Annotated in this window: 41 protein-coding genes and 1 other RNA gene; 10 read left to right on the top strand and 32 right to left on the bottom strand. The window is 27.3% G+C overall.

The window, feature by feature from the left end; all coding sequences use genetic code 11:
• Window positions 1–329 precede the first annotated feature (329 nt).
• The 8 genes from HZY83_RS03730 to HZY83_RS03765 all read right to left on the bottom strand — a co-directional run bounded on the left by HZY83_RS03730 (window position 330) and on the right by HZY83_RS03765 (window position 10003).
• Window positions 330–1211: a metal ABC transporter permease gene (locus HZY83_RS03730; RefSeq protein ID WP_179942735.1), complete on the bottom strand. Its 882-nt coding sequence runs from the start codon at window positions 1209–1211 to the stop codon at window positions 330–332.
• Between the two features lies 1 nt (window position 1212).
• Window positions 1213–2133 (bottom strand): metal ABC transporter permease, encoded by a 921-nt coding sequence (locus HZY83_RS03735; RefSeq protein ID WP_179942736.1) that lies wholly within the window; start codon window positions 2131–2133, stop codon window positions 1213–1215.
• On the bottom strand, window positions 2126–2866 hold the full coding sequence (locus HZY83_RS03740; RefSeq protein WP_179942737.1) for a metal ABC transporter ATP-binding protein: 741 nt from the start codon (window positions 2864–2866) through the stop codon (window positions 2126–2128). Before HZY83_RS03740 ends, HZY83_RS03735 begins: the two co-directional genes overlap by 8 nt.
• A 271-nt stretch (window positions 2867–3137) precedes the next feature.
• Window positions 3138–5162, bottom strand: a complete 2025-nt coding sequence (locus HZY83_RS03745) for a glycosyltransferase family protein (RefSeq protein WP_179942738.1) — start codon at window positions 5160–5162, stop codon at window positions 3138–3140.
• A 3-nt stretch (window positions 5163–5165) separates the two neighbouring features.
• Window positions 5166–6191, bottom strand: coding sequence for a glycosyltransferase family 2 protein (locus tag HZY83_RS03750; protein WP_179942739.1), 1026 nt, complete (start codon window positions 6189–6191; stop codon window positions 5166–5168).
• A 132-nt stretch (window positions 6192–6323) separates the two neighbouring features.
• Window positions 6324–7274 carry a carbohydrate kinase family protein gene (locus tag HZY83_RS03755; protein ID WP_179942740.1) on the bottom strand — a complete coding sequence of 317 codons (951 nt, stop codon included), beginning with the start codon at window positions 7272–7274 and terminating at the stop codon, window positions 6324–6326.
• A 10-nt stretch (window positions 7275–7284) separates the two neighbouring features.
• Window positions 7285–8583 (bottom strand): glycoside hydrolase family 32 protein, encoded by a 1299-nt coding sequence (locus HZY83_RS03760; RefSeq protein ID WP_179942741.1) that lies wholly within the window; start codon window positions 8581–8583, stop codon window positions 7285–7287.
• Window positions 8573–10003 carry a sucrose-specific PTS transporter subunit IIBC gene (locus HZY83_RS03765; protein WP_179942742.1) on the bottom strand — a complete coding sequence of 477 codons (1431 nt, stop codon included), beginning with the start codon at window positions 10001–10003 and terminating at the stop codon, window positions 8573–8575. Before HZY83_RS03765 ends, HZY83_RS03760 begins: the two co-directional genes overlap by 11 nt.
• Before the next feature lie 178 nt (window positions 10004–10181).
• On the opposite strand from HZY83_RS03765, the gene HZY83_RS03770 reads away from it, so the two are divergent.
• On the top strand, window positions 10182–10484 hold the full coding sequence (locus tag HZY83_RS03770; protein WP_179942743.1) for a DNA topoisomerase IV: 303 nt from the start codon (window positions 10182–10184) through the stop codon (window positions 10482–10484).
• Between the two features lie 63 nt (window positions 10485–10547).
• Here the strand turns inward: HZY83_RS03770 and HZY83_RS03775 are convergent, their stop codons facing one another.
• The 20 genes from HZY83_RS03775 to deoD form a co-directional block, all read right to left on the bottom strand.
• Complete coding sequence (locus HZY83_RS03775; RefSeq protein WP_179942744.1) at window positions 10548–11798, bottom strand: competence/damage-inducible protein A; 1251 nt, start codon at window positions 11796–11798, stop codon at window positions 10548–10550.
• Window positions 11799–12018: 220 nt separating this feature from the next.
• Complete coding sequence (lepB, locus tag HZY83_RS03780) at window positions 12019–12573, bottom strand: signal peptidase I (RefSeq protein ID WP_179942745.1); 555 nt, start codon at window positions 12571–12573, stop codon at window positions 12019–12021.
• A gap of 79 nt (window positions 12574–12652) precedes the next feature.
• A complete protein-coding gene (locus HZY83_RS03785) occupies window positions 12653–13507 on the bottom strand; it encodes a patatin-like phospholipase family protein (RefSeq protein ID WP_179942746.1) in 855 nt (284 codons plus the stop codon).
• 75 nt (window positions 13508–13582) lie between these two features.
• Window positions 13583–14617 carry a M42 family metallopeptidase gene (locus tag HZY83_RS03790; RefSeq protein ID WP_179942747.1) on the bottom strand — a complete coding sequence of 345 codons (1035 nt, stop codon included), beginning with the start codon at window positions 14615–14617 and terminating at the stop codon, window positions 13583–13585.
• Between the two features lie 68 nt (window positions 14618–14685).
• Window positions 14686–15297, bottom strand: a complete 612-nt coding sequence (locus tag HZY83_RS03795) for a hypothetical protein (protein WP_179942748.1) — start codon at window positions 15295–15297, stop codon at window positions 14686–14688.
• 77 nt (window positions 15298–15374) lie between these two features.
• Window positions 15375–16838, bottom strand: coding sequence for a DEAD/DEAH box helicase (locus tag HZY83_RS03800; protein WP_179942749.1), 1464 nt, complete (start codon window positions 16836–16838; stop codon window positions 15375–15377).
• Between the two features lie 304 nt (window positions 16839–17142).
• On the bottom strand, window positions 17143–17757 hold the full coding sequence (locus HZY83_RS03805; RefSeq protein ID WP_179942750.1) for an NUDIX domain-containing protein: 615 nt from the start codon (window positions 17755–17757) through the stop codon (window positions 17143–17145).
• A gap of 300 nt (window positions 17758–18057) precedes the next feature.
• Window positions 18058–19401 (bottom strand): MATE family efflux transporter, encoded by a 1344-nt coding sequence (locus HZY83_RS03810; RefSeq protein ID WP_179942751.1) that lies wholly within the window; start codon window positions 19399–19401, stop codon window positions 18058–18060.
• A 71-nt stretch (window positions 19402–19472) separates the two neighbouring features.
• An RNA gene (gene ffs, locus HZY83_RS03815) (signal recognition particle sRNA large type) lies at window positions 19473–19737 on the bottom strand.
• 119 nt (window positions 19738–19856) lie between these two features.
• Entirely contained in the window at window positions 19857–20630 is a 774-nt protein-coding gene (locus HZY83_RS03820) for a TerC family protein (RefSeq protein ID WP_179942752.1), read from the bottom strand.
• A 194-nt stretch (window positions 20631–20824) separates the two neighbouring features.
• Window positions 20825–21559, bottom strand: a complete 735-nt coding sequence (locus HZY83_RS03825) for a hypothetical protein (RefSeq protein WP_179942753.1) — start codon at window positions 21557–21559, stop codon at window positions 20825–20827.
• Between the two features lie 2 nt (window positions 21560–21561).
• Entirely contained in the window at window positions 21562–22404 is an 843-nt protein-coding gene (locus HZY83_RS03830) for a hypothetical protein (protein ID WP_179942754.1), read from the bottom strand.
• Window positions 22405–22551: 147 nt separating this feature from the next.
• Window positions 22552–23874 carry a branched-chain amino acid transport system II carrier protein gene (brnQ, locus tag HZY83_RS03835; RefSeq protein WP_228098456.1) on the bottom strand — a complete coding sequence of 441 codons (1323 nt, stop codon included), beginning with the start codon at window positions 23872–23874 and terminating at the stop codon, window positions 22552–22554.
• Between the two features lie 276 nt (window positions 23875–24150).
• The gene (gene topA, locus HZY83_RS03840) at window positions 24151–26199 is read right to left on the bottom strand and encodes a type I DNA topoisomerase (RefSeq protein ID WP_179942755.1); all 2049 of its coding nucleotides are present in this window, start codon (window positions 26197–26199) and stop codon (window positions 24151–24153) included.
• Between the two features lie 67 nt (window positions 26200–26266).
• Window positions 26267–27028 carry a type I methionyl aminopeptidase gene (map, locus tag HZY83_RS03845; RefSeq protein ID WP_179942756.1) on the bottom strand — a complete coding sequence of 254 codons (762 nt, stop codon included), beginning with the start codon at window positions 27026–27028 and terminating at the stop codon, window positions 26267–26269.
• Between the two features lie 46 nt (window positions 27029–27074).
• A complete protein-coding gene (locus HZY83_RS03850; RefSeq protein ID WP_179942757.1) occupies window positions 27075–27842 on the bottom strand; it encodes a TIGR01457 family HAD-type hydrolase in 768 nt (255 codons plus the stop codon).
• Between the two features lie 105 nt (window positions 27843–27947).
• Window positions 27948–29174, bottom strand: a complete 1227-nt coding sequence (pepT, locus tag HZY83_RS03855; RefSeq protein WP_179942758.1) for a peptidase T — start codon at window positions 29172–29174, stop codon at window positions 27948–27950.
• 21 nt (window positions 29175–29195) lie between these two features.
• Entirely contained in the window at window positions 29196–29681 is a 486-nt protein-coding gene (locus tag HZY83_RS03860; protein WP_179942759.1) for an acyl-CoA thioesterase, read from the bottom strand.
• Between the two features lie 95 nt (window positions 29682–29776).
• Window positions 29777–31495, bottom strand: coding sequence for a phospho-sugar mutase (locus tag HZY83_RS03865; RefSeq protein WP_179942760.1), 1719 nt, complete (start codon window positions 31493–31495; stop codon window positions 29777–29779).
• 24 nt (window positions 31496–31519) lie between these two features.
• A complete protein-coding gene (gene deoD, locus HZY83_RS03870; protein ID WP_179942761.1) occupies window positions 31520–32230 on the bottom strand; it encodes a purine-nucleoside phosphorylase in 711 nt (236 codons plus the stop codon).
• Between the two features lie 254 nt (window positions 32231–32484).
• Here deoD and mbhE point away from each other — a divergent pair, with 254 nt between their 5' ends.
• The 9 genes from mbhE (at window position 32485) to HZY83_RS03915 (ending at window position 40964) form a co-directional block, all read left to right on the top strand.
• Complete coding sequence (gene mbhE, locus HZY83_RS03875; RefSeq protein WP_179942762.1) at window positions 32485–34842, top strand: hydrogen gas-evolving membrane-bound hydrogenase subunit E; 2358 nt, start codon at window positions 32485–32487, stop codon at window positions 34840–34842.
• On the top strand, window positions 34832–35257 hold the full coding sequence (locus HZY83_RS03880; protein ID WP_179942763.1) for an MnhB domain-containing protein: 426 nt from the start codon (window positions 34832–34834) through the stop codon (window positions 35255–35257). Before mbhE ends, HZY83_RS03880 begins: the two co-directional genes overlap by 11 nt.
• Window positions 35257–35619, top strand: a complete 363-nt coding sequence (locus HZY83_RS03885; protein ID WP_179942764.1) for a sodium:proton antiporter — start codon at window positions 35257–35259, stop codon at window positions 35617–35619. Before HZY83_RS03880 ends, HZY83_RS03885 begins: the two co-directional genes overlap by 1 nt.
• Window positions 35612–37090 (top strand): proton-conducting transporter transmembrane domain-containing protein, encoded by a 1479-nt coding sequence (locus tag HZY83_RS03890; RefSeq protein WP_179942765.1) that lies wholly within the window; start codon window positions 35612–35614, stop codon window positions 37088–37090. Before HZY83_RS03885 ends, HZY83_RS03890 begins: the two co-directional genes overlap by 8 nt.
• Window positions 37091–37096: 6 nt before the next feature.
• Window positions 37097–37579, top strand: a complete 483-nt coding sequence (locus tag HZY83_RS03895) for a Na+/H+ antiporter subunit E (protein ID WP_179942766.1) — start codon at window positions 37097–37099, stop codon at window positions 37577–37579.
• Window positions 37572–37865, top strand: coding sequence for an MrpF/PhaF family protein (locus HZY83_RS03900; protein ID WP_179942767.1), 294 nt, complete (start codon window positions 37572–37574; stop codon window positions 37863–37865). The genes HZY83_RS03895 and HZY83_RS03900 overlap by 8 nt, the downstream gene beginning before the upstream one ends.
• Entirely contained in the window at window positions 37849–38220 is a 372-nt protein-coding gene (locus tag HZY83_RS03905) for a cation:proton antiporter (RefSeq protein WP_179942768.1), read from the top strand. The genes HZY83_RS03900 and HZY83_RS03905 overlap by 17 nt, the downstream gene beginning before the upstream one ends.
• Window positions 38221–38363: 143 nt before the next feature.
• Window positions 38364–39704: a phosphoglucosamine mutase gene (gene glmM / locus HZY83_RS03910; RefSeq protein ID WP_179942769.1), complete on the top strand. Its 1341-nt coding sequence runs from the start codon at window positions 38364–38366 to the stop codon at window positions 39702–39704.
• Between the two features lie 96 nt (window positions 39705–39800).
• Window positions 39801–40964 (top strand): class I SAM-dependent methyltransferase, encoded by a 1164-nt coding sequence (locus tag HZY83_RS03915; protein ID WP_179942770.1) that lies wholly within the window; start codon window positions 39801–39803, stop codon window positions 40962–40964.
• A gap of 77 nt (window positions 40965–41041) precedes the next feature.
• Here the strand turns inward: HZY83_RS03915 and HZY83_RS03920 are convergent, their stop codons facing one another.
• The 4 genes from HZY83_RS03920 to HZY83_RS03935 are packed head-to-tail and all read right to left on the bottom strand — an operon-like array spanning window position 41042 to window position 45126.
• The gene (locus tag HZY83_RS03920) at window positions 41042–42343 is read right to left on the bottom strand and encodes an NCS2 family permease (protein ID WP_218925329.1); all 1302 of its coding nucleotides are present in this window, start codon (window positions 42341–42343) and stop codon (window positions 41042–41044) included.
• Between the two features lie 25 nt (window positions 42344–42368).
• Window positions 42369–43310 carry an HD domain-containing protein gene (locus tag HZY83_RS03925; protein WP_179942771.1) on the bottom strand — a complete coding sequence of 314 codons (942 nt, stop codon included), beginning with the start codon at window positions 43308–43310 and terminating at the stop codon, window positions 42369–42371.
• A 12-nt stretch (window positions 43311–43322) separates the two neighbouring features.
• On the bottom strand, window positions 43323–44789 hold the full coding sequence (gene hemZ, locus HZY83_RS03930; RefSeq protein WP_179942772.1) for a coproporphyrinogen dehydrogenase HemZ: 1467 nt from the start codon (window positions 44787–44789) through the stop codon (window positions 43323–43325).
• Window positions 44779–45126 carry a YlbF family regulator gene (locus HZY83_RS03935; RefSeq protein ID WP_179942773.1) on the bottom strand — a complete coding sequence of 116 codons (348 nt, stop codon included), beginning with the start codon at window positions 45124–45126 and terminating at the stop codon, window positions 44779–44781. The genes hemZ and HZY83_RS03935 overlap by 11 nt, the downstream gene beginning before the upstream one ends.
• Window positions 45127–45382 lie beyond the last annotated feature (256 nt).

Here is a 45382-nt window from a genome sequence, read left to right on the forward strand (position 1 = left end):
CAATAACGTTTTCCTAAAATTTTTACAAAAAAATAGGTTTTTTCTATTGATTTTCATTATAAATATGTTATAATATTCATTGAAGTAATTAATTTACTTCAAATGTTCTTTTATTATAAGTATCCCTAGCTTATAATAAAGACTTTTCATATTTACTCCCTTATTTCTACCTTACAATTTTGTAGGGTAGGTTTTTTTTATAAAAATAACTTAAATCAATGTATATTTTCAAAAGTTATTATATAAATTCTTATTATGTTCAAAATTTATTTACATAAAAATTAATAAAAAATAGCGACAAGTTAATTTACTTGTCGCTATTTTTATATTTATGAATTACTACTGATTATTACCTTCTTGGATTTAAAGATATTTTTCCTTTTTGTTACCAATAAAACTACAAAAAATACTGTCCCTATTACAAATGCTTGCATACCAGATATAGAAACATCAAAGTATATAGCTAAAATATAACCAAGTATACTATCTATTGTCCCTATTATAATACTAAGAATCAGCATATTTCCTAATCTATCAGTAAATAATCTAGCAGTTAAAGCTGGACCTACCATAAAAGCTATAACTACAATTACTCCTACAGCTTGAAAAGCCCCGAAGCTAGTTACAGATACTAAAGACATTAGTAAATAATTAATAAATGTTGTAGAAATTCCGATAACTTTTGCATATTCGCTATCAAAAGTACTAACTTTAAATTCTTTATAAAAAAGACTTATAATTGCTAAGTTTATAACAAATATTATAAACAAAATAATTAATGCTTTAGGCCCAAAATCATAATCAACGGTTTCAAATCTTTCAAATGGTACAAATGTTATATCTCCAAAAATTATATGCTCTACATCTAAATGAACATTTTTTGCAAATTTTGCTATTATTATGACTGCTGTAGCAAATAGAAAAGGAAAGACTATTCCTATAGCAGAACCTTTATTAACTAATTTGGTACTATGTAAAAGTTCTGTAAGCCAAACAGTAAGTAGTCCTGTTAAAATGGCAAAAAGAACAACTACAGGAGATCCGATATTACCATCACTAACAAAAAATCCTAAAACAATCCCTAAAAGCACTGTGTGAGATATTGCATCTGTCATCATACTCATACCTCTAAGTACCAAAAATGTTCCTGGTAAAGCACAACAGGCACATACCATTATACCCACCAAAATAATTTCAATATTAGCTCCCATATTAATTCTCCCTTCCATTAGCTATTTTTAACATATCTTTTATAATTTTTTCTTGTTCTTGTTTTTTATAAAGATATTTTCTAAGGATACCTCGTTTAGGAGAAAATACTAAACTTACCAAAACAAAAAAACTTAGTAATATTACGATAACAGGACCTGTAGGTAAATTTAAAGAACTAGAACTTATAACCGTTCCTAATAGTCCAGAAATTCCTCCTACAAAAGCTGATATAATAGTCATCTTAACTAAATTATCTGTCCATTGTCTTGCAGATACTGCCGGCACTATAATTAAGGAACTCATCAAAATAACACCAACCATTTCTAAACCTATAACTATACATATTACTGTTAAAAAAGATAAAAGTAATTCATAAAATCTAACTTTGTTTTTATAAATTATTTTTGCATATGTGTAATCAAATATTACTAATTTTAATTTATACCAATAAGCTATGAGTACAATAAGAACTACTATTGATATACCACTAATCAAATAAATATCTTCTTTCAAAATAGCTGCTGCCTGCCCAAAAATAAATTTATTTAATCCTGCTTTATTAGCTCCAGGTAGTATTTTTATATATGTTAAAAGTACTATCCCTAAACCAAAAAACATTGACAAAACTAAAGCTAATATATTATCTAGTTTGATAGAAGTTTTTTTAGCAGTATAGCTAATTAAAATATTTGCTAATAATCCTGCTCCTAAAGCTCCTAATAATAAAATTACTAAATCTTTCTCACGAGTAATTATATAAGCTAGACATATACCAGGTAATGCAGAATGAGAAATCACATCTCCAATTAAACTTTCTTTTTTAAGTACAGAAAATACTCCTACTGCTCCACACACAGCACCTAATAACGTTGCACCTAAAGCAACTATTTGAAAAGTATAACTTTGTAATAAACTAGTCATTTTCTTCCAACTCCCTTTGCTTAAAATAGTTTAACTTCGGTAAATACGTATTATTTATATTATCTTCATTAAAGACATCTTTTACAGCTCCATTAGCAATAATATTTTTATTAATTAATACAACATTGTCAAAGTATTCTTCAATAGTTTGTAAATCGTGATGTACTATTACTATAGTTTTTCCATCATTTACTAATTCGCGTAAAATTGACACTATCATTTTTTCACTATGAGCATCTACACCTTGAAATGGTTCATCTAATAAATAAAGATCTGTTCCTTGTGCTAATGCTCTAGCCAGAAAGACACGTTGTTTCTGACCTCCGGATAAGTTGTTAATTTGACGATTTGAAAATTCTTCTAAATCTACTTTTTCAATAGCTTTTCTTGCTATTTCTTTATCTTTTTTTGTCGGTCTTTTAAATAACCCTAAGTCTTGATATCTCCCCATTAAAACTACATCAAAAACTGTCGCTGGAAAATCCCAATCTATACTAGATGTTTGCGGAACGTAACTTAATAAGTTCTTTATATTTGAATTTATTTTAATTTCTCCGGTTAATGGACTTAATAAGCCTAATATAGTTTTGAACAATGTAGACTTACCTGCACCATTAGGACCTACTATCGCCGTTAATTTTCCCTTCTCTATCTCTAAATTTATATCCCATATAACTGGCTCAACATCGTAAGCCACCGCTAAATTTTTTATTATTATTTTTTTATTTTCCATAACTTACTTTTTCCTTATCTCATTTTTGTTTCCTTTAGGAAACTTTACATTAATTTTACTACACTTATATTGTTTTGTAAACAAAATTTTAAAATAAAAAATATTTGACATAGAGATTTGTTTACTTATACTAAATATCTAATAATATATTTAGTATTTGTCAATAAATGCAAGCCTAATGTATTTGCTATTTAGCAATTAAATAAAAAAATATTCAGCATAGAGAATTTTTTCTCTACACTGAATATTATATAACCAATATATTCTATATTTAATACCACCATAATTTTTCGTGGCGACGACCTATTTGCAATGCTAAATCTTTCTTATTCTGATCAATTCCATTTATATAAAGTTTCCCACTAGTATACATATCAATCATCTCATTAGGAACACTTGATATTACGATACTTCCATTATTAATATTCTCTATTTGAGTAAATTTAACAGAGTATTCTCCTTCTGGTAAGTAATCAAAATACCAGCGTAGAGTATATGTTTGAAGAGGAAGCTCCCAATAAAGCTCTCTGTAAATAAAAGTAGTTTCTCTTACTACACTATTAGTTGTTTTATCTATTATCTCTACTTTATACTTAGAATTATTATTTTCATCATAAGCAGATATATATCCTCTAATATAATTAAAAGACATTGTAGCTTTGAATGTTTGCTCAACTTCTGTATCTTGATTGACTCTAACTATACCGTCACGTAAATATTTATCTGTAGCATAAATACTTATACCATTAATAACTCTAGAGTCATAATCTAAATTCATAGAATAACTAGGACGTAAAAAACTATCAGATACTAATTGAATGCTAAATATTATACCAAAAGCTATATAAATTTTCCTTTTGTATTTATCAAACATAGTTTTCTTATTCTCTTCTAAAAATATTATTATACCTTTAGTAGATAAAATAAATATTATCGGCATCCAAGCATAAACATATCTAGGCTTAGCTTCCCATATCAAATGGAACAAGAAGACACCAAATATTATAATTTGAAATAGAAACATAGATGTAATGTAGTGTTTTCTACGTTTATACATATAGTATACTAACATAAAGATAATTACTGCATAAAGCATTTGTGATGTATAAACGAAAATACTATTGTTACTTCCATAAAATAGCTGCCATAAAAAACTATCTCCTTCACGCAAAGCACGTGTTCCATTAGTATAATTTATAGTACCGTCACTCCAATTACCTCTTATTTTTAGAACGAAAACTAATAAGTTCAAAAATATAGGCCTATGTATTAATCTATTAAAAAATAAACTTAGATCATCTGCCATTTTATCTTGACTTAAATAAGTATATTGAAAATCTTGCCAGTTATAACTTCCACCCTGAATACTCATTCCCATAGTTATCCAGTGCATCATAGGAAATTTATAACCTGAATCTGTGAAAAATCCATAATACGACCATAACACATCAAATATTTTTCCGAAAAATACAAATCCTAATAAAAAAGTTACAATTAACAAAATTATTTTTTTGTACCATTTAAAAAATGCTAAATAAACAAGCAATGCTGGCAAAACAATAATAATGTTTGAGCGTAAATTCCAGCTAAAAGCGATAAGTAATGTAACAGCTATGATATGCTTGTTTCTAAAAATAAAACTACCATCTGATGGAATTAAAACATACATTATTAAAGCAACCATAATGACCATCAACGTATCTGAATAATAAAATAAACTGTACATTTGAAATGGTATGTATAATAGCATAAGTAACAATACTATCGTTTGTTTATTTTTATCTAATAATTTTCCTGCTGTTTTGTAAGTTAAAAACATAGTAGCACTAGTAACTAAAAAGCAGAATAAATGTAACATAAAAACTTCTGATAAATTCAACAAATTAGCTACTCTATATATCCAGTACAAAATAATTGTAGGAGTGATATTATTTGGATAGACTAAAAAATATCTTTCTCCAGAAAACTTCCCATAATTCAACATATAGTGTGCTTCATTTTCAATCTCTGCACCATCAGAAAAATTAAGAGTATCCATAGTTAAAATTATTATTTGAAAAAATATATAAGTAACTATAATATATAGATTATATCTTTTCAAAGTTACTTCATCACTTGCTAGAATTTTCTTTATTAAACTTAATAAAAGTAACAAAGTTACAGGTATTCCCAATATTAATACTATAGGATTCAATATCCTCTCATACACAAAAGGAGCAACTGCAATCCAAACTAACGCCAATGTAAATAAACAAATAAAGGTATAAGCAAAAATATTGTGTAAAATTCTCCTCATATACTATACCTCACCTGAATTCATTAAAGACTTTACAAATAATTTAGGGGATAATTGGACAATAATTTTACGATAAATATTGTCTAGTTTAAAATAATGTTTTTTGTTAGCAATAATCCCTAAAATTTTATTCTTACTTTCACGTGATAAATCTTTACTTGCTAATTCAGCGTATAAATAACCGCATAGTAAGTTACCTGCATCTCTATAATCTCTAGTTTCAACAAAATCTTCTATCTTATTAATTGTCATCATCATTCTCATATAACTAGATTCTGCTATAGCTTTATTATCATACTTTTTAAATTGATTTTTCTTAATATAATTAGTTTCTGTACATAACTGAATTTTTTTTACTTTATCAAATACTTTTAATTTAAAATATATATTTTCTCCATATAAAATATCTGCATTAAAACGTAAATTATAAATATTCAAAAATTGCTTTCTGAAAATAAAAGAACTTAATGTACTATCAATTTTATTTTTAGCATATATTATTTCTGAAGTTATTAATTCTACACCACTAATCTTAGAATTTTGTAGAAACTTCTCTTTCATAAATTCTAAATTATTATCATTACCTAATAATACAACGTCAGAATGTGTGCTATTTATTTTATGATACATAGCTTCTAAATAATTATTTTCTAATTTTTCAATATTTTCTTCTACAAAAACTATATATTCTCCTCTGGCATAATCAATTCCTATATTCTTTGCAGCTGATTTAGAGCCTAACTGTTTTTTTATATAATTTATATTTTCGTAATTTTTGTAAGAATCAAAAGCTTTCTCCATAGAATCTGTTGATAAGTCATCAATTATAATAATTTCAAAACTTTTATATGTTTGTGAAAGTAAATTATCTATATTATTAATCAAATTTGTATCTTTTCTATACGAATTTAAAATAACTGATATTTTATAATTTATATTAGAAGTTTTTATGTTTTTAATTAAAATATCATCACTAATAAGGACTGTATCAACAAAAACGTCTTTTGTTTCATTTAAATTTTTCGTCATATTTATACCTCTACGAGACTTTAATTACTTTATTATATCATAGGTTATAATTTATTAAAACTTTTCTATTAACAAAAATAAAAGTATAAGAACATAAGCTCTCATACTTTTATAATTATAATATTTAAAGTACTATTTAATACCAGCGATAATGTTATTAAATTCTTCTTCTGTTACGTAACTTGAGATTGCTCCATTTTTAGTCGTTGTTAATGTCGCATAATTAGTAGCAAAATTTGCCAAATATTTAAGGTCTTCACGATTTATATTTGTTATATTTTCTACACTTAGTAATTTTGTCAAGAATGAACCTGCAAAAGCATCGCCTGCTCCAGTAGTGTCTATAACTTTTACTTTAGGAACATCTGTCTCAACTACAAAATTATTACTATAAACTTCAGATCCATTTTCTCCTTTTGTATATAATACATATTTTATATGACTGAAGTCTTTTTGTAATGCTTCTTTTATATCAGTAGTTCCTGTTAAAAATTCTAACTCATTATCTGCAACTTTAATAACATCTACATAAGGTAAGAATTGTTTAATAGTTTCTAAATATAATTCATTACTATCCCATAAATTAAACCTTAAATTAACATCAAAGCTTATTAAAATACCTCTTTCTTTCGCCTCTTTTAGTAGTAGTAAATGACTATCTTTTGATTCTTCTTGAATCGCAATACTAGCAAAATGTATAGCATCTATATCTTGAAAATCAACTTTTTTCACATCATTTTTACTAATTTTTAAAGCAGATGATCCTTTGAAATAAAAGCTAAATGTTCTATCTCCTGTATCATCTAAAGCTACAAACGCCAAAGGAGTGAATGTATCATTTTTCCTTGATACATATTTAGTGTCTACTCCTTGTTTTTCCAAAACATCTTCTAAGAAATCTCCAAAGCCATCATTTCCTAACGATGTTAATAAATAACTTTTTTGTCCTAATTTAGATGCTACGCAAGCAACGTTAGCTACAGATCCACCAGCTTCTTTCTTAAAAGAAGATACTTTATCTATCTTACCATTCTCTGCACCTATAAAGTCTATTAACATTTCACCTATACATAAAACTGCCATATATTATCTCCTATTGTTTTATATTTATAGAATTAAATTCATATGCTTCAAATTTTTCTGAACGTATATTTGTCTTATGATTTTTTGGATAATATCTTGATGAAAATGATCCTTCTCCATCATTAGCAAATATTTCAAATGATGAATTATCAAATACTATTTCTATATTTTTTATATCTATTTCCAGCGCTCTATTATCTCTTCCATATCCACTTTCATTAAGAGCGATATTCAATTTACTATTATCATACTCTATAACTAAGCTATCAATAGTAATTTTAAAACTATTGCCATTATCTTGTTTGAAATACCAACTTCTTAAATCAAAATTGGTAGATTCTATACGATTACCTAATAATTTCTTTACAGATTTGTGTATTAATTGATATAATTTTCCATCTTTAAATTTTAAAACACGTGGTATAGTCAAACAATTTTGATAACCAAAATGTACCGTTGGATTTGTATAACTACTATCTGGAACATACATCCATGCATACATTACTCTTTCACCATCTTCATCTATAAATGTTTGCGAAGCATAAAAGTCATGTCCATAATCTAAAATTTTAAAGTTGTCAATTTTCTCTACATTTTCTATACCCTCTTTTATAATAGAGTATCCTATTTGATAAATATTTTTATTATCTGGATACATATTCGAGGTACCTTGTGGAGAATATAATAGTAACTCTTGACCATCTACTTCTATATAATCTGGACATTCCCACATATAACCTAGATTTTTTGTAGAATAAATAGTTTTGTAGTATTCCATATTTTTATATACTAATAAGCACCCAAAATCATTGCTATCTCTTGCTCCTAATATTAAATAGCTATTATTATTTTTTTCAAAAATCTTAGGATCTCTAACGTGATTTGACATATTAGGATAATCTTCTGTACTAAGAATTAATTCTTTTTTTGAAAATGTACTAAAATCCTTTGTTTCAAATTTTATAGTATTATGACCACGTCCATTGTGAACGTAGTCATAATTACCTTTATACTTAACATTTCCTGTGTAGTAAAATACTACTTTATCTCCTTCGATATTAGCACTTCCTGAATACACACCTGATTTATCAAATTCTTTATCAGGTTTCAAAAATACTCCTTTATCCTCGTAATTGATCAAATCTTTACTAGTGTAGTAATACCATAATTTTAAACCACCATCTACTTCATAAGAATATTGATGAAATATATGATAATTACCGCCAAAATATACTAGTCCATTAGGATCATTAAGCCAACCCTTAGTAGGTTCTAAGTGCAGACTTTGTTTCCAAATGTTACTTTGCATCAACTAACTCCTTTTTAGTTTTAAAGAAATATGCTGTTACTAAAAACGCAACAGTAAATGATATTATTAGACCTATTAAGAATGATGTCCATTGAGCAGGTCTTATAGATAAAAATCCTGGTAATCCCGCAGCACCTAAAGCTACTGCTAAAACTTTATTGAATCCTAACCAAGCACTTCCTAAGGCACTTCCTATGATAGCTCCATAGAATGGATATCTTAAACGTAAGTTTACACCAAACATAGCTGGTTCTGTAATTCCTAATGCTGCAGAAACACCTGATGCAGATGCAAGAGATTTAATTTTTACATCTTTTATAAAGAACATTACTGCAAATACTGCTCCAGCTTGAGCAATATTATTCATAGATGCTATAGGGAAGATAAATGATCCTCCTAATCCAGAGGCAACTGATTCAGCTATCAGTGTAGTTTCTATAGCTATAAATGAATGATGCATACCAGTAATAACGATAGGTGCATAGAATAATCCAAATATACCAGCTCCAACAAATCCTAAACTGTAATATAACCAAGATAATCCATCAGCTAATAAATTACCTGCTTGACGTAATAGTGGACCTGTAACTGCGAAAGTTAAAAATCCTGTAATAAATAGTGATAACAACGGTGTTGTTAAATTATCTAAGTAAATAGGAGTTACTCGTCTTAAATATTTTTCTATAACTGCTAAGACAAAACTCATAACAATAATTGGTAATACTGTTCCTTGGTAACCAATTTGTTCAATAGTTAATCCTAGAATATTCCATACTGGAATTTCTCCTGCTGCACGTGCTGCAACTTCATTATATGCATTAACTAATTGAGGATGAACCATTATCATACCTAATGCAGCACCTAAATAAGGATTACCACCGAATCTCTTTGTTGCAGAAAATCCAATTAATACTGGTAAGAAAACAAATGGTGCATTAGCAAGTAAATTTACTAAATCTGCTAATGAGGCTATATTAGGATAAATTTCTAACAACGTTTTTCCTTTAGCAAAAATATCTTTAGCTGTCAGGACATTATTAATACCCATTAATAACCCTCCTGCTACTATCGCAGGAATAATAGGAACAAATATATCACTTAACATTTTAACGAAACGTTGTGCAATATTTCCTTTAGGTTTTTGTTTTTCTTGTTGTGAACCTGTAGTTTCTCCGCCAGTTATCTCGTTGTAAGCAGCATAAACTTGTTGAACAAGCCCACTTCCAAAAATTAATTGAAGTTGTCCATTAGTAAAGAAAACACCCTTTACTCCTTCAATATCTTCTAATTTCTTTTGGTCATAACTTGATTCATCGTTCAACTCTAACCTTAGACGTGTTGCACAGTGAGTTGCACTTTGAATATTATCTTGACCACCACTAAATTCAATTACTTCTTTAGCAATCTTTTTTAAATCCATCTCTTCTTCTCCTAATAATTTTTATTCAAAATGGTAACGTTACTTTTTTAATTTTATATTATTTTTTAAAAAAAGTCAATATTATATAATAATTATTTATATTCTTTTTTCTTGCTAATATATTTTTTTTATTGTATAATCTATAAAAATGTTATTTATAAACAAGGAGATTGTTAATATGTATACTATGAACTTATCTAATTTGGAGTCACCTCACCTCACGCATTCTAATGATGATGAATATTCCCAGGACTTCAATACAGAAATTGATTATGAAGATGAAATTTTAACAGACTATGCCGATGAAAAATTTAATTCAAGAGAATTAATAATGGATAGTTTAGATGATGATTTTTACAATTATTCTCAAGAGATGAAACTTTCTTTGGAATATTCTTATGAGCTTGAAGACTTTGAGTATGATGAGTTTAGCATATCTAACGATCAAATTATGTTAGAAGATGCAGCAGATTCATATTAAAAAGCTTATCTTAGAATATTATGGTATTCTAAGATAAGCTTTTTTCTTGCTGTTAATATAATTTTAAATATTTTCTAAAATAATTTTTCTAACTTCATTCAATGCTTCTTTTGATACTCTATCAATTACTCTGGATCTATCTCCATTAAATTGACATTTCTTTATACTTATTTCACCTTTATAGTATACCCCTATATACACTAATCCTGCATCTATGTTTCCATCAGCATAACCGGTAGTAGATATTGCTATATCGGTATCTGTTTTTTCTATCAATCCTTTTAACATCTCATAAGCTACTTCTTCACTAACTACTCCAAAGCTTTTTATAGTCTCTTCTTTAACATTTAAATTATTAATCTTTGATATATTAGAATAGCTTACTATACTTTCTTTTAATGAATTTGAAATTCCTGAATTTTGAACCAAAAGAGATGTTAGATATCCTCCTGTTAATGATTCAGCTAGTGATATAGTTAAGCCATTATCAATCAATAATCCTGCTACTACTTGAGGAAGCTCACTTTGACTTTGAGCAATAGATTCATCTCCTATTAAATAAATGTACTCGCCTACTAAGTTTTCTAATTCTACTATTTTTTGTTCTACTAATTTATCACAATATTCCTTGTTCTTTCCACTTGCAGTTACCCTTATTAGAACTTCTCCTGTCTTAGCATACAAGGCTACTGTTGGATTAGTTTGATTATCTAATATAACTTTTATTTTATCTTCTAATAAAGATTCACCTATTCCATAAAATCTTATATATTTAGAAACAAATTTTTGCTCACTCAATTTTTCTAAATATGGCTTGACTGATTTTATAAACATATCTTTCATTTCTCTAGGAGGACCCGGCATTAAAATTATCCTACGTCCATTATCTTCCAAAATAATTCCCGGTGCTGTCCCACAAAAATTTTCTAAAACAATAGCCCCATTAGGTATCATAGCTTGTTTTTTATTATTTATAGTTAATACATTATTTTTGCTATATTTTAAAACATAATCTTGAATTTTTTCCCATGAATAATTATCCAAATAAAAATCTCTATTGAAATATTCTGCTGCACATTCTTTAGTTATATCATCATCTGTAGGTCCCAATCCTCCTGTAACAATAACAGTATCACTACTATTAAACGCTCTATCAAAAGTTCTTAATAATCTTCCTTTATTATCTCCTACTGTAGTGTGCTTAAATACATTTACTCCTATATTAGCTAACTCTTTTGATAAATATGCTGTATTTGTATTTACAATATCTCCAAGAAGTAACTCTGTTCCTACCGATACTAATTCTACATTCATAATAGCACCTCTTTCCTCTATAATCTTATTAAATTATATCATAGTTAATATAAATACATCAACGCAGAGAATAAATAAAGTGACACAGTATCTTTAAACTCGTTTATAAAATATTTTCGCGAATAACTAGATGTTATCAACGTATACATTTACCATCATTTATTGTCAAACAAAAATAAGAAGTAGATAATAATATCTACTTCTTATAGTTATTAATTATTTAAAATGTTTTAAATGTACTAAAAGGATAATAGCGTAGAATAACTTTTCCTACTATGGCATCTTCTTTAATGAAGCCAAATACTCGACTATCGGTACTATTAGGTCTATTATCTCCCATTACAAAGTACATTCCAGATGGTACAGTTTTTGACTGCGTACTCTTTAAATACTCAATATTAAAATCTGGTGTCAAACTTTCTGTACTTCCATTCGCTGCTAATTCTTTTTTCTTTTGTTCTAAATAAGGTTCATCAACTTTTTGACCATTTATATAAAGAACATCACCAATTACCTCTACAGTATCTCCAGGTACACCTATAATTCTCTTAATATAGTCATCTGTTTCATTAGCGTGAAAAACAATTTCATCTCCGCGTTCATATGTACTACTAATTTTGTTAATAAACACTTTATCATTATCTGCAAAAGTGTAATCCATAGAATGCCCCTTAACTGTATAAGGAGCTACTAAATAAGTAGTAATACCAAAATATAGAGCAATAGACACTGCTATTACTATTATCCATTCAAATATCTCTTTTATAAATTTCACTATATTTCCTCTTTTTTTATAAATTTTATTTGTAAAAGTATGTCTATACTTAATTATTATGTAATTATATCATAGCTATTTAGTTATTACTAGAATTTAAATATTTTTTTAATTCATCAATAATATTATTACTGTCCGTTAATCCTAAGTTGTATATTTCTTTTATCCTTGCAACATCTTTTTCTAATCTTTTTATTTTTATATCTCTACTAGGTTGGATAACAAAAATTTCTTTATTATCTCTTAATTTATAAATATTTTCCAAAGTAGCATTATAATTATCAGGTCTAGAATCTATTATGTCTGCTAATTTATCATATTTTTGTTTAGCTATTTTATACAATAATTTATTTTTTTTCTTTTCTTTTTTATAACCATAAGGTCTAGTAAGAACTACTATTATTTTGTCACAACCCATAGTTAACATTTTTTCTATGGGTATGCTATCTGCTATACCACCATCTAGGTACCTTTTATCATTAACTTCTACTATATTAGATATAAAAGGTAATGCGGAACTAGCTCTTAATATTTCTGTTTGCTCAAAAACATTATCAATTTTAATATATTCCGCTTCACAACTATCTACATTCGTTACAGTCGCGTAATAATCAATATTTGATTTAGAAAACTCTTCTTGATCAAATATGTCTAATCTTCGTGGTAAAACATAATAGGCAAATTCTTTATTAACCATATTTCCTGTTTTTATTAATGATTTTAAGCTCATATACATAGGGTGCTTTATATATTTAGTATTATAATTCAAAGCTCTTCCTCTTTGTTTTGATGCATAATTTACACCAAACAAAGCTCCTGCTGATACACCGATAATACAATTTATATCTATATCATTATCCAAAAAAGAGTCCAAAACTCCAGCAGTGTACATTCCACGCATACCGCCTCCCTCGAGTACTAATCCTACTTTCATAATATCACCTCGTTTTAAATATACTCTCCCTTAAAACATCATAATACAATATTAACATTAAATTAAATTTATATTTTAATCAATAATATTACTAATTATATAAGTATATACTAAATCTAAAGTTGCTTTTACAGAATCAATATGCGTTCTCTCGTAAGCGTGACTAGATTCTATACCTGCTCCTAAAAGACCGTGCTTAATATCTGCACCAGCTCTCATAGCTGCTGAAGCATCACTACCGTAATAAGGATAAATATCTAGCTTGTACGGTATATTATTTTCTTGACACAATCTTACAAAATGATTTCTTAAATCATAGTGATATGGCCCTGAACTATCTTTTACACAAATAGAAACTGTATATTCATCTGTATATTGTCCATCACCCATAGCTCCCATATCTACTGCTAAATATTCACAAACTTTATCATTAATATTTGAATTACCACCATATCCTATTTCTTCATTATTAGAAAAATAAAAATGTGTTGTATATGGTAATTTTACATTCTTTAGTGAAATATCTTTTAGTATGTCAGTTAATATAGCTGCACTAACTTTATCATCAAGATGACGAGATTTTATAAAACCACTCTCTGTAACTATTGTTCTAGTATCAAAAGAAATAAAATCACCTACTTGTATCCCGGCTGCCATAGTTTCCTCTTTTGAAGTTGTTTTTATATCCAAACGTACTTCCATATTTTGCTCATTACGTTCTGCAGTTTTTGCATTTGAGTAAACATGAACACTATTTTGATGCAATAATATTGTTCCCGTTATTTTCTTTCCGTTAGTCAAATGAATTGTACAATTCTCGCCCTCTATAGAGTTAAAAGTAAATCCTCCAACTAAAGTTAAAGATAATCTTCCGTCAGATTTTATTCCCTTAACCATCGCCCCTAGTGTATCAACGTGTGCTGTTATAAAACGTTCTTTATCTATATTAGATCCTTCTACAGTTAGTAATAATCCTCCTTTTTTAGTTATTTCAGGATTATAACCAAATTTTCTAAGCTCTACATCTATATAATCTATAATATTTTTTGTATATCCTGTAGGTGAAGCTATAGAAGTTAACTTTTCTATATAATTAATAACACTCTTCATAATATTATCCTCCTTAAAATAAATTTATACGTATTAACAGTATACACATTTTATTATAATAAGTAAATTTATTCCTCAAAATATTTAGAATCTCTAAGACTAAAAATTACTTCTGTTTTCTCTGGATAAGCACTTAATTGTGTTGCAAATTCCATATCTGCTTGTTTCTTCGGACGAATATTTATCGTTGTATCATATCCTAAGTCTATAAGTTTATTGTACAACATCTTAATTTCAGATATATCCTCTACTGCTATCTTAGGCTTTACAGAATAAGCTGCTCCTTCTCCAAACCAAGTAGCTTCTTTTGTAAAATCTACTGGAGAAGTTTCATTTATTTTTAATTTTACAGATATTTCATAATCATATCCTTGATTTTCAATTATATTAGCTAATTTTAGAGTTTTTTCATAGTCATTAGTATTCTTTATTTTTAAAGTAGCTTTATAATCTATTCCCAGTTGTGTTAAGTTATTAGCTATAGTAAAAGGATCAGTCTCTTCATAAGTTGGTCTAAATGTAACATTTACCAAGTATCCCATACTTTGATATTTTTTATGTAAATCTATTAATTCATATCCCTCTTTATCTATTAATAGTTCTTTTTTGTTAGTAGTTACTTGTTTATCATCTTCTATAGCTTCCTCTCTAGGAAAAATAATTTGTAATGTGTATAACATATACTATATCCTTTCTTTCAAAACAAAAATTTGGACTAAATTATCCTTATTTCCTTTAGTCCAAATTTATTCTTATATTATTTATTTTGTGTTCTTCTACCACGTTTATCAAAGAATTTCTTATCGGTATATTTTTTATCTTTACGTTTCTTATCGTCTTTATTATTTCTTTTTCTTCTATCATTTTTATAAGGTTTTGAACGACGATTTGATTTTTGCTCTTTTCTTACTAAAGGTTTTTCATAAGATAATTCTACATCTACATCTTTTTTAGAATTAATTAATTTATTAAGCAGTGTAGTAATAACTTTCTCCGAATTACTTTGTGCCATTAATTTATTTGCAAGACTATTTAATTCAGTATAATCTTGTTCTAAGTCTACTAATATTTCCTCATATATTCTACCATATCTTGCAATTTTAATTTCTTCATCAGAGAAGGGCCTTAACATTTTTAGGCGTTCTCCTTTTTGATTTTCAATATCTCGAAGATACGGCATTTCTACAGGATTCAAAAATGTCACTGCAACACCAGATTTCCCTGCTCTTCCTGTTCTTCCTATTCTATGTGTATAACTTTCTGTATCTTGAGGTATATCAAAGTTGTACACGTGTGTCACATCTCTAATATCAATTCCCCTTGCTGCTACATCAGTTGCTACTAATATTTGCAATGATCCATTCTTAAATTTTCTAAGTATTTCTAGTCTCTTAGATTGTGTAATATCTCCGTGTAATCCTTCTGCTAAGTACCCTTTTGCAACCAAGGCACTAGACAATTCATCAACACGACGCTTAGTTCTCCCAAAAATAATTGCTAAATTAGGATTATGAACATCTAAAAATCCTATTAACGTTGATAGTTTCTCATGTTCACGAGTAATAGTAGCATACTCAGTTATATCAGGATTTAGCTCTTCTACACTCATAGTTTTTATTAATTTATATTCTTTCATAAACTGTGTAGACAATTCTTTAATTGCTAATGGCATAGTAGCTGAAAATAGTAAAGTTTGATGATCATTTTCAATCTTAGATAAAATGAATCTTACATCATCTATAAATCCCATATTTAGCATTTCATCTGCTTCATCCAATACTAAATGCGATAAATTATTTAATTTCAAAGTCTTTCTATTTATATGATCTATTATACGCCCTGGTGTACCTACCACTATTTGCGGTTTCTTTTTCAAATCATTAATTTGACGTTCAATGCTAGCTCCACCAAAAATTATGCTAACTTTTATATTTTTATTTTTTGCCATTAGGCGTAATTGTTCTCCTACTTGTTGAGCAAGTTCTCTAGTAGGGGCTAAAACTAACGATTGTAAAGTTTCATTAGTTTTTATACTCTCTATAATAGGTATTCCAAATGCTCCTGTTTTCCCAGAACCTGTTTGTGCTTGAGCTAGCACATCTATTCCTGATAAAACATAAGGAATTGTCTCTTCTTGAATACCTGTTGGCTCGACAAAACCCATGGCAAATAAAGAATTTAACGTTTCTTTACTTACTCCTAGTTCTTCAAATGTTGTCATTACGTTCTCCTTACTTTTATTATTAAGTCATAAATTCTAAATATCTTTACTATTATAACAGAAATAAACAAAAAACGCTAGAAAATAATATAAGAATATAAATTCAATATAAAATTAACATACTAAACTCCTTGATAAACAATAAAATTATATATTAGCTAAGAAACGCCTCCACTTTGTTATTTTTTTAAAACTGGATATCCTCCATCTTCCAATATATATATTTCTTTACTTAAAGCATGATTTATCACATTATAAAAGTAAGAGTTATATATTAAAATTTTGTAATAATATTCAATTTAAACTACATTATAGGTTTCAAAAAATCTGACCAAGATTCATAACTATTAATATTCTTAGCATCATCAGATGCTAGCCATTCAATAGTTAGCGTATCATCTTCAGCAACTTTCACTTCATTTTTGTCAACTTCACAAATATATACTAAACCTATATGTACTTTTCCTACTTCTTCTTTATCATCATTAATTAATCCTATAAATTCCATACTTTCCAAGGCTTTATCAATACTTATAGAAATCTCTTCTTCTATTTCTCTTGCTGCATTAATTTTTATAATATTATTTATATCACTTTCTGAAGATATAGAATTCATATGTCCTCCTATACCAACCGACGCTTTCCCGTGCAATCTAGCTTCTCCACCACCTACTAAACGTCTATAAACTAAAATTTCTTTAGTTGATTTATCTCTAATTACTGTATAACCTATCAACTGCTTGTATCTAGGATCTTCTTCCATATCTCCTCTTCTTTTTACTTCATAACTGCTAAATGTAGTTACAATTTTTTTCACTCTTTCATCTTCTTTGGACAAAAAGCCATAAAAAGCATTTTCTTCATTATTAAAAATAATATTTCTATCAACAACTAAAATTTTTTCATCCCATTTACTCATTAAAATATCACTCCTATTTATTTTAAAATATCTATTAAAGTATAACATAAATAAAAAAGTTATACTAATGCAAAAAATTGTTGTTCACTTTGTTATGAACATTAGTTAATGTCGCAATATTATAAAATTAACTTTTTATTAAGTCTCAAAAATACAATAATATATTAAAAATGGATATTTCCTATATATTTTAGAAAATACCCATTTTTATATACTAAATTATTAAATTATATATTATTAATCAAGCTTAAAAGCTTGCATAAATTCTCCTACTTCTGTACACCTTTGGTGTAATTACTTCTAACTATATTTCTTTTTAATCACTCTAAAATAATATGTTACCATTAATATAGCATAAATTGCTAAACCGAATAACCAAGAAATCCAAAGTCCATAAACCCCTACTTCTCTAATAAACACTAAATAATATGCCAAAGGTACTCCTACAACATAAAATCCTATAAACATAAATATACAAGTAGGAATAACTTTTTTATATGCTCTCATAACACCTATTAATGATGCAGAAAATGAATCAAAAATAAGAAAGGCTATAACAAAATATAATAGCTGAGATGCTATGTTTACAAAAGAAGGATCTGTTCCATACAAATAAGGTATTTTTCTGTTCAAAATTGCTATAACTGTTGCTCCTATTATAGAAAAGACAATAGAAATAAAAACACCTATCTTTACATATTTATCTGCTACTTTATATTCTTTAGAACCTATATGATAAGCTACTATTATAGTTAATGCTCCCGATATACTCATAGGCAGTGCATATAAAAAACCACTAAAGTTAAGAGAACTTTGGTGAGCTGCTATCGTTGCAGTATCAAACTTAGAAACCATAAGCGATAGAACAGAAAACATAAAACTTTCTAAAGCTACTGCAATTATCATAGGAATTCCTAATTTAAAAATTTCAGGCCAATGAGATACTTTAACACCCTCTAATTTAAAAATTTTATATTTACTTATTTTTGGATGATTTAATATTACTATTAATGCCATTATAAACGATATAATATATGTTATATTTATCGCTATGGCTACACCAGCTCCACCAAATTCAGGTAGACCAAACTTACCAAAAATAAATATATATGATAGTACAATACTTATAGGAACATAAATTAACATAATAATCATTGATATTCTTGTAAGACCTAAACTATCAATAAAAGATCTAAGAACAACATATAAAGTTATTGGAATTATTCCTAAACTTTGATATTTTAAAAACTTAATAGTTATAGCAGCTATATCATCTCTAATCCCCAGTTTTGTCACTACATAATCAGAAGATAAATTTAATAAAACTGCTATTATTATACTTAGTATTAAAGAAATATAAATAAATTGTCTAACTTTAGTAGGAACTTGCTCTTCTTCTCCTTTTCCTATCAATTGAGAAACAATAGGTACTAAAGCTGCAACCAAAGTAGTTAAAATAGAAAGTATAGGGGTCCAAATATTAACTCCCATACTTAAACCTGCTAAATCTGTTGAACTATAATGTCCCGCCATAAAAGTCCCAATCATACCTGATGAATATGAAATCATTTGATATATTAGGACTGGAACTAATAACTTCATAAAAACTATAATTTGCTCTTTTGTTGTAGTAGCATTATACATAACAATCCTCCTAAAAATATCTATAAGTATAAAAAAATAAACCGATCAATAATGACCGGAAAATAAAAACAAAATGCAACCGAGAGTTGAATAATTATACCAACCGTTAGTTTAGTCGCCAGCTCAACCTTAACAAATTCTTACACCCACAAAATCCCTACTTAATGCTGCTTCTTTCCAGACCTGACATGGTTCATAAGTCTTGCGTCATAAGGTGCCTCAGTATCAACACTACGTATTAAACTCGACGTTACTATAATTACCCGAATCCCGGTATTCAGCCTTGCTAAAGCGGATTGCAAGTACAGGGCACCGCTAACTCCCCACCTAGCATTTTAATATTATAACAAAATTACAATTAGTTTGTCAATCATTTAAAGTAAACAGTAATATACAATTAAATACATAATAAAAAATGATTAGCTTTACTTTTAAAAAAGCTAATCATTTTTTAATTATTTATTTATTTTTTCGTTTAATTTCTTTGAATATAATACACCGAAAACTAATAATCCTAATAAAACAACCCAGAATATTATAGTCCAAGCTGTTGAATGAGGAAAGTCTGGATTTAAATATCCTAACGATGGATTAGCAGCAGCTATAACAAAAAGTTTTATACCTACCCATGCAACAATAAGGAAGGCTGCAAGCTCTAAACCTGGTTTATCATTTAATACTTTGATAAATACATTAGCAGCATATCTCATTATAATAACCCCTATTATACCTCCTATTACCATAACAATAAACTGACCTAGGTTAATTCCACCGATAGACGTTTCTGAAATATGAGGTAAAGTTATAGCAATAGCTACTGCTGCTAATATAGAATCAACAGCAAAGGCAATATCAGTTAATTCAACTTTCAGTACAGTCATCCAAAAGCCACTTTCTTTTCCCTTGCTAATCTCTTCTACTTCTTCTGGACTAGAACCTAACTTCTTATAAAAATCTATAATATGGATTATAGACATATAAAGTAAGTACAATCCACCTATAACTTGAATTTGCCAATATTTCGCAAGAACTGTAATCAAAAATATAGCTACTATTCTAAAGAATAATGCTCCGAAAAGACCATACAATAAAGCTTTCTTTTGTTGATTATGAGGTAAATGTCTCACCATGATAGCTAAAACGATAGCATTATCGGCAGAAAGTAATCCCTCTAACAAAATCAAACTTAGTAAAACTATAAAATATTGTAATAAAATCTGTGTATCCATTGTAATCTCCTTTCCAAATATAAAAGACCTTTGCTTAAAATTGTTTAAGCAAAGGTCTTACTAAATAACACAGTTATCTCTAATACCGATAGATAGTATCTACGAATTGACGATATTAGAAGTTCTTAGAGAACTAAGTTACTCCCCTTTGATATTATTAATACAATTATAGTCAAATTATATCTAAGTGTCAATTATTTTTTCTTAATAAATTTAACTAATAATGAAAGTATTAATAAAATCAAACAATTTATAGATAAACTAATAACTAGTTCATAAAAATTCCTATTAGTTATATTGTTCTCTAGCAAAGTGAATGATTTACTATATACTCCTAAAAAAGTATATTCTATATTTACAAAAAATTCACTAATTTTAGATAGATATATGACTAAAAATTTATTTCCTAAGAAAAATAATAATGTTAATGATAAAGCAATATTAGTATCATTAAATATAGATACAATAAATAACGTTACAAATATAGTAAACAATAACATAATTAAAATCAAAATAAAATATTTTTCATTTAAAAATGTACGTACTCCTATCCCTTTAATAAAATGTAAGTAACTAGATAATATCAATATCTTTGCAAACATAGAAAATAGAAATACTAAAATATTAGCTTGAACTTTAGAAACTAAAATATTAAAATAAGAAACATTAGCCTTATTTAATAATCTGTATACCCCTGTATAATAGTCTTCTCTATATGAACGTACTAAATTAACTACTACTATAATCATAGAAAAAATTAGTACTACTTTATAAAGATAAGAATATAGAAAATCTACAGTCGTTACATCCAAATAATTAGAAATTTTTTCATAATTATGTGCTAATCCTAGTAATATAATACTACTAATTAAAAAATATACGTAATTATATTTTCTTTTAAATATCTTCAAAAATTCTATTTTTAACATAACTACTCCTTAACCTCATAAAGTGATGTATTTTTATTAAAATCACCTATATTAACTACTCTAATATCTGATTTTACAAAATAATACAACGCTTTTTCTAAATCTGCTTTTCTTATGATAAGTTTATTCCCTATAATTTTAATATCTAAATCAATTTCTTCTACTATTCTTTCAAGATTTTCAGTAGCAAGCTCTATTATTATTAAATCTTTAACTATATTTAATTTAGAAAGACTACCATAATATGACTGTTTATTATCAGCAATAACTAAAGCATCGTGACATAAATCAGATATTAAATTAATACTTCTTGATATACTAATAAATGTTATACTGCTATTTGCTAATTTATCTTTCAGTATATCAAAAACTATCTGCTCATCTTCTGATGTTAAAGCACTATCTGCTAAATTTAATATTAATAAATCTTTACTTATTAAAGTTAAAAAATAAATGTGTAATTTTTCTTTTTCTGAATCAGTTATATCACTGTACTTAGTTTTACTATTAAAACCTAATTTTTCTATATTGTCTAACAAAACTTTCTTTTTAAATTTTATATCATACAGAGATAAAATATTTTTTAGAGTTTCATAAATAGAAAAATTTTTGTAAAATCCTATATCTTTGATAAGTAATGGCTTAGCGATATCTTTAATATTACTTTTATTAAATATTATTTCCCCATTATATTTTTCTTTATTAGCAAAAACTTTTTCAATAATCAAACTGCTACTATTATCTACTATAATAGACAAATTTTTATTATCTTCTAAAAAGAAATTTAATTCTAAACTATTTTTTTTACTTAATTTTTTTTTAAAATTTTTAAATTCTAGTGACATAAATACCTCATTAATTATTTTTAATATTTTATATATATTTTATATCTACATTAAATAAGCAATCACTATATTATAATATACTATATTTTACATATTTTCAAGAAAAAGAAAGTTAAGTAAACCAATCACTTAACTTTCTTAAAATTATTATTTTTTAGATTTAACTGTGCTAACAACTAATCCTATTATAAATCCTAATAATGCTATAGTAAGCCATCCAAAACTATGTTCATTTAATGGAATATATGCTATAGCTTTATCTAAAGCATTTATAGATACTCCGAAAGTCGAAGATACCGTAGTATATAAACTAAAGATTAATGTTGCAACCATAGTATACACATAAACTTCTTTTTTACCACCAAATAAATTATTAGCAAATCCTAAAATTACTAAAACTATTGACAGGGGATAAAGAAGTACTAGAACTGGTACTGCTGCTTGAATAAGTGTAGTTAATCCATAGTTTCCTACAGCAAAAGAAAACACAGCTATCGCTATCGCAAAAGTTTTATAATTAACTTTAGGGAATAATCTATTTAAGTAAATTGAACAAGCTGTTATTAATCCTACACTAGTAGTTAAACAAGCTAAAAATACTATTACAAATAGTAAAATATTTCCTACAGTACCAAAATAATAATTAATTGATCCTGTTAAAACTCCTGCTCCATTTTTTTGTAATCCTAATAATTCAAGAGAAGTTGCACCTATATTTGAAATAAATACATAAATCACTCCTAAAATACCAGAAGCTATAACTGCTGCACGTAAAGTATTTCTTCCTTGTTCATATTCATCTTTAACTCCGTATTGACGAACTGCATCCATAACAATATTACCAAATACTAATGCTGCTAAGACGTCCATAGTATTATAACCCTCTAAAATACCAGATGATAGAGCTGCTGCTGAAGTTGCATAAGCATCTGTTGGGGCACTATAGCTTCCCATAGGTTTTACTAATGAAGCTATAATTAAAACAACAATAGCAAGTAATAATACTGGTGTAATTACTGTTCCTATTCTATCAACTAATTTTCCTGGATTAATTGACAACCATAAAGATAACCCCATAAAAAATGCTAAAAATAGTGCTAATCCTATTTTTTGGTATTCTTCAGGTACAAAAATACTTACTCCTAAATCATATGTAGTAGTTCCTGTTCTAGGTATCGCAAAAAATGGACCTATAGTTAAATATAATAACGTTGTAAATGATAAACCAAACCATCTTCCTGCTCTACTAGATAAGTCTAATAAATCTTTTTCACCAGAATATCCTACTACTAAAACTGCTACTAAAGGTAATCCTACCCCTGTAAAAATTAATCCTAAGTCAGCCCATAATAGATTAGTTCCTGCATTTTGCCCTAGAAATGCTGGGAAAATTAAATTACCTGCTCCAAAAAACATAGCAAATAACATAAATCCTATAGATATATAAGGCTTCTCTTTAAAAAACTTCAAATTAAATCCTCCTTTAGGTTCTTTATCAAAATATTTTTAATACTCATCAAAAATGAGATGTATATATAGTATTATATTTAATATTAAATGTCAATGTATTATCAATATTTTTTTCATTTTTAATGTTAATTTTCTAAAAATTTAATATTAAAATCAATAATTTTCAAACTAATTGAAAGTTCATTTGTTTTTCTGTTTGTTTCCATTATCTTTGGCAACTTTTCATTAATTAATATAAAAAAAAAGCAAATACGATTAATTGTATTTGCTTTTTTATTATTTATTATCTTCTTTATAGTCGCAGTTTGAACAATATACTGCTTTCTTTCCTTCATATAAAATGTTATCACATTTAGGACATGATCTATTTATAGGTTTATCCCACGAAACAAAATCACAATCTGGGAATCCTTCACAACCATAGAATATCTTTCCTTTTTTAGACTTCTTCTCTAAAATTTCATTCTTTTTACATTTCGGACAAACAACACCTATTTTCTTCTGAATAGTCTCTGTATATCTACAGTCAGGAAAATTAGAACAAGCTACAAATTTCCCAAATTTTCCTAATTTAAATAACAACGGTGAGCTACATTCCGGACAATTTTCTCCCGTATACTCTTTTTTTATTTCTACTTTTTCTAATTGCTGTTCAGCTTTTTGTACATCTTTATAGAAATTCTCATAAAAATTATATATTGCTTCTTGCCATTTTATATCACCTTCGGCTATCTTATCTAAATCATTCTCTAGATTAGCTGTAAACTCGGAATTAATTATATCAGGAAAATACTGTGATATTATATTACATACTATCTCTCCTAATTCAGTAGGCACAAATACTTTATTGTTAATTTTGGCGTAATATCTTTTCTGCAAAGTATCTATTATAGTTGCATATGTAGATGGTCGTCCTATACCTAATTCTTCCAAAGTAGCTATTAAACGTGCTTCTGAATATCTAGCTGGGGGCTGCGTGAAATGCTGTTGTTCTTTTATTTCTTTTATTTTAGCATCTTCTCCCTTTTCAAATTCAGCACACACTTTTATTTTTTCTTTTTCTTTTAAAACTTTCAAAAAACCATCAAAAATAATCTTTGATTCACTAGCTTTATATACAACTTTATTATTTTCAAAAGTTGTATTTGTAGATTCATATACAGCTGAAGCCATTTGACTTGCCACAAATCTTTCCCAAATTAACTTATAAAGTTTAAATTGATCATTAGTTAAATGTTCTTTTATTTTATCTGGTGTAAATTCAACATTAGTAGGTCTAATACCTTCATGCGCATCTTGAACATTTTTCTTATTATTAATTTTCTTACTATTTGAACGTGTGTATTCTTTACCATAGTTTTCAAAAATAAAATTAGAACAAGCTATCTTAGATTCATCGGATATTCTAGTAGAGTCTGTTCTCATATAAGTAATAAGACCCGTTACTCCTCCTAGCCTTTTTAAGTTTATACCCTCATACAATTCTTGAGCTACACTCATAGTTTTTCTTGTTTTAAAATTTATTTTCCTAGATGCATCTTGTTGCATGGTAGATGTCGTATAAACATTAGGTGCATTTCTATTTTTATTTGTTTTTACAACATCAGTAACTAAAAATATCTGTCCTTTTATAGCTTTTTTTACCTTATCAACATCCGATTTTGATTTTAATTTTATTCTCTCTCCTTTATAAGAATAAAAATTAGCTGTTAATATTCTTCTATTTTTTATAAAATCTATTGGAATTGACCAGTATTCTTCTGGTATAAATTTATTGATTTCATTTTCCCTATCAACTATTAATTTTAATGCTGTACTTTGAACACGTCCTGCTGATAATTTTGGCTTAACCTTTTTCCATAATACTGGTGATATGTTATAACCTACAAGTCTATCTAATACTCTTCTGGCCTGTTGTGAATCTACTAAGTTTTCATCAAGATTTCTAGGATGCTTTATAGCTTCTTTTACTGCATCTTTCGTAATTTCATTAAAAACAATTCTATTTTTTCCTTTTTCTAAATCTAGAACACTTGATATATGCCAAGCTATTGCTTCTCCCTCTCTATCAGGATCGGATGCAAGATAAACATTTTTCATTCCTTTTGCTTCTTTTTTTAAAGTTTTTATTACATCTCCTTTTCCTCTTATAGAAATGTAATCAGCAACTATATTATCTCTATCAATAACCGAAACTCCCATCCTGCTTTTAGGTAAATCTTTTATATGCCCTTTCGAAGAAATAACTTTGTACTTCTTTCCAAGATATTTTTCTATTGTTTTAGCTTTTGACGGAGACTCAACAATTACTAAATTTTCTGCCATTTATTTTTTCTCCTAAAATGTTATAGTAAATGTATATTAATTCATTTTATTTTAATTGTCAATTATATTAATCAATCTTAGTTAAAATTAAAGGTTCCTCATTTTCTCTAATCACTATTGTATGTTCGTACTGAGCAACAAAAGAATTATCTTTTGTGACTAACTCCCATTCATCACGATCACTATTACCTACTTCTTTAGCTTTAGTAGAAACAAACGGTTCAACAGCTAAACACATACCATCTTTCAAAATAAGATTGTCCCATGGATCAAAATAATTAAAAACATGACTAGGTTCTTGATGTAAGCTAGTACCTATCCCATGCCCTGTCAAATTCTCTATTACTTCTAGCTTATGTTCTTTTATTTTTTTGTGAATATTTTTTCCTATTTGATTTATTTTTTTTCCTGCAACAGCAAATTTAATTCCAGCATAAAAAGATTCTTTAGCTACATCACAAACTTTCTGTTTCATAGGATTATCACATACTCCTACAACAAAAGATACTCCAGTATCAGCATAATAACCATCTTTACATCCAGAAACATCTATATTTAATAAATCTCCATCTTTTAATATCTTACTATTTGACGGAATTCCATGAGCAACTTGATTATTAAGTGAAATACAAGTATAGCCTGGAAAATCATATTCAGTTATTGGGGCAGATTTAGCTCCGTATTCTTCAAACATTTTTTTGGCTATATTGTCTAAATCTTTTGTTGATACTCCTGGGATGGCATGTTCTTGCATAGTATCACGTATTTTAGCACAAATATAGCCTATTTCTTTCATCTTATTTAATTGTTCTTCGCTATTTATTATCATATATTTTACCTCTTCGATTTATATTATATTAATAATTTTTAAATATTTAAAGTAATTCACTTAGATTTTCTATACTATATGTAGGTTGTTTCTCTTTATTTAATAATTGTTCTTTAGTTGTGACTCCCGTTTGAACATGAATTGTATCTATACCACTATTTATTCCAGCTAATATATCTGTATCATAATTATCGCCTATCATTACAATATCTTCTTTTCTACAACCAAACTTACTCATAGCTAGCTCCATTATAATATCATTAGGTTTTCCAATAACTGTCGCTTCAGTATCAGAGGCATATTCCAATAATTTAACTTGTCCCCCATTACTAAGAGCCATTCCTTGCTCTGTAGGAAGAAGCTTATCTGGGTTAGTCGCAATAAACTTTGCTCCTCTTAGTATAGCTTGACACGCTTTAGTAAGTTTATCATAAGTTACTAATCTGTCTAATCCTACTACAACAGCCTGTGCCTTTTTTTCAGATACTAAAGAAATATTGTTACTTTCTAGTGTTGTTTTTAAACCTTTCTCACCTATAACATATATTTTATCTATATTGTTATTTAATAAGTACATAGAAGTTGCCACTGATGATGTAAAAACATTTTTTTCTGTAGTTACTATTCCAAAAGTTTTTAATTTATCAACTACGTCTTTTTCTAATCTTGTGGAATTATTAGTTAAAAATAAATAATCTATATTATTAAAATTCAAATAGTCTATAAATTCTTTTGCATAATCTATTTTTTTATTACCATTATATATAGTTCCATCTAAATCTATTAAATATAATTTGTAGGATTTTATTTTCATTTTCTCTCCTATACTGAATAATTTATAGTTAATATTTTACAATCTTTTCAAAAAAAATAAAAGTAGTATTATAGAAATACCACTTTTATTTTTTATACTAATATTTTATTTTTGAGCTAATTTCGCTATTTCTACAATTACATCAGCAGCTTTCTTCATATCCTCTAGACAACTAAATTCATATTGACCATGAAAATTCTCTCCACCTACAAATATGTTAGGAGTGGGTATTCCCATATAAGATATTTTTGAACCATCAGTTCCACCACGAATAGGTATTATAATAGGCTTAATATCTAGATTTTTCATAGCTAATTCTGCAATATCAACTGATCTTTTATCTTTTTCTATAATATCTCCCATATTATAATATTGATCAAACATTTCATATTCAACTACATCACCATATTTATCGTTAATTTGTTTAGCTACATTTTCACAAAAGCTTTTTCTATCCAAAAATTGTTTTTTATCAAAATCACGAATTATATATGTTAAAGTAGCTTCTTCAATTCTAGCTTGTAAATCATGTAATAAATAAAATCCTTCGTAACCCGATGTATGTTCTGGAACTTCTTTTTTAGGAAATAGTGATGCCAATTCTACTGCAATTGTATTGGCATTTTTCATCTTATCTTTTGCTGTTCCCGGATGAACACTGACACCTTTTATTTTATATGTAATTTGTGCTGCGTTAAAACTCTCATATTGTAACTCACCTAATACACCACCATCCATTGTATATGCATAATCTGTATTAAAATATTTGGCATCAAAGTTATCCGCTCCACGTCCTATTTCTTCATCTGGACCAAATGCTACACGAATCTCTCCATGTTCTATCTCTGGATGTTCCAATAAATACTTCATAGCTTCTACTATTTCTACAATCCCAGCCTTATCATCTGCTCCTAATAATGTTGTTCCATCAGTTGTAATGAGTGTTTTTCCTATGTAATTTTTCAAATTAGGAAAATTTTCTACAGTCATTAATATATTATCAGTATCATTTAATACTATATCTTTACCATCATATTTTTCTATTACCTTTGGTTTAATATCTATAGCATTAAAAGCGGCAGTATCCACATGTGAAATAAATCCTATTTTATCAAATTGTTTTTTTGTATTAGCAGGTAGAGTTGCTGTCAAAAAACAATTTTCTTTTGTTAAAACAATATCACTAAGACCTATTTCTTCCAATTCTAATTTTAGCATTTTTAAAAATTCTTTTTGTTGCATAGTTGATGGGATAGTTAAACTACTAGCATCAGATCTAGTCTCAAATTTAACATAATTCAAAAATCTTTCTAGCATTGTACTATATTTCATAATAATTCACCTCTTAATTCGTTAAAATAACTTTTTATATTCTTTAGTAAAATTACGATAAGAAAATTCTCCTAATTTTCTATAGTTATAACTATTTGATACCAATTTAGTAAGAGCAGTGTCATAACTATCAACTTTTTCTAATTTATAATTAATTTCTACATCTTTTCTAATAGAAAAAGTAGCAAAACAAATACCTATTAATCTAGTTTGTCTAGTTGTATGATTAAAAGCTGAAGCTTCGACAAATATCTCCATACTTCTATTCCCTACTCCAGAAACATAACTTTTAAGTGTCAACATATCCTCCTTAGGCACTGAATCAATAAACTGATAATTATCAATGCTAGCTGTAACAAATGGTATACTAGTATATTTTCTTACAACTAATCCCATTATTTCATCTATCCAATAAAGTATCTGCCCTCCAAAAAGGGTATTATGCCTATTTAAATATGATGGATATATATTATAATTTCCTTCTACAAGAGTATCCTTGTAATTCATAGTTTCCCCTCCATAACTTTCTTATTTCTAAATCCAGACTATTCAATATAAACTGACCTAGAAATATTTAATACCTCTAAATCAGTTTATATAAATTATTCTATTGAATATAATAAATCTAATACTATTTTTTCTACTGTATCAATTTTAGATTCTGCTTGTTCTTTATTATCTCCTCTTACATAAATATAAAGTTTAACTTTTGGCTCTGTACCGCTAGGACGTAATGTATACCAAGTCTCATCATCATAAGAGAATTTCACCGCATTAGTTTTTTCTATATCTATTGATATCTCTTTATTATTTACTAAATCGTATTCTTTTTCTTCTAAATAGTCTGTTATAGAAACTACTTTAGCTCCTGATATTTCTTTTGCATATATTTCTCTATATTGTTCCATCATTCTAGAAATACGTTTAGCTCCAGCTGCTCCTTCTAAAGTGATTGATATAGTTTTATCTAAATAGTATCCATATTTTTTATAAAAATATTCTAAAACATCTACTAATGTTTTATTTTGTTTTTTGTAATAAGCAGCAGCCTCTACTAGCATCATAGCAATAGTTACACCGTCTTTATCTCTAAGGAATGTTCCTATATTATAGCCTATACTTTCTTCATAACCCATAACATAGTTCTTTTCTTTTGTAATATCAAATTCATTAGGTAAAGCTGATATATTTTTAAATCCTGTAAGAACATCTATTACTTCTATACCATACTCTTTACACAATGGCTCTACCATTTTTGAAGTAACTATTGATTTTACTATAACTGGATTTTTAGGCAATTTATTTTGCTTACTTAAACTTTCTACAACATATTTTACTAAAATGGCTCCTACCTGATTTCCATTTAAAGATATTATTTCATTGTCACGAACAACTTCAACAGCTAGTCTATCACAATCTGGATCTGTTGCAATCAAAATGTCTGCATTAACTTTCTTAGCTAATTTTTCACTATATTCGAATGCTGCAACATCTTCTGGATTAGGATATTCTATAGTTGGGAATGTTCCATCAGAATCTTTTTGTTCTTCAACAACATGTACATTTTTAAATCCTCTACGATCTAAAACAGTTGTAACAGCTTTATACCCTGCTCCATTTAATGGAGTATAAACTACCGATATATTTTTATCTATATTATCGTCATTAATAGTTTGAGCTAGTGCTTCTGCATAGAATTTTTCATCTATTTCTTCTCCAATATATTCCAACAAGCCTTTTTCTAAAGCTTCTTCTTCTGTTATAGTTACATATTCTCCAAATATATCCATTGAATTAATGTATTCTAAAACTTTGTCACTAATATTTGACTTGATTTGAGAACCTTCTTCCCAATAAACTTTATAACCATTATATTCTTTTGGATTGTGACTTGCTGTTATATTTATTCCACTTGCAGTTTTTAAATAACGAATAGTATAAGAAAGTTCAGGTGTAGGTCTTAAATCTTCAAATAAATATGCTTTTATCCCATTACTTGCCATTACTAAAGCTGATAATTTTGCAAATTCTTTAGAAAATAATCTACAATCGTGCGCAATAGCTATACCTTTTTCTTGTAATCCATTGTCTATAATCGTTTGAGCTAATGCTTTAGTTGCACGAGCTATTATAAATCTATTCATTCTATTAGAACCCATTCCTACTTTTCCACGTAATCCTGCAGTTCCAAATTCTAGCTCTTTATAAAATCTATCTTCTTTTTCTTCTTCATTTTCCGCTATATTTAGCAATTGATTTTTTTCTTCTTCTGTTAAAATTGGACTCTCTACCCATTTTTTATATAATTCATTATATTGCATACTCAAAAATACCTTTCTAATAAATTAAGCTAATTCCAAAGCTATTTCCATCATTTTTGTAAAAGCTGTTTGACGTTCTTCAGGTGTTGTTTCCTCTCCTGTAACTAATGAATCACTAACTGTTAAAATTGTTAGTGCATTAACTCCAGCTGCTATAGCATTAGCATAAAGTGCTGTACTTTCCATTTCTACAGCTAAAATACCCATTTTTATCCAATTTTCCATAGCATTTTTATCTGCATTATAGAATATTTCACTACATAAAATATTTCCTACATGAGTATCTACTCCTTTTTCATTTGCAACTTTATAAGCTTTGTTTAACAAATAAAAAGATGCTGGTAAACTTAATTGTCCAGGAATATTATATTGGTGTAAATAGTTTGAATTTGTAGAAGAAGCCATACCTAAAATTACATCATATAATTTTACTTCTGGTTGTAACGCTCCACAAGTTCCAATTCTTATAAGATTTTTTACTCCAAAAAAATGAATCAATTCATAAGAGTATATTCCTATACTTGCAGGTCCCATTCCTGTTCCCATTACAGATATCTTTTTCCCTTTATATGTTCCAGTGTACCCTAGCATTCCTCTAACTTCATTAAAACACTTGGCATCTTCTAAGAAAGTTTCTGCTATAAATTTAGCTCTAAGTGGATCACCAGGTAATAAAATAGTTTCTGCAATTTCTACTCCATTAGGCTTGATATGCGGTGTTTGTATATTTGTCATTTGTATTCCTCCTGAAAATGTTTTACCTATATATTATACATTCTTTTTAAAAATCTAACAAGCTATTTTTGGTCTAACTATCTCCATTTATCTTTTCTGTTATATGTGCTGTAACTATATTGATTTTTTTATTTTTAAGTAAAGCCTTATCATGTTTGTTTTTATATGTATTTTCAATGATTATTCTAGCAATTTTTTTCTAATTATTATATAATAAATATTATCAATTATTTTAAAGAAAGAGGGGTTTTTTAATGTTACAAGTAAGTATTTTATTACCTTTACTTGCAATTTTTATAGTACCTTTACTCAAAAAATATATTAAAAGCATACATTTAGGAGTATTCATTATATTAATTCCTTTTAGTTTGTTTTTATATTTTTTATCAACTATAAAGAGTATATACAATGGAAATAATCTAACTAGTGTATTGTCATTCGCTCCTAATGTAGGACTAGACATAAATCTTACATTAGATGGTCTGTCATTGTTATTCGCATTACTTATAACAGGTATAGGTACTCTAGTAATACTTTATTCTACATACTATATGCAAAAGGATGATCCTAAGCTACATAAATTCTATATATTCTTAATGATTTTTATGTCAGCGATGTTAGGAGTAGTTCTATCCGACAACTTACTTAGTATGTATATGTTTTGGGAATTTACTTCTGTATCTTCATTCTTACTTATCAGTTATTGGCATGAAAACGATGCTTCAAGAAAAGGAGCATTAAAATCATTAATAATAACTGTATTTGGTGGAGTTTTAATGTTACTAGGAATTTTTGTTCTTTATAACATTACTGGAAGTTTTAATATTTCTGAAATAATTACTTATAGCCAAAATAATAGTTTTAATAATAACAATATATATATAGCTATGGCTATGATTATTATGGGGGCATTTACTAAATCTGCTCAATTCCCATTCCATATATGGTTACCTGATGCTATGGCTGCACCTACTCCTATTAGTAGTTACCTACACTCAGCAACGATGGTTAAAGCCGGTATCTATTTACTTCTTAGAATAGGAATTGTCTTTTCATTTAGCAATGTATTTGGAAATATTTTAATTACTTTTGGTGCAATAACGATGCTTATAGGATCTGTTAATGCAATATTCTTAAAAGATTTAAAAGCAATATTAGCATACTCTACAATAAGTCAACTTGGTATGATGACTTTAATGATTGGTATTGGTAATCTTGGACTAGCAAACAATAATAACTCTATTTATACTTTCGCATTTTATGCAGTTTGTTTCCATATTTTAAATCATGCTGCATTTAAAGCTAGTCTATTTATGGTAACAGGTATAATAGATCACACTCTACATTCTCGTGACGTATCAATGATACGAGGTATGCGTGTATTCTTACCTATAAACTTTGTAATTAGTATTCTGGCAGGAATGTCAATGGCTGGAGTTCCACCATTTAGTGGCTTCTATTCAAAAGAATACTTCTTAACTGTACTTTATAGCTTAACTAACACTAGTTCTCTTTATTTAATAGTGATTTTTATAGCTATAATTGCAGCAATAGGAACTTTTGTTTATTCAATGATTTTGATATTCAAACCTTTTATGGGAACATTTGATAACAAAGTTCTAGGTAATCACAAGTTCCATAAACCTAGCATAGGGATAGCTATATCACCTGCCATTCTTGCTATTTTTACTATAGCTAATAATTTTTATAAAAATTACTTAGTTATCCCTGCTCAAGAAGCAGCTGTTAAATCAAAAAATTATACTACACAGATTACTCACGATAGTATACTGTCTACAGAATTGATAACAACAATAATTGTTATTATTATAGGTACAATTATCTACATAACTTTTTCTAGTAAAAATACAGTTTACAACTACAGTGCTGTTATCGTATCAATTCAAAAACTTTACGATAAATCTGCTTTAGCACTACATAAATTATGTGGTGATTTACACGATTTATTTATAACTAATAGAATAAGACGTAATATGAGTTATATATTTATAACTTTATCAGCAACAATTATTGGTGGATATTTTGCTTTAGGCTCACCTAAACTAATAGGTAACTTCTCTAAAGTTCACATTATAAATATAGTTCTTGCACTAGGAATTACATTATGTTGTTTTGCGTTAGCTAGAATTACTAATAGATTAGTCTTAATTATGACTTCATCTGGTATAGGTTTTATGATGACTGCTTTATATGTTACTTTTAGAGCACCAGACCTTGCTATGACACAATTTGTTATAGAATCTATTTCAACAATTATCTTCTTAGTAGCATTTATCATACTTACTAACAAGACAAAACACGTGGAAAAATCTAAATTTAAATTAACTAATGCAATAATTGCAGCAATAACTGGTTTAAGCTTTACAATAGTAGGATTAGTTGCTTACGCACAAAAAAATCCATCACAAATTAGCCAATTTTATTTTAATAATGTAAAACCTTCTGGTGGAGGAAACATAGTTAATGTTATAATAGTAGATTTCCGTGGATTCGATACATTGTTTGAAATAACTGTTATGTGTATGGTAGCATTAATAATTTACTCTATGTTTAAAATTATAAAAAAAGGAGGAAATAAAAATGAAAACTAATGATTTAATATTAAAAACACTTTCATCTACTGCATCAATAGTAATATTTTTATTATCTCTTTATTTATATTTTACAGGACATTTTTATCCTGGTGGGGGATTTGTAGGTGGTCTACTTTGCACAATGGCTATATCTTTAGCTATGTTCACTTATGGTATTGATAAAGTTAATAAAGTAATACCTATAAATTATATTTATGTGACTGCAGCAGGTCTATTATTTTCTGTAGGAACTGCTTTTAGTGGTATGATTGTAGGAAAAAATTTCTTCAAACATCACTTTACTCACGCACATCTTCCTCTAATAGGAGATGTTGAATTACATACAGCTGCTATTTTCGATCTTGGGGTTTATTTAGTTGTTGTTGGAGTGCTAATGTCAGTTATTTTAGCTTTCGGAAAGGATGGGAAATAATGGAATTTTATATGATTATACTTTGCGGTATTTTAGTAGGATTTGGTGTTTACCTTATGCTTTCTAAAAGTACAATGCGTATTATTATCGGTGTCGGTCTTTTCGGTCACGCCGCAAACCTAGTAATACTTATTGCGGGAGGATTATATGACGGAGATATTCCAATTATATCTGAAAGAGGGACTGACTATATAGATCCTGTTCCTGCCGCATTAATTCTTACAGCAATAGTTATTGGCTTCGCTGTTACATGCTTATTAATATCTATTTATATAGCTAACTACAAATTAAAAGGTAGTGATGATATAACTATCTTAGAGGATGTAGAAAATATGAATAAGGAGGTAAATACTAATGAGTAGTAATTTAATAGTTTTACCTATAGCCATTCCATTGCTATTTGCAGCTATAACTATATTTTTTAAAAACAAAATATCTATACAAAGAAAAATTACTTTTCTTGCTAGTTTTTTAGTAATTATTTCTGCATTATACAATGTTTTCTTAGTTAAAGAACACAAATTATTATTTTTAGAAATGGGAAATTGGATTAGCCCTTTTGGAATAACTCTTGCCTTAGATGGTATTAACAGTATTTTAGTCTTAACTTCTTCTATAGTATTTTTAGCTACATTGCTGTATTCTTTTAAAACTATTGATAAAAAAAGAGAACTAAGCTTCTTCTATCCAGGATTTTTATTAATTATGGTAGGTATCAATGGAGCTTTTATTACAGGGGATATATTTAACTTATTTGTGTTTTACGAAATTTTACTTATGTCTTCTTACTTATTACTATTAGTAGGTATAAGCAAAGAACAAATTAAATCTTCTATAAGTTACGTTCTTATGAACGTTTTTGCAGGAAGTTTGTTTGTTATAAGTGTTGGTTATTTATATACCATTGTAGGTAGCTTGAATATGGCATACATTTCAAAAACGATTATGTCACTAGAGAATAAAAATGCTCTTTATTTAATAGGAGCTGTAATGATTTTTGTATTTGCAATGAAAGGAGCATTATTCCCTTTATTTACATGGATGAATAGAGCATATGCTGCTCCTCCAATAGCTATTTCTGTAATTTTTGCAGCATTACTTACTAAAGTCGGTCTATATTCTATAATTAGAACTTACAGCTTATTCTACTTTGATTCTAAATTTATAAAATACTTACTGATTTACTTAGGAGTTATTTCTATAATTGCTGGATGTATAGGTGCAATTTACCAAAAGAATTTAAAACAAATAGTTATTTTTAATATTGTAATATCTTTAGGAATTATGGTAACAGGAACAGCAACATTAAATCTTAGTGGTATAAAAGGAACTATATTATACGCTATTAATGATATTTTATTAAAAGCTGTATTATTCCTTATTGTAGGATTAATTATTTACGCTTGTAATGTTCATAATATTAAAAAATGTGGATTAATAAACAAATATCCTTTACTAGGGTGGACATTCTTCATTACTACACTTTGTTTAGCTGGAGTTCCTCCTTTTAGTGGCTTCTATGGGAAAGCTCTTATTATTCGTGGTTTAGTTGAAGATGATCAGATATTTGCTAGTATTGTAGTTACTTTATCAGGTTTAATTATATTCTATTCACTTATAAAAATATTTTTAAATATATTCTATGATAATATCAATAAAGAATTAGAATATAAAACACTACCTAAATCATTACTATTTCCAGTTATTGCATTGCTTTTAGTTGCTATAATTTCTGGAATATCTAGTAATTACTTTGATATATTCTTAGATCAAAGTGCATCTACTATTCTAAATCCACAACAATATATAGACTTAATTTTAAAGAAAGGATAATGTAATATGGCAATACAAATTTTAATAAATATCGTTATCGGTTTCTTATGGATGGTTCTATCTAATGGATATAATACTGAATATTTTGCTGTTGGATTTTTCTGGGGAGCTATTATTATAATAATCTTCAAAAAATTGTTACCAGGACAATTATACTTCTTATACATTTATAAATGGTTAAAATTGATACTTCTATTCCTAATAGAATTAATAAAAGCTGATATTGCTGTATTAAAATTAATGTACAAACCTAAGTTAAATGTGAATCCTGCAATATTTGAATATCCGTTAGATGTAAAAAAAGATTGGCAAATTACTTTATTAGCCAATATGATAACTTTAACACCTGGAACAATTACGGTAAATGTAAGTCATGATAATTCTAAATTATTCATTCATAGACTAGATACAGAAGATATAAATGGAGAGATAGAAGCTATAAAATCTAGTTTCGAAAAAGCTATATTGGAGGTTGAAAATAATGGATAAAATTTTAAACATAACAATATTAGCAGGTATATTTGCCAGTGCCTTAATGATAGTATTTCTACTATACTATATGGTAACTAGAAAAAGCATTTACGATAAATTAATTGCTAGTGATTTGATTGCAATGCCATTAATATCTGCTATTGTGCTTATTAGTATGTACTATAAAACATCATCATACGTATCACTTATATTAATTATCTCTGCAATATGTTTTATAGGTACTGTAGTTACAACTAGATTCTTAGCAAGAAAGGAGGTCTTTACTAATGACGACGATAGATAATACTATCAATATTGCTATAATTGTTCTAATAATAATTGCTATAATAGCTATGTTTAGTACAATATTAGGTTTTATAAGACTTCCAGATGAACTTACAAAAATCCATGCGGCTGGTGTTACCGGATCATTTGCTGTAGAATTAATATTGATCGCAGGATTCATATATTTTTATAAACATATGAACAGTTTGGAATTCAAATTAATTTTATCTATAGTATTTCTATTTCTAGTATCACCTATAACAGCTCATATGATTGCATTAAGTTCAATAGTTAGAAAAAAATCTGCTTTTTTCAAACGTGAAAATCAAATTGAACCTGTTCTAGAGGATATAGAAAAATTTAATAATAAATAATATAAGACTGGAACTACATCTAGTGAGTTCCAGTTTTATATTTGTAATAAATACAGTAGTAATATTAACCTTGACTTATATTAAGTATTATAGTAATATCAAGCTAGATTAATTTATTGAAAAGATATTAAGGAGAAATTCAAATGAGAAAATATTTTGGAACAGATGGTATAAGAGGTATTGCTGGTGAAACTCTTACTGCTGAACTAAGCTTTAAGGTAGGTCGTGCATTAGGTAAACTTCTTAAATCAAAAAAAGAAGATCCAAAAGTTTTAATAGGTAGAGATACTCGTATTTCTTGTGATATGATTGAAAATTCTATAGTATCTGGATTAACAAGTGTTGGAGTAAATGTTATGTTAGCAGGCGTAATTCCTACTCCAGCTATAGCTTATTTAACAAATACACTAGAAACAGAAAGTGGAATTATGATTTCAGCATCTCATAATCCATATCAAGATAACGGAATAAAAATTTTTGGAGCAGATGGCTTCAAACTGACTGATGAAGAAGAAATAGTAATAGAAAATTATATTGATGAAGATAATATAGAGAATGCTACTTACGATAATATAGGACGTATTCACGATGCTTATGAACTTACTCAAAAATATATTCAACATATTAAATCTACCATTAATAATAATTTTGAAGGCCTAAAAATCATTTTAGACTGTGCTAATGGAGCAACTACAAATGTAGCACCATTTATCTTTGGAGATTTAGATGCAGATATAGAAACTATAGGATGTCAGCCTAACGGAGTAAATATTAATGACAACGTTGGCTCTACAAAGCTAGATACTATTATAAACTACATTAAAGAACACGAAGTAGATTTTGGATTAGCATTTGATGGTGATGGAGATAGGTTGCTTGCCGTTGATAATGAAGGAAATATTGTTGATGGTGATAAAATAATGTTTATTCTTGCTCAGCACTTAAAAGAACAAAATAAACTAAAAGATAATATGATAGTATCTACAGTTATGAGTAATATAGGCTTTTATCGTTCAGTTGAAGAAAATGATATGCAATCTATAAAGACATCAGTTGGAGACAGATATGTAGTTGAAGAAATGCGAAAAAATAACTACTCTATTGGTGGAGAACAATCTGGTCATATAATATTAATGGATAATGCAACTACTGGAGATGGTATTCTTGCTGCGGTTCAACTTGCTTCTATAATTAAAGAAAAAAATACAACATTAAAAAAACTTGCAGATCAAGTAACTATATATCCACAAAAACTAATTAATATTAATGTCCTTGATAAAAAAATAGCTCTAGAAGATGAAGAAGTTCTTGCAGAATGTAAAAAAGTAGAAAATGAACTATCTAATAATGGTAGAATATTACTGCGTGCTTCAGGAACAGAAAATTTAATACGAGTTATGGTTGAAGCTTCAAGTGATGAACTAACAGAAAAATATTGTGAACAAGTCGCAAAAATAGTAAGAGACAAATATTCAGTAAAATAAAAAATTAGGGTTATTAATTAAAAAGTTTATTACAATTTATAGATAAGCTATTTAATAATAACCCTATTCCAATATCAATACAAGGAGATAATATAAATGTTTGAAAATATAATAAGTGATATTTGGATTGATATAGAAAATAAAAAATTAATAAAATTTACCGCATCAAATTTCCGAAATAAAAGTGAAGAACTAGAAAAAATTATTGCTAAATTAGTTATTATAAAAAAACAGACAAATTTACAGTTAGAATATCGCTATAAAAGAATTATAAAGCATATTAATATTCCTATACACTCTAAAGAAAATATTATTAATGAACTAAAAAATATATTTTTAAGCTTTAGAGATATAAATATACAAACAGAAAAAGAAAATATAGATATAAAAATTTCAAAAAAATATAAAATTACTGTAAATAGAAAAATACAAAATAAAAAAAATATTGTACAAAATCAAAATAAGAAAAAAAATTATTTATTAGATGAAAATATGAAATATGATTTTCTAATAGCGTTAGGTATTCAAACAAAAGAAGGAAAAATAAAAAAAGACAAGTTTTATAAATTTAGACAAATAAATAAATATTTAGAATATATCTCTTATTGTATAAAAGAAATATCAACAGATAAAGCTATCAAAATACTAGATTTCGGTAGCGGAAAAAGTTATCTAACATTCTCTGTATATTATTATTTGACAGAAATATTAAATAAAGATGCTAATATTATTGGTATTGATTTAAAAAAAGAAGTAATTGATAATTGTAACAAAATCGCTAAGAAATTAAATTTTAATAAATTAAACTTTATTTATGGAGATGTAGCAAATTTTTCTACAGATGATAAAATAGATATGGTTATAAGTTTGCATGCTTGCGATACAGCTACTGATATAGCTATTTTAAAATCTATATCTTGGAAAACAAAAGTAATATTAGCTGTCCCTTGTTGTCAAAAAGAATTGAATTCTCAACTTAATGAAAATTATATTTCTATAATGTTAAAACACGGAATTATAAAAGAAAAATTTGCTAGTTTACTTACAGATTCAATAAGAAGTGAAATTCTTAATTCATTTGGATATAAATCAAATATTATGGAATTTATTTCCGAAGAAAATACTCCGAAAAACCTTTTAATCAGGGCTATAAAAAAAGACAACAAAATTAATAAACAAAAAATAAATGAAATTAAAACATATCTAGATACATTACAAATAAAGATGATGTTGGTAGATGAGGCTATAAAATTAACGTAATGCTTACAATGAAATATAAAAAAAGTGAACTATAGAAAATTATAGTTCACTTTTTTATAAATACTAAATTTAATAATTTATCCGTGCAACCATATTAATTGAATTAAGAATAATAATGCAAATACATACATTAAAATATGAATTTCTTTTGCTTGTTTTTTTACTAATTTTAGTAAAACATAAAATACAAAACCGAAAGCTATACCATCATTTATTGATCCTGTTAAAGGTATTCCTAAAATAGTAGCAAATGCAGGAAATGACTCAGTTATATCGTTCCATTCTATTTTAGAAATATTTTCCATCATAAATGACCCTATTATGATTAACGCTGGTGATGTGATTGCTGCTACTGATGATAAGCTAGAAGCAAGCGGGAACAAGAACAATGATAAAAATACTAAAATAGCCGTTGTCAATGATGTAAGTCCTGTACGCCCTCCATTAGCAACACCAGATGAAGACTCAATATATGCTGTAGTTGGTGAAGTTCCAAAAAGTGATCCTACAGTAGTCGCTACAGAATCAGCTAATAATACTTGGCGAACTTTTTTTATTTTTCCATTTTTTACTAAACCTGATTGATTAGCAACTGCAATCATCGTTCCAGTAGTATCAAATAAAGTAACCATTAGGAATGCAAAAACTATTCCGTATAACCCCATTTCAAAAACATTAATACTTTCTGTAATAGGGTTGTATAATACATTTAAATTAAAATTAGGTACTTGAAATATATTTTCTATTTTTAATAATCCCATAAAATAACTTATTAAAGCTATAATAAACATTCCAATAAAGATTGCACCTTTAATTTCCAGAACTAATAAAATTAAAATAATAACAATTCCTAGTATTGTCAAGTATGCCATAGGATTACTTAATTTACCTAGTGACAATATAGTTGCATCGTTAGGAACAATTATCCCCGAATTCTTAAGCCCTAAGAAAGTTATAAATAACCCGATAGCTACTGATATTCCATATTTCAAATTGTTAGGAATAGCATCAATAAGAGCTTCTCTAAATCTAGTAGCAGATAACAGAATAAATATAACCCCAGCAATAAAACAAGTAGCCAAAAGAGTAGTATAATTTGCTCCAGTCACTGCTACCATACTTGCAAAATAAGAATTAAGACCCATACCAGGGGCAATTACTATAGGATAGTTTGCGCCTAATGCTAATATTAATGTTCCTACTAAGCTAGATAAAACTGTAGCTGTAAATACTACATCTAGAGGAATTCCAGCAGCTGACAAAATCGCAGGATTAACTACTAAAATATAACTCATTGCAAAAAAAGTAATAAAACCAGAAGAAATCTCTGTTTTTACATTTGTATTATTTCCCTTTAAATTAAATATTTTTTCTATCATTTTTTCTCCTTATTAAATTATAATATTACTCTCTATCAAATTTAGGTACATAAAATTGTCGATTTTCTAAACCAAATATTCTTTCTGAAAAATTACCTGGTTCTACATTAGTTAAATTTTTATCAAACATTTGCATACGTGCATCTATATTATCAATAAAATTCAAAATTTCTGCTTCTTTTAACATCGGTAATTTAGGAGAGCCAAATTCATATTTACCATGATGAGATAATATTAAATGACGTAATAATATTACCTCTTCTCCTGATATATTTAAACTTTCTGCACAACGAGAAATTTCATCACTCATTATACAAATATGCCCTAACAACTCTCCTTCTAACGTATAAGACGTAGCTATAGGTCCACTCAATTCTACAGTTTTCCCTAAATCATGCAGTATTATTCCGCTATAAAGCAAATCTTTGTTTAACAAAGGATAAATTTCTACCAAAGATTTAGCAATTTTCAACATAGTTACAGTATGATAAATAAGTCCAGAGTAAAAATCATGATGCATAGATTTAGCTGCTGGATAAGATACAAATTGTTTTTTATATTTATTCAACAATGTTGTAGTTATCGCTTTAAGCTTTATATTTTGAATATCTTTTAGAAATATATTCAAATCACTTATCATTACTTCTTTAGGTAACGGCGCTATTTGTATAAAATCGTCAATAGCAATATCTTCATCATCATTTTTAAGTCTATAAGACCTTAATTTTAATTGCATTTTACCACGATATTCATTGGCTATTGCATCAATATATACTAAAATTCCTGATTTTAAATTATTATAGTCTTCTTCTGTAACTTCCCACATTTTAGCTTCTATACTTCCCGTTTTATCCTTTAACACTATTGTTAAATACGGCTTACCACTAGTAGCTATACCCTTAGTAATATTATCTACTAAGAAAAATTGATTAACTTCTTGTCCATTCGTAAAGTCTTGGATAAACATTTGACCATCTCCTTATAAATACTCTAACATAATATTTAATTTTTTATCTATTTGTTCAGTATAGTTACTATAACTTACCGGATCCTTAGGGTTTAAAACATTATGAATTTTATTATCTTTTGTAATTATCTTACTGCTAGCTCCACAACCAATGCCTATTATAGTTTGAACCTCTTCCATAATAATTATATTATACAAATTAATATGACCTTTTTTAGAATAACCTATATTTTCCATATTTGCTAAGATATTTTTTTGACGATATAAATAATAAGGAATATAGTCATTATCCTTCATCCACTTCTTCGTTATATCTAACATCTCTTCTGCTTCATTTCCTGTAGCCACTGGATATTTAGTTCTATTTTTGGTCATATGACTAGCTCTCTTAAAGCTCAAAGCGTGAACCGTTATATTATCGGGTATAAGATTTCCAAAATTTTCTAAAGTATTCTCTATATCTATTTTAGTCTCTCCGGGCAGTCCTACTATCATATCCATATTAATAGTATCTATATAATCTCTTGACAAGTAATATTTGTCAATTGTTTCTTCAACACTATGTATTCTTCCAATAGCTCTTAATGTATTGTTATTAAAACTTTGTGGATTAACGCTGATTCTGTTAACATTATATTTTTTTAGGACTTCTAATTTTTCTATATCAATCGTATCAGGTCTTCCAGCCTCTACTGTTATTTCTCTTAATTTATTAGAATTTATTTTTGAATATATCTTTTGTAATACCTTCTCCAAATCTATAGCCGATAAACTAGTAGGAGTACCCCCTCCTAAATAAATAGTTGTAACTTCCTTCCCTTTCTTGATAAGTACATCAAATACTAAATCAATTTCTTTAAATAACATATCCAAGAAACTTTCCATTCTAGAATCATTCTTTTTAATTTGATATGCTGGAAATGTACAATAAGCACATTTAGTCGGACAAAAAGGTATCCCTATATAAATACTAACCTCATCATTATTTAAATTATAAACATCAGGAATTGCTTCAATTTGGGTTTTAAAAATACTTTCTAATATATTTATACTCGGAAGTGTAACCAAATAGTCATCTTTTAAAATATTACGGACAGTTTCAATATCTCTGTATTGATTATACAGCATATGAAATAACTTTGTAGGCCTAATCCCTGTTAATACTCCCCACGGAGCTTCATAATTAAATATCTTATTGAACAATTTTACAATTTCTTTGCTAACTATCCTTTTTAGTTCTTTTCTATTTTTATTTTTAATTATAGATTTACTCTCATAATCATCATAAAAATCACATTTTAAACCAACAAATTCATCATTAATTTCAAATTCCAAAGAAATATTTAGTACATCTTCTTTTCTCTCAAAGTTGTAACAAAAAGTAGCACCTTGCACATATTGTTGCGCAAGGTGTTTTAGTGTCAAATCATAAATTTCTTCGGAAATACCTGACACAAGAAAATTATAATTATTTTTCATATTTATTAAATAATTCTTCTAAAGGTTTGTAAATAACTTTGTTAATATCTTCAATAGTTACTTGTAATCTTTGTTGTGCTTGAATTAACTTACTAACATTTTCATCAGCTACTAATTTCTCTTGTAACTGTTGGAAAGATTGTAATTGTTCTTCTGATGGTTGTTCTCCAGTTTGCATACTTTGCATAAAACTACTTTGGGTATCAATAAATTCTTTATACAAATTTTTCGATTCTGCATTTTTTTCTAAATTCTCAAAAGCCTCTACTAAATCTTTGTAAACATCGCTTTCTCGTAGACTTTTTTCAAATTCATTAGCTTTATCATATATATTCATATTATAAAATCTCCTATCAAGTAATAACCTAATTATAACATAAATTATGACTATTTAAAAGAATTACAATGAATATTATAATTATGAAAGTTTTGATAAATTTATTGAATATAATAAATAATTCAAACAAAATTAAGTACTTTTCCATATAAAATATACATTGATTTTCTAAATTAATAAAACTTAAATTTATAATAAGATAAAGTAATAAATTAAAAATATAAAAAGGTGCCTAGCATTAAACTAAGTGCTTGTA

Source organism: Gemella sp. GH3, assembly GCF_013415425.1.
Classification (GTDB): domain Bacteria; phylum Bacillota; class Bacilli; order Staphylococcales; family Gemellaceae; genus Gemelliphila.

What these genes read in the sequence shown, in the direction of transcription:
- HZY83_RS03820 (WP_179942752.1), bottom strand. Translation starts at nt 20,630, where the DNA reads ATGGATACACAGATTTTATTACAATATTTTATAGTTTTACTAAGTTTG.
- HZY83_RS03750 (WP_179942739.1), bottom strand. Translation starts at nt 6,191, where the DNA reads ATGACGAAAAATTTAAATGAAACAAAAGACGTTTTTGTTGATACAGTC.
- HZY83_RS03760 (WP_179942741.1), bottom strand. Translation starts at nt 8,583, where the DNA reads ATGCAAAGTAACATTTGGAAACAAAGTCTGCACTTAGAACCTACTAAG.
- map (WP_179942756.1), bottom strand. Translation starts at nt 27,028, where the DNA reads ATGATAATAAATAGCGAAGAACAATTAAATAAGATGAAAGAAATAGGC.
- HZY83_RS03895 (WP_179942766.1), top strand. Translation starts at nt 37,097, where the DNA reads ATGGCAATACAAATTTTAATAAATATCGTTATCGGTTTCTTATGGATG.
- HZY83_RS03730 (WP_179942735.1), bottom strand. Translation starts at nt 1,211, where the DNA reads ATGGGAGCTAATATTGAAATTATTTTGGTGGGTATAATGGTATGTGCC.
- HZY83_RS03935 (WP_179942773.1), bottom strand. Translation starts at nt 45,126, where the DNA reads ATGAATATATATGATAAAGCTAATGAATTTGAAAAAAGTCTACGAGAA.
- HZY83_RS03900 (WP_179942767.1), top strand. Translation starts at nt 37,572, where the DNA reads ATGGATAAAATTTTAAACATAACAATATTAGCAGGTATATTTGCCAGT.
- HZY83_RS03905 (WP_179942768.1), top strand. Translation starts at nt 37,849, where the DNA reads ATGACGACGATAGATAATACTATCAATATTGCTATAATTGTTCTAATA.
- topA (WP_179942755.1), bottom strand. Translation starts at nt 26,199, where the DNA reads ATGGCAGAAAATTTAGTAATTGTTGAGTCTCCGTCAAAAGCTAAAACA.
- hemZ (WP_179942772.1), bottom strand. Translation starts at nt 44,789, where the DNA reads ATGAAAAATAATTATAATTTTCTTGTGTCAGGTATTTCCGAAGAAATT.
- HZY83_RS03865 (WP_179942760.1), bottom strand. Translation starts at nt 31,495, where the DNA reads ATGCAATATAATGAATTATATAAAAAATGGGTAGAGAGTCCAATTTTA.
- HZY83_RS03790 (WP_179942747.1), bottom strand. Translation starts at nt 14,617, where the DNA reads ATGAAGAGTGTTATTAATTATATAGAAAAGTTAACTTCTATAGCTTCA.
- HZY83_RS03800 (WP_179942749.1), bottom strand. Translation starts at nt 16,838, where the DNA reads ATGACAACATTTGAAGAACTAGGAGTAAGTAAAGAAACGTTAAATTCT.
- HZY83_RS03850 (WP_179942757.1), bottom strand. Translation starts at nt 27,842, where the DNA reads ATGAAAATAAAATCCTACAAATTATATTTAATAGATTTAGATGGAACT.
- HZY83_RS03775 (WP_179942744.1), bottom strand. Translation starts at nt 11,798, where the DNA reads ATGAATGTAGAATTAGTATCGGTAGGAACAGAGTTACTTCTTGGAGAT.
- HZY83_RS03830 (WP_179942754.1), bottom strand. Translation starts at nt 22,404, where the DNA reads ATGTCACTAGAATTTAAAAATTTTAAAAAAAAATTAAGTAAAAAAAAT.
- HZY83_RS03810 (WP_179942751.1), bottom strand. Translation starts at nt 19,401, where the DNA reads ATGTATAATGCTACTACAACAAAAGAGCAAATTATAGTTTTTATGAAG.
- HZY83_RS03765 (WP_179942742.1), bottom strand. Translation starts at nt 10,003, where the DNA reads ATGGATTTAAAAAAGATTGCTAAAGAAGTAATTGAATTTAGTGGTGGT.
- HZY83_RS03825 (WP_179942753.1), bottom strand. Translation starts at nt 21,559, where the DNA reads ATGTTAAAAATAGAATTTTTGAAGATATTTAAAAGAAAATATAATTAC.
- HZY83_RS03920 (WP_218925329.1), bottom strand. Translation starts at nt 42,343, where the DNA reads ATGATAGAAAAAATATTTAATTTAAAGGGAAATAATACAAATGTAAAA.
- HZY83_RS03880 (WP_179942763.1), top strand. Translation starts at nt 34,832, where the DNA reads ATGAAAACTAATGATTTAATATTAAAAACACTTTCATCTACTGCATCA.
- HZY83_RS03915 (WP_179942770.1), top strand. Translation starts at nt 39,801, where the DNA reads ATGTTTGAAAATATAATAAGTGATATTTGGATTGATATAGAAAATAAA.
- HZY83_RS03770 (WP_179942743.1), top strand. Translation starts at nt 10,182, where the DNA reads ATGTATACTATGAACTTATCTAATTTGGAGTCACCTCACCTCACGCAT.
- deoD (WP_179942761.1), bottom strand. Translation starts at nt 32,230, where the DNA reads ATGACAAATATACAAACACCGCATATCAAGCCTAATGGAGTAGAAATT.
- HZY83_RS03735 (WP_179942736.1), bottom strand. Translation starts at nt 2,133, where the DNA reads ATGACTAGTTTATTACAAAGTTATACTTTTCAAATAGTTGCTTTAGGT.
- HZY83_RS03745 (WP_179942738.1), bottom strand. Translation starts at nt 5,162, where the DNA reads ATGAGGAGAATTTTACACAATATTTTTGCTTATACCTTTATTTGTTTA.
- HZY83_RS03925 (WP_179942771.1), bottom strand. Translation starts at nt 43,310, where the DNA reads ATGTTTATCCAAGACTTTACGAATGGACAAGAAGTTAATCAATTTTTC.
- HZY83_RS03805 (WP_179942750.1), bottom strand. Translation starts at nt 17,757, where the DNA reads ATGAGTAAATGGGATGAAAAAATTTTAGTTGTTGATAGAAATATTATT.
- mbhE (WP_179942762.1), top strand. Translation starts at nt 32,485, where the DNA reads ATGTTACAAGTAAGTATTTTATTACCTTTACTTGCAATTTTTATAGTA.
- HZY83_RS03860 (WP_179942759.1), bottom strand. Translation starts at nt 29,681, where the DNA reads ATGAATTACAAGGATACTCTTGTAGAAGGAAATTATAATATATATCCA.
- HZY83_RS03755 (WP_179942740.1), bottom strand. Translation starts at nt 7,274, where the DNA reads ATGGCAGTTTTATGTATAGGTGAAATGTTAATAGACTTTATAGGTGCA.
- HZY83_RS03785 (WP_179942746.1), bottom strand. Translation starts at nt 13,507, where the DNA reads ATGAAAGTAGGATTAGTACTCGAGGGAGGCGGTATGCGTGGAATGTAC.
- glmM (WP_179942769.1), top strand. Translation starts at nt 38,364, where the DNA reads ATGAGAAAATATTTTGGAACAGATGGTATAAGAGGTATTGCTGGTGAA.
- pepT (WP_179942758.1), bottom strand. Translation starts at nt 29,174, where the DNA reads ATGAAATATAGTACAATGCTAGAAAGATTTTTGAATTATGTTAAATTT.
- HZY83_RS03890 (WP_179942765.1), top strand. Translation starts at nt 35,612, where the DNA reads ATGAGTAGTAATTTAATAGTTTTACCTATAGCCATTCCATTGCTATTT.
- HZY83_RS03795 (WP_179942748.1), bottom strand. Translation starts at nt 15,297, where the DNA reads ATGTTATACACATTACAAATTATTTTTCCTAGAGAGGAAGCTATAGAA.
- HZY83_RS03740 (WP_179942737.1), bottom strand. Translation starts at nt 2,866, where the DNA reads ATGGAAAATAAAAAAATAATAATAAAAAATTTAGCGGTGGCTTACGAT.
- HZY83_RS03885 (WP_179942764.1), top strand. Translation starts at nt 35,257, where the DNA reads ATGGAATTTTATATGATTATACTTTGCGGTATTTTAGTAGGATTTGGT.